The 51,642-nt window shown below is 41.0% G+C and carries 42 protein-coding genes and 1 tRNA gene; 19 read left to right on the forward strand and 24 right to left on the reverse strand.

Annotated elements, in window-relative coordinates:
• Positions 1-203 (forward strand): RNA polymerase sigma factor (locus B2400_RS15550; RefSeq protein WP_293934739.1); only part of this gene is annotated, 203 nt, incomplete at its 5' end.
• Between the two features lie 18 nt (positions 204-221).
• Here B2400_RS15550 and B2400_RS15555 read toward each other — a convergent pair.
• The 4 genes from B2400_RS15555 to B2400_RS15570 all read right to left on the reverse strand — a co-directional run bounded on the left by B2400_RS15555 (position 222) and on the right by B2400_RS15570 (position 3,342).
• Positions 222-848, reverse strand: a complete 627-nt coding sequence (locus B2400_RS15555) for a Crp/Fnr family transcriptional regulator (protein ID WP_286650194.1) — start codon at positions 846-848, stop codon at positions 222-224.
• An 11-nt stretch (positions 849-859) separates the two neighbouring features.
• Complete coding sequence (locus tag B2400_RS15560; RefSeq protein WP_286650195.1) at positions 860-2,236, reverse strand: MBL fold metallo-hydrolase; 1,377 nt, start codon at positions 2,234-2,236, stop codon at positions 860-862.
• Between the two features lie 137 nt (positions 2,237-2,373).
• The gene (locus B2400_RS15565; protein ID WP_286650196.1) at positions 2,374-2,787 is read right to left on the reverse strand and encodes a DUF6691 family protein; all 414 of its coding nucleotides are present in this window, start codon (positions 2,785-2,787) and stop codon (positions 2,374-2,376) included.
• Positions 2,788-2,793: 6 nt separating this feature from the next.
• Entirely contained in the window at positions 2,794-3,342 is a 549-nt protein-coding gene (locus B2400_RS15570; RefSeq protein WP_149525366.1) for a YeeE/YedE family protein, read from the reverse strand.
• A 190-nt stretch (positions 3,343-3,532) separates the two neighbouring features.
• Between B2400_RS15570 and B2400_RS15575 the strand changes: the two genes are divergently transcribed.
• Both B2400_RS15575 and B2400_RS15580 read left to right on the forward strand, forming a co-directional pair.
• Positions 3,533-4,318 carry a sulfite exporter TauE/SafE family protein gene (locus B2400_RS15575; protein WP_286650197.1) on the forward strand — a complete coding sequence of 262 codons (786 nt, stop codon included), beginning with the start codon at positions 3,533-3,535 and terminating at the stop codon, positions 4,316-4,318.
• Positions 4,319-4,471: 153 nt separating this feature from the next.
• Complete coding sequence (locus tag B2400_RS15580; RefSeq protein ID WP_149525364.1) at positions 4,472-4,780, forward strand: DUF4342 domain-containing protein; 309 nt, start codon at positions 4,472-4,474, stop codon at positions 4,778-4,780.
• 613 nt (positions 4,781-5,393) lie between these two features.
• Here B2400_RS15580 and B2400_RS15585 read toward each other — a convergent pair.
• Positions 5,394-5,819 carry a Dabb family protein gene (locus tag B2400_RS15585; RefSeq protein WP_149525362.1) on the reverse strand — a complete coding sequence of 142 codons (426 nt, stop codon included), beginning with the start codon at positions 5,817-5,819 and terminating at the stop codon, positions 5,394-5,396.
• Positions 5,820-6,040: 221 nt separating this feature from the next.
• Here B2400_RS15585 and B2400_RS15590 point away from each other — a divergent pair, with 221 nt between their 5' ends.
• The 4 genes from B2400_RS15590 (at position 6,041) to B2400_RS15605 (ending at position 15,139) form a co-directional block, all read left to right on the forward strand.
• Positions 6,041-11,308 carry a translocation/assembly module TamB domain-containing protein gene (locus tag B2400_RS15590; RefSeq protein WP_293934745.1) on the forward strand — a complete coding sequence of 1,756 codons (5,268 nt, stop codon included), beginning with the start codon at positions 6,041-6,043 and terminating at the stop codon, positions 11,306-11,308.
• Positions 11,298-13,595, forward strand: coding sequence for a BamA/TamA family outer membrane protein (locus tag B2400_RS15595; RefSeq protein ID WP_260044638.1), 2,298 nt, complete (start codon positions 11,298-11,300; stop codon positions 13,593-13,595). Before B2400_RS15590 ends, B2400_RS15595 begins: the two co-directional genes overlap by 11 nt.
• 119 nt (positions 13,596-13,714) lie before the next feature.
• The gene (locus B2400_RS15600; RefSeq protein WP_149525359.1) at positions 13,715-14,659 is read left to right on the forward strand and encodes a malate dehydrogenase; all 945 of its coding nucleotides are present in this window, start codon (positions 13,715-13,717) and stop codon (positions 14,657-14,659) included.
• Between the two features lie 27 nt (positions 14,660-14,686).
• Positions 14,687-15,139, forward strand: coding sequence for a retropepsin-like aspartic protease (locus tag B2400_RS15605; protein ID WP_286650200.1), 453 nt, complete (start codon positions 14,687-14,689; stop codon positions 15,137-15,139).
• Here the strand turns inward: B2400_RS15605 and B2400_RS15610 are convergent.
• The gene (locus B2400_RS15610) at positions 15,106-16,335 is read right to left on the reverse strand and encodes an MFS transporter (RefSeq protein WP_293934751.1); all 1,230 of its coding nucleotides are present in this window, start codon (positions 16,333-16,335) and stop codon (positions 15,106-15,108) included. The genes B2400_RS15605 and B2400_RS15610 overlap by 34 nt on opposite strands.
• Before the next feature lie 282 nt (positions 16,336-16,617).
• On the opposite strand from B2400_RS15610, the gene fsa reads away from it, so the two are divergent.
• From fsa to rpsJ, 8 genes are all read left to right on the forward strand, one after another.
• A complete protein-coding gene (gene fsa / locus B2400_RS15615) occupies positions 16,618-17,277 on the forward strand; it encodes a fructose-6-phosphate aldolase (protein ID WP_149525355.1) in 660 nt (219 codons plus the stop codon).
• An 86-nt stretch (positions 17,278-17,363) separates the two neighbouring features.
• Positions 17,364-17,822, forward strand: a complete 459-nt coding sequence (locus B2400_RS15620; RefSeq protein WP_149525354.1) for a Fur family transcriptional regulator — start codon at positions 17,364-17,366, stop codon at positions 17,820-17,822.
• Between the two features lie 554 nt (positions 17,823-18,376).
• The gene (gene rnr / locus B2400_RS15625; RefSeq protein WP_293934753.1) at positions 18,377-20,506 is read left to right on the forward strand and encodes a ribonuclease R; all 2,130 of its coding nucleotides are present in this window, start codon (positions 18,377-18,379) and stop codon (positions 20,504-20,506) included.
• Between the two features lie 484 nt (positions 20,507-20,990).
• A complete protein-coding gene (locus B2400_RS15630) occupies positions 20,991-21,188 on the forward strand; it encodes a hypothetical protein (RefSeq protein WP_286650202.1) in 198 nt (65 codons plus the stop codon).
• Positions 21,163-21,570 (forward strand): 30S ribosomal protein S12, encoded by a 408-nt coding sequence (gene rpsL, locus B2400_RS15635; protein WP_103907777.1) that lies wholly within the window; start codon positions 21,163-21,165, stop codon positions 21,568-21,570. The genes B2400_RS15630 and rpsL overlap by 26 nt, the downstream gene beginning before the upstream one ends.
• A 19-nt stretch (positions 21,571-21,589) precedes the next feature.
• A complete protein-coding gene (gene rpsG, locus B2400_RS15640; protein ID WP_149525350.1) occupies positions 21,590-22,057 on the forward strand; it encodes a 30S ribosomal protein S7 in 468 nt (155 codons plus the stop codon).
• A 128-nt stretch (positions 22,058-22,185) separates the two neighbouring features.
• Positions 22,186-24,309 carry an elongation factor G gene (gene fusA, locus B2400_RS15645; protein WP_293934758.1) on the forward strand — a complete coding sequence of 708 codons (2,124 nt, stop codon included), beginning with the start codon at positions 22,186-22,188 and terminating at the stop codon, positions 24,307-24,309.
• 74 nt (positions 24,310-24,383) lie between these two features.
• The gene (rpsJ, locus tag B2400_RS15650) at positions 24,384-24,689 is read left to right on the forward strand and encodes a 30S ribosomal protein S10 (protein ID WP_013667229.1); all 306 of its coding nucleotides are present in this window, start codon (positions 24,384-24,386) and stop codon (positions 24,687-24,689) included.
• 141 nt (positions 24,690-24,830) lie between these two features.
• On the opposite strand, the gene B2400_RS15655 is transcribed toward rpsJ, so the two are convergent.
• Both B2400_RS15655 and B2400_RS15660 read right to left on the reverse strand, forming a co-directional pair.
• The gene (locus tag B2400_RS15655) at positions 24,831-25,469 is read right to left on the reverse strand and encodes a porin family protein (protein WP_286650203.1); all 639 of its coding nucleotides are present in this window, start codon (positions 25,467-25,469) and stop codon (positions 24,831-24,833) included.
• A 106-nt stretch (positions 25,470-25,575) separates the two neighbouring features.
• The gene (locus tag B2400_RS15660) at positions 25,576-26,211 is read right to left on the reverse strand and encodes a porin family protein (protein ID WP_149525347.1); all 636 of its coding nucleotides are present in this window, start codon (positions 26,209-26,211) and stop codon (positions 25,576-25,578) included.
• Between the two features lie 315 nt (positions 26,212-26,526).
• Between B2400_RS15660 and B2400_RS15665 the strand changes: the two genes are divergently transcribed.
• A tRNA-Cys gene (locus B2400_RS15665) sits at positions 26,527-26,597 on the forward strand.
• 31 nt (positions 26,598-26,628) lie between these two features.
• Positions 26,629-26,808, forward strand: coding sequence for a spore protein (locus B2400_RS15670; protein ID WP_149525346.1), 180 nt, complete (start codon positions 26,629-26,631; stop codon positions 26,806-26,808).
• Between the two features lie 37 nt (positions 26,809-26,845).
• On the opposite strand, the gene B2400_RS15675 is transcribed toward B2400_RS15670, so the two are convergent.
• Complete coding sequence (locus B2400_RS15675) at positions 26,846-27,592, reverse strand: copper homeostasis protein CutC (RefSeq protein WP_293934763.1); 747 nt, start codon at positions 27,590-27,592, stop codon at positions 26,846-26,848.
• Between the two features lie 130 nt (positions 27,593-27,722).
• Between B2400_RS15675 and B2400_RS15680 the strand changes: the two genes are divergently transcribed.
• Positions 27,723-28,130: a hypothetical protein gene (locus tag B2400_RS15680; protein WP_260044617.1), complete on the forward strand. Its 408-nt coding sequence runs from the start codon at positions 27,723-27,725 to the stop codon at positions 28,128-28,130.
• A 179-nt stretch (positions 28,131-28,309) separates the two neighbouring features.
• On the opposite strand, the gene B2400_RS15685 is transcribed toward B2400_RS15680, so the two are convergent.
• From B2400_RS15685 to B2400_RS15710, 6 genes are all read right to left on the reverse strand, one after another.
• Complete coding sequence (locus B2400_RS15685; protein WP_293934766.1) at positions 28,310-29,155, reverse strand: glycerophosphodiester phosphodiesterase; 846 nt, start codon at positions 29,153-29,155, stop codon at positions 28,310-28,312.
• Between the two features lie 87 nt (positions 29,156-29,242).
• Complete coding sequence (locus B2400_RS15690; RefSeq protein ID WP_293934769.1) at positions 29,243-30,490, reverse strand: DUF3748 domain-containing protein; 1,248 nt, start codon at positions 30,488-30,490, stop codon at positions 29,243-29,245.
• A gap of 3 nt (positions 30,491-30,493) precedes the next feature.
• On the reverse strand, positions 30,494-31,417 hold the full coding sequence (locus B2400_RS15695) for a dihydrodipicolinate synthase family protein (protein ID WP_293934772.1): 924 nt from the start codon (positions 31,415-31,417) through the stop codon (positions 30,494-30,496).
• 25 nt (positions 31,418-31,442) lie between these two features.
• Entirely contained in the window at positions 31,443-32,996 is a 1,554-nt protein-coding gene (locus B2400_RS15700; protein WP_293934775.1) for a sodium:solute symporter, read from the reverse strand.
• Between the two features lie 10 nt (positions 32,997-33,006).
• Positions 33,007-34,635: a ribulokinase gene (locus tag B2400_RS15705; protein WP_293934777.1), complete on the reverse strand. Its 1,629-nt coding sequence runs from the start codon at positions 34,633-34,635 to the stop codon at positions 33,007-33,009.
• Between the two features lie 12 nt (positions 34,636-34,647).
• A complete protein-coding gene (locus B2400_RS15710; RefSeq protein WP_293934779.1) occupies positions 34,648-36,243 on the reverse strand; it encodes a fucose isomerase in 1,596 nt (531 codons plus the stop codon).
• Positions 36,244-36,399: 156 nt separating this feature from the next.
• Between B2400_RS15710 and B2400_RS15715 the strand changes: the two genes are divergently transcribed.
• Positions 36,400-37,254: an AraC family transcriptional regulator gene (locus tag B2400_RS15715; RefSeq protein ID WP_286650213.1), complete on the forward strand. Its 855-nt coding sequence runs from the start codon at positions 36,400-36,402 to the stop codon at positions 37,252-37,254.
• A gap of 4 nt (positions 37,255-37,258) precedes the next feature.
• Here B2400_RS15715 and B2400_RS15720 read toward each other — a convergent pair whose 3' ends face one another.
• From B2400_RS15720 to B2400_RS15760, 9 genes are all read right to left on the reverse strand, one after another.
• Complete coding sequence (locus B2400_RS15720) at positions 37,259-38,194, reverse strand: polysaccharide deacetylase family protein (RefSeq protein ID WP_286650214.1); 936 nt, start codon at positions 38,192-38,194, stop codon at positions 37,259-37,261.
• A gap of 46 nt (positions 38,195-38,240) precedes the next feature.
• The gene (locus B2400_RS15725) at positions 38,241-39,098 is read right to left on the reverse strand and encodes a glycerophosphodiester phosphodiesterase family protein (protein ID WP_293934783.1); all 858 of its coding nucleotides are present in this window, start codon (positions 39,096-39,098) and stop codon (positions 38,241-38,243) included.
• Positions 39,092-40,771 carry a SusD/RagB family nutrient-binding outer membrane lipoprotein gene (locus tag B2400_RS15730; protein ID WP_149525335.1) on the reverse strand — a complete coding sequence of 560 codons (1,680 nt, stop codon included), beginning with the start codon at positions 40,769-40,771 and terminating at the stop codon, positions 39,092-39,094. The genes B2400_RS15725 and B2400_RS15730 overlap by 7 nt, the downstream gene beginning before the upstream one ends.
• A gap of 12 nt (positions 40,772-40,783) precedes the next feature.
• Positions 40,784-44,113 (reverse strand): SusC/RagA family TonB-linked outer membrane protein, encoded by a 3,330-nt coding sequence (locus B2400_RS15735; RefSeq protein ID WP_293934787.1) that lies wholly within the window; start codon positions 44,111-44,113, stop codon positions 40,784-40,786.
• Positions 44,114-44,179: 66 nt separating this feature from the next.
• The gene (locus B2400_RS15740; protein WP_293934789.1) at positions 44,180-45,250 is read right to left on the reverse strand and encodes a sialidase family protein; all 1,071 of its coding nucleotides are present in this window, start codon (positions 45,248-45,250) and stop codon (positions 44,180-44,182) included.
• 149 nt (positions 45,251-45,399) lie between these two features.
• Positions 45,400-47,571 carry a hypothetical protein gene (locus tag B2400_RS15745; protein ID WP_293934792.1) on the reverse strand — a complete coding sequence of 724 codons (2,172 nt, stop codon included), beginning with the start codon at positions 47,569-47,571 and terminating at the stop codon, positions 45,400-45,402.
• A 19-nt stretch (positions 47,572-47,590) separates the two neighbouring features.
• Positions 47,591-48,766, reverse strand: a complete 1,176-nt coding sequence (locus tag B2400_RS15750) for a sialidase family protein (RefSeq protein ID WP_293934795.1) — start codon at positions 48,764-48,766, stop codon at positions 47,591-47,593.
• A gap of 3 nt (positions 48,767-48,769) precedes the next feature.
• Positions 48,770-50,554, reverse strand: a complete 1,785-nt coding sequence (locus B2400_RS15755; RefSeq protein WP_286650220.1) for a purple acid phosphatase family protein — start codon at positions 50,552-50,554, stop codon at positions 48,770-48,772.
• Positions 50,555-50,861: 307 nt separating this feature from the next.
• Positions 50,862-51,642 (reverse strand): thioredoxin family protein (locus B2400_RS15760; RefSeq protein ID WP_293934797.1); only part of this gene is annotated, 781 nt, incomplete at its 5' end.

A 51,642-nucleotide genomic window follows, 5' to 3' on the forward strand; every position in this document is an offset into this window, starting at 1 on the left:
GGCTCCCCAAGCAGCAGGCACAAATATTCAAAATGTCCTTTTTTGAGGGAAAGAATGCTGACGAGATATCGTCAGAATTGGGGACAACCGCAAACAATGTTTACTTTGCGCGTTCTAAAGCAATCTCATTGCTTAAAGAAACGTTCAAAAAAAAGGATATCTCATTCTATGCCATGCTAATATCCTTGATTTCAACGAACTGACATCTATAGCAGGCGCAACTAAACTAACACCCTAATTTCGTTCCTTAGCAGCACAATCTGTTCTTCATTTTCTAACTTTTTTAATATCCTAGAGACCACGACCCTAGAGCTATTCAAATCTGAAGCAATATCCTGATGCGTTAAAGTCAAAATCGGATTTTCCGTCAATTTTACCTTTTCTTTCAAATAATTCATGATGCGCATTTCCATGTTGGAAAACGCCAGATTGTCAATAGCGCCCAACATCTCGTTCATTCTGGAAGAATAACTGCTCAGGATAAATTCCCGCCAGGAGCTGTATTTGGCGAGCCATTCATTTAAATATTGATTGGGGATCATGGCCACCAAGGTATGCATCTCCGCTTGTGCCCTGATCTCACTTTTCTTCGTCCCAACGCAACATGCAATCGACATCGTGCAAGTCTCTCCTTTTGCCAAATAATAAAGCAGAATCTCCCCTTCTTTGGAATCTTCACGCACAATTTTAATGGCGCCGTCAATCAACAGTGGCATGGAGCGCACATACTGTCCAATATCAATAATGACTTCCCCAGTTTCGAAAGTCTTCATAATAGCAACCGCCTCAATCTCTTCGATCAAGGCGGATTCTAATATATTTTGATAAGCGTTTGCTATTAAACTCATAGAGCTAGTTGCTAGGATGTTTCTTTACCTTTATTTTTCCAATCAATAAAACTGCCTGCATAATTATAAACGTTTTCAAAGCCGTTCCTTTCTAAAAAGGAGGTCGCGATTGTGGCGCGGTCGCCGGATTGACATTGTATAATAATCTTCTTGTCTTTATATTCCGTTGGCAGTTTCTTCGGTAAGTTACCAATAAATTTATGAATTGCACCGGGAATGTGAGCCGTTTCAAATTCCGATTTACCACGAACATCTAGTAAAACCGTATCATCCTTATCTTTCCAAGCCTCAACCGTATCAGCATCCACAAGCTTTGTTTCCTCCAAAGGCACACCGGATAGATCCGTCACAAATCCGTCGATATCATCCATTCCAATACGCATCAACTTCCGCGTAATCTCTTCCTGACGCCCCGCTTCAGCTATTATAACCAATTTCTTATCGTAAGGCAACATCCAACCGGCCCAATTCGCAAGCGAATTATTATTTTGAATATTTATAGAATCCTTTACATGTCCTTTGGCAAACTCGACTTTATTGCGCGTATCGACTAGAATAGTATCTTTTTTCGCCAAACCTTCCTCAATAGACAAGGTCGGATGCATCGGCACTTCCACTAACAATGGTCTATCGACCTTGTTTAGCTTCTTCATCATCGCAAAGTAGATTGGAGCCTCCGGTTGATCGCTCAATAGATAGTTCTTAAAACCTTCATAGTCTTCACCGAATTGGAAAGCCCAATTACGTATTTTTTCATATCCTACTGTACTGCTAGGCACGGCCCCCAATGCTTTCCCACAGGCAGAACCTGCGCCATGCCCGGGCCAAACTTGAACATAGTCCGGCAATGCCACAAACTTCTTCAAAGATTGAAACATCTGTTCTGCGCCAACTTCCTTCGTACCGATCAAGCCTGCCGCTTCCTCAAGCAAATCAGGTCGGCCGATATCGCCAACAAAAACAAAGTCGCCTGTAAAGATCATTACAGGTTCGTCGGAAGCTGGATGATCGCGAAGGATAAAACTAATACTTTCAGGAGTATGCCCCGGTGTATGCATTACGGTTAGGCTCAAGTTCCCAACTTTAATTACATCCCCATCTTTTAATCCCTCGTGTGCAAATTCGTACTGCCAATTCTCTCCGCCTTCGTCTGATAGATATAACTTTGCGCCAGTCGCATCCGCGAGTTCTCGCGAACCGGCCAGAAAGTCAGCGTGGATATGCGTTTCAGCGATGTGAGTTATCTCCAAATTGTTCTGCTTTGCAATGTCCAAATAAACATCGATATCTCGCTGTGCATCAATAACGATCGCAACTTTCTTTGCTTGGCAGCCTATAAAATAACTAGCTTGAGCTAGCGTCTTGTCGTAAACTTGTTGAAAAAACATCTTTAAATTTATATTTCGTTTAAAACTTGTCCCTATTGTTTATAATTAAAGCGTGGACAATAGAAACTTTCATAATATAACAAAGCTATAGCTTAATTTCAGCATAGACAGTTACAAATGTTACACAGAACGATAGATTAGTGAGGTAATTTATGTTTCAGCAAACCATAAAGATAAGTACCCAATAGGGCGAATGCGATTACAATCAACATTGGATAAACGCCAGCACCCAATAAAACAAAGATCGGACCAGGGCATGCCCCTACTAAAGCCCAACCTAAGCCGAAAAGGATACCTCCAATAAGATAGCGAGGAATAGATTTTGCCTTATCGGCAATAACAATATCACCACCGTCTACATCTTTCGCATGCGTACGTTTAATTAGCTGTACAGCAATTACACCAACTACAAGTGCCGTTCCGATAAATCCATACATATGGAATGATTGGAAATTGAACATTTCATAAATCCGAAACCATGACGCAGCTTCCGCTTTATACATCACCACACCAAACAATATTCCTAAAAGGATAAATAATACTTTTCTCATGATAGTCTAGAAGATTAAGGGGAATAATACGTGAACCATCATTAGCCCACCAATAAAAAATCCGATTACCGCCACTAAAGATGGCCATTGCAGATCGCTCAAACCTGATATTGCGTGTCCGGAGGTACAGCCGCCTGCATAACGTGTACCGAAACCTATCAAAAGACCTCCAATCGCTAAAATAAGAATGTTCTTTACACTCATCACTTCAAAAATTTCCGAAGGAGAGTACGCTGCTCCGGCGGATTCAATGCCTATTGCTTTTAACTGTACAATACTGCTTTCCGAAATCGCTGGCACTTGATTGTCGGACAGATAATGCGCCGCAACAAAACCTCCAATAACAGATCCTACAAGAAACAATAGGTTCCAACGCTGTGCTTTCCAATCGAAATCAAAAAAACTGCAGGACTTTCCAGCGCCCAATGCAGAACAGAGATTCCTAAAATTGGATGAGAATCCGAAGCTTTTCCCTAGATAGATTAATGCCACCATGATTAGCGCAACAAGCGCTCCACCCACATACCATGGCCAGGGTCCTAAAATTAATTCCATATTTCCTTTCATTTTTTTACAAAGGTACTGCCCTGATAACAGACGAATGGTAACATAAGTTACACCGACAAGCGCATACGCACCCCATTCCTAATTGATCATTTCTAGGTCAGTAATCTCCCTCTGTAACAAAGGTAACCAAAATAGCAAAGCGAAACTGTCACCTTTGAACCATCAAATTATAGAAGGAATGGAAATATTAGGATTTATAGCAGCTATAGGTATAGGATTGATATTGGGGTTAATCGGTGCTGGAGGTAGTATATTAACTGTCCCGGTCATGGTTTACTTATTTGCAATCGATCCCTTTTTAGCGACGACTTATTCCCTGTTTATCGTGGGCATCAGCAGCTTGGCGGGTATTGTACCGTATACCTTAAAAAGACAAGTGGATTTTAAGACTTCCATATTCTTCGGACTTCCGTCCATTTTGGGGGTATTTGTCTCTCGGCGTTATATACACCCTATAATACCAAATGATATCATCCAGCTTAACGGTTGGATGCTCAGTAAGGATATGCTCTTAATGTTGCTTTTCGCAGTGTTAATGGTCTTCGCTGCACTAAATATGATCTGGAAGAAGGAGATAGCAACAGACGCTCATAAAGCAAATGACCAAATTGGAAAAATAATCGTTCAGGGGTTATTAATTGGGATCTTAGTTGGATTAGTTGGCGCAGGTGGAGGATTTCTAATTATCCCTGCACTGATTATTTTCAATAAAATGTCACTAAAGACCGCTATTGGTTCTTCCTTATTGATTATCGCATTGAACTCCTTATTTGGTTTCATCAGCAGCACAAATATCGACGAGATTCACTGGCCGCTATTGCTCGAAATCACAGCAATCGCACTCGCTGGTATGCTCCTCGGCAGCTGGATAAGCCAAAAAGCGGATGCGGCAAAATTAAAACCTTTCTTTGGCTATTTTGTACTGTTCATGGCAATATGGATCCTCTACCAAGAGTTGCATTAGTCTCATCGAATTCACCGAATAAAACGTGTAGTTCACCGAATTTTATACTCTTTTAACCTATTCCTAGTTACAGATATTAAGAAGTTCACGTACTTTTGAATAACAAATTAAACAAGTAACGTAAATAATTGTTAATCAAATAAAAGAAGAGATATGTCAATCAAAGAAACATTCACTATTACAGGTGAGAACTTATTAAAAAGAGTAAAGGAATTAATTGCTGAAGGTAATGTTACAAAGATCAGCATTTCAGACAAATCAGGAAAAGAGATCATGAGCTTCCCTGTGACCCTAGGTGTTATCGGTGTCGTATTAGCACCCATATTCGCAGCCGTTGGTGCACTAGCAGCATTACTAACGGAGTGTAAAATCACAGTAGAGCGTTCGGAGAAGCCTACAGAACCTGAAAAAGAAGCTGCCCCAGAGCAGAACGATGGCCCTAGAGATATTGAAGTCCATTAATAAAATAAAAAGAGATGCCGAGGCATCTCTTTTTATTTTATAGTAGTTAGTATTTAGTACTTAGTAGTTAGACCTATGGCGGCTACCGGAATTTAGATTTTAGATGTGAGACATTAGAGGTTAGATTTTGGACGTGAGATTTGTCTTTGAACCAGAAAAAAAAGGATGTAAGGATGGTCAGGATCAATAATCTGCTAATGTTGGAGACGTTTAGTGAAACGTCTCTACGCGGTTCGCCATGATTACCACCTATATGGTTCAAAATTGTATAGAAGCCAATTGGACGCCAATGCGTAGAGACGTTTCACTAAACGTCTCCTGAAACTTACGATTAAGACCAACATCTAACACCGTACTAGATCCTGACAATCCTTAAATCCTTCCTTTCCTGGTTCAAAACAAACATCCAAACGAAACATCCCGCGAATCCTTAAATCCTTCCTTTCCTGGTTCAGACTCTACTGTCTCATATCTAAAATCTAACATCTAAAAGACACCTAAACCCCACTTCCCTTTCAAACCCAATGTAAACCCAATACAAACCCCAATCATAGCCGCTCCGAAAGGGTTATGATTGAGGTTAGAATTGGATTTGATTAACGTCTGCTATTTGTTACATCAGAATCGCGTCTTTTACTTCTACCTTCGTCCAGTACTTTTTGTAGATTTCTATTGCGGCGAGGTGATCAGGGTGATTTTCGTACACGTTTATTTCATCCATATTGTTGAAGGTAATCAGCAGGAGATATGAAAATGAGTTGTCGACGACGGGGCGTGGGGTTGTCGGAGCGGGCTTGCCATATTTTAATTCCTTGATACCTTCTATCTTGCTGAGGGTTGTAAAGAAATTCAAAAAATCCTTCTCTTCTTCCGCTGTAATGCCTTCTTTGAGCCAAAAATAAACTGAGTGTACAATTGTTTCCTTTGATAGGGATGTGTCCATATTTGTAGTATTTGTTTTAGGTTCTGCACAGCTGTTGAGGACAGAGCCTGCCGCTGCTCCCACAAGGAGGCTTCCGATAAATGCTTTTCTTTTCATAGGTAATGTTTAGATTGATGTTGTAAACAATAAATATACTAATTTACTAGAACATTCTACCTGTCGATTGATTAGCAATAATTTAGCGCATTTTGCACAGCAAAAGCTATATTTGTAGGGATATTGGGGATAATTAAATTGTCGAAAAACAAACAAAAACCCTTTTATTACGTTAATACTTAAGTATAAAAAGATAATCACAAAACAAGACATCTTCAGCTTTGAATAAATTCGGCCGTATTGCAATCAAAACTTTCTTATGGATAATTGGTTCCATCATCGCTTTGCTATTACTGGTTATTTTCCTCGTAAGATTACCTGCTGTACAAAATTACATTGTCGGCAAGGTGACGAATTACTTGGAAAATAAGATCGGTACGCAGGTAGATATCGGTCATATCAATATAACCTTTCCTAAAAAACTAGTATTAGAAAACGTCTTCTTCGCAGATCAGTCAAAGGACACTTTAATTGCCGGCGAGCAGTTGCTCGTTGACATCAATATGTTCAAACTATTAAAAAACACTGTCGAAATCGAAGAACTCGAGTTGAAAGGTATCACTGCAAAAATCAACCGTAAGCTACCGGATAGTGCTTTCAACTTTAGTTACATCGTCAACGCGTTTGCCACCGAAAAAGAAAGCACAGCGACTGCAGATTCTACGTCGGCATTAACATTCGATATCGATAAGGTACTGTTCGAACGGATTAAGTTTGTATATAAAGATGATGTTATTGGTACCTCGGCCGATCTTTATCTTAACCATTTCGATACTCGCATCAAAACCTTCGATCTTACGAAAAATATGACCTTCGATATGCCGAAGATCAATATCGACGGTTTGCAGGCAAGGATTAAGCAATGGCAGGTTACTTCGGAAGAGGAAGCACCCGATGCCTCCGACTTCGGAATTACCGACCCATCCGTAGAAGCGTCCTCGCTCTTACCAAATTTGGCAACTGAGGTTCTCGGCTTGAAGAATATTTATATACAGTATGATGACGAGGCATCGAACATCAATACCAAATTTACGATTAAAGAACTCATCGCGAATGTCGATCAGATTGATCTGAACAAGGAACTGGTCAAACTGAAAGAGGTAAAACTAACAGACTCAGAATCTGAAGTATTCCTAGGAAAATCTGCTCCAAAGGCAGAGACGGAGAGCGCTGACAGCAGTTCTGTAAATTGGATTGTATCGGTTGATAAGATTGGTATTGCGAAAACAAACGTTTGGTTTAGAGATGATAATCAGCCAAGAATGAAAGGTTTGGACTATTTCAATTTGAAGTTGACCGACCTTGCCGGCGCGATGGACAATGTCTACTATTCAGCGGATTCCATTTCCGGAAATCTGGCAAACCTTGCCGTTAAAGATCATTCGGGATTTGAGCTACGACAGTTAAAAGGTGATTTCGTATACACCAATACCGGGGCTATCGTAAAAGATTTCTTGATCGAAACTCCGAATTCAATAATCCGTGATAATATAAAAGTTTCTTACCCTTCCCTAGCCGCCGTTTCAGAAAATCCTAGTAACGTCACGATCGAGGCTACGCTAAAGAAGACGCAGATCGATATGCGCGATATCCGCTATTTGGCTCCGGATCTCGAAAAAGAGGAAACGATGAAGCCTTTAATGGATAAGAAATTCTATATCGATGGAAAGGTATTAGGAAAATTGAACGATTTAAGAATTCCGAAAGTGGAGTTCAAAACATTAAATAACACCCATCTTATCGCCTCGGCTCACATCAAAGGGCTTCCGGACATGAACAAAATGTATCTGGATCTAGACATCCGAAAGATGACGACGAGTCGTGCTGACCTTAACCGTTTGATTGCTCCTTCCTTATTACCAGACAGCATTCAATTACCAAGAAATATTAGCTTGGTTGGTACGTTCAAAGGTGGCATGAGCGGTTTTGATACCGATTTGAAATTGGTTACGGAACAGGGAAATGCAACTGTCAACGGGACATTAAATATGGGTAGAGATACAACCTATAATGCTTTCGTATCGGTTGATAACTTCAATTTAGGCGAATTCTTAAAACAAGATTCCGTTTTAGGTTTCATTGCCGCACAGGCACAGGTAAAAGGTACCGGCTTGAATCCGAAGACGATGGTTGCTGATGCGACCGGAACCTTAAAACGATTCGACGCCATGGGTTATGGCTACCGAGATATCGACTTTGACTTTACAGCGGATCGCGGTGACATTTCGGGCAATCTACATAGTCCGGATCCAAATGTGCAGCTGAATGCAAGCATCCAAGCAAATATGCAGGGGCAATATCCGAGGCTCTATGCCGAGATGATGATCGACAGCATCAACTTAAAGAATTTGAAGTTGATGGATGAAAATCTACGTTATCATGGAAAAATCATCGCAGATTTCGAGACTTTCGACTTAGATCATTTGAACGGTTCCCTACAGATTGCAAATTCGTCTATTGCTTACAATGATGATCGATATGTGCTAGATACGGTCGCATTAACAGCACAGGCGGACACGAACAGAAACATTTTAATACTCAGTTCCGAATTTATGAATGCGCATTTGGCGGGCAAATATAAATTGACTGAGTTAGGAGCTTCAGTACAAGATATCATCAGAACTTATTATAACCCATCTAATGATCATACGCCGCTTGTTTATTCCCCACAGCAGTTTGAGTTTAGTGCGCGCTTGAATAATGCGAGGATTATCAGAGAGTTTTTCCCAGCATTGGAAGAATTACAAGATATAACCTTAGACGGTACTTTTAATAGTGAGGATAAGGCCTTGATGGCGAAGTTGCTCGCGCCAAAGATAATGTACGACGGTACTGAAGTTGAGAATATTGGTATGGATATTATCACTGTTGACAGCACCATGTATTATAACGCCTTGATCGAGCACATCAAAGTGAGCGGTGTGGAATTGCGTAATACCGTATTAAGTGGAAATGTCGTTGAAAACAAAGTCGACTTGGGACTTTGGATAAAAGACAAAGAAGACAAAGAACAGTACCATTTGGGTGCGAATATGTCGGTTGATGCTAATAATTACAATTTCTCATTGAAAGAGGACGGTTTAATGCTGAATTATGAGAAGTGGGGCATCAATCCGAATAACTTATTAAGTTTTGGGAGCGCAGGAATTCGAGCTAATAACTTCCATCTCTCCAAAGATGGTCAGGAGATGATTATACAGTCGAAAGACTCCACCATGAACTCCCCTATCGATTTAACCTTTAATAACTTCCGAATTGAAACCATTACGCGGATGTTGAATTCCGAGAACCTAACATTAGGTGGCGGAATCAACGGTACTGCTACGGTTTCACGATTGGAGGCGAACCCTGTATTTGTTTCTGATTTGAACATCGAAAAGTTCTTCTTCGGAAAAGATACGATTGGGAATGTGATGTTGAAGGTAAACAACATTAAAGAAAACACATACTCCGCCGATGTTAGAATTACCGAGAATGGCAATGATGTTCAATTGATTGGTGATGTTATCATTCCAGCAGAAGGCGATATGCAAATCGATGCGACTTTGGATCTTAAACCAATGACCATCAAAACAATTGAAGCCTTTAGTATGGGGCAACTTAAAGGCTCGCAAGGCGACTTATCAGGATCTCTGCGTATAACCGGAACGACATCTGCCCCTCGTATAAATGGTGATTTGACTTTTAATGATGCCATCATTAACGCCTCGATGTTGAACTCCAACATGAAGATTGATAACCAGAAGATCTACTTTAACGATCAGGGAATCACCTTCCGTCAATTTAACTTGGTAGATTCGAGAAACAACGTTGCTCGCCTGAACGGGTCGATAAGAACAACAACCTATACAGACTTTGTATTTAACTTGAACCTGACCACGGATGATTTTGAAGTGATGAACTCAACTCGTGAAGACAACGACATGTTCTTCGGAAAGATGTACATCACATCCAATCTACGTATTACAGGAGATTTGAATAAACCTAGAATCGATGGTAATGTGAAGGCTAATGATCGTACGGATTTTAGTTTCATCGTACCAAACGATGACCCTGGAGTAACGCAACGTGACGGCGTGGTTAAATTTGTGGATAAGAGTGATACCGCACGTGCTAACGTTTTCGCGAAACTAGATTCCATGACGACTGCGACGACGCTGTCGGGCTATGACATCGCCTTAAATTTAAGTACCGATCCGGACGCAAAGTTTAAAATTATTCTGGATGAAGGAACGCAGGATGCCTTAAATATTCAGGGTATAGCAGAGATTAACACTACAATCGACGCGAACGACAAGATTACGATGTCAGGAACATTCACGGTCGAAGATGGTGATTACACGTTCTCATTCGGTCCGATATCGAAAGACTTTAGGTTCCAAAAAGGTAGTACAATTACTTGGAACGGGGATCCGCTGGATGCCCGATTGGATATCACTGCCCTTTACTCTGGTAAGTTCGCAACATTAGAACTGGTTCAGAACCAAATCGGCGCAGAGAGTCAGAACCTTTATAAGCAACGTATTCCATTCAACGTAAAATTGATTTTGACTGGTGAGCTGTTTAAGCCGCAAATCAACTTCGATATAGATGTCGACGAAAATAACGCAGTGGCTTCACAGGATGTAATCAGCAAGGTTAATATCGCCTTAGCGAATATACGAGAGGATCCGGCAGAACTTAACAAGCAAGTTTTCTCGCTAATTGCCTTAGGTCGCTTTATGTCCAATAATCCATTTGAAAGTTTATCGGGCGGTGGTCCGGAGTCATTAGCGCGAAGCACGGTGAGTTCTTTCCTAACGAGCCAGCTGAATAATCTTGCTTCCGATTTGATCAAAGGAGTGGAATTAGATTTTAACTTAAATTCGGAGGAAGACTATTTGACGGGATCAGCGCAAACACGTACGGATCTGAACGTCGGTATTTCTAAAATGTTATTTGATGATCGATTGAAGATCACAATTGGTTCGAACTTCGAGGTTGAGGGCAATTCCAGACCGGGAGAAAAAGCAACAAATATTGCCGGTGATATCTCTCTTGACTATCAGTTATCGAAAGATGGTCGCTATTTTGCGCGCGTATATCGTAAGAATCAATATCAAGCGACCCTACAAGGACAATTTGTTGAGACGGGTATTGGTTTCATCATCAACATGAGCTACGACAGATTCAGAGAATTGTTCATGAGCTCAAAAGCTATCGCAGCGTATAACACCGATAGCCGCGGATTTAGAAGACGTTTCGATGTTGAGCGTATGGATACGGATTCGGTATATCGCGACAGCGTCCGCATGGTCATCCGCGATAGTTTGATGACGCACAGTCCTGAGTACAGAAAACGCATCGAAAAAGAGCAACAGGAAGAATTGAAAAAACAACAAGAACAACAAGATAGCACGAGGAATTTGCCTGATACAAGCAAAGTAACCGAGCCGAAGAAAGCTGCGATAAAAAATGAAGAAGAGGAAGGGGAATCCAATGAGAAATAAACTAATATTACCTTGCTTTTTAGGGTTATTACTTAGCAGTTGTAACCCCACCAAATATGTTGCAGAGAACGAAAAGCTTTATAAAGAAGGTGATGTCGTCATACATCATGATTCTATTTCTGAAGAGCGAAGAGAAGGCTTTGAAACTTTTCTAGAATCATCGCTTATGCCGAAGCCAAACAAGAAGTTTGCTGGCATTTACTTTAAATTAGGGATGTGGAACATGGGCGGTGGTCCTGATTCAACTAATAACTTCGTCCGTAAATGGTTAAAGCGCAATGGTGAAGAACCGGTATTATTGAGCGATGTGAATCGGGAATACAATCAAAACCTGTTACGTGGTAAGATGGAGAATTTGGGGTTTTTCCAAGCACGCGTTACTTCGGACACGCTAATCGACGGAAAATTTGCTACTGTTCGATACGACGCTTTCCCCGGAAAGATATACCGTATCAATAAGGTGCAAATTGATATTGATAGTACAACACAAATCGGACGTTCTATCCATGATGTTCATAATAAATCGGTGTTACGCCCTGGCAACAACTATAATCTCGACGTCATTCTGAATGAGCGCGAACGAATTGACAATGAACTTAAATACAAAGGATACTACTATTTCGGCGCAGACAATATTTTAGTGGAAGTGGACAGCACAATCGGGAATAATAAAGTTGATATGTTCCTAACGATTAAACCGGAGACTCCCGAGAAGGCAAAAACACCACAAAAAATCGGGAATGTTTATATTTTCCCTAACTATCGCGAAACCACAGGGACGAATAGACGTCGTATCCCTCGAGGGACAGAGAAATATGATGGCAAATATTATATTATTGACCGGGAAAACCGCTTTCGTAAGAAGGTGTTGGCAAATCACATCTTCCTGGAACCTGGAAAGCTGTATCATCGTTGGGAGCATCAGCAAACGATCAATCACTTAGTTAACTTAAATGCATTTAAGTTTGTGAAGAACGACTTTGTTGATAGTCCGGACTCTGCAAATACGCTTGATGTATACTATTACCTTACGCCAATGCAAAAACGGGCTTTGCGCTTAGAATTGATCGCGAAGACCGCTGCTGTATATAATGGTACGGAAGCTAATATCAACTGGACCTTTAAGAATGCTTTCAAAGGTTTTGAAACGGTGACACTATCCGTTTTCGGTGGATATGAAACGCAAACCGGTGGAAATGTCAATTTAAATTCTAGCTATATCCGCTATGGTGCAGAAGTTGGGATCAACTGGCCACGACTCCTTTCACCTTACAAATGGGCGCCGGGAAAACAATATATTCCTAGAACCTTCCTGAAGGTTGGCTATGAATTCCTGAACAGAAGAACGGCTTATACCCTGAATTCTTTCACGACGAACTTCGGTTATGCCTGGAAAGAAAACGAGCAGAAAGAGCACAACTTAACACTTGCGGAGATTATCTACGTACAGCCTCGCGGAATTTCCGACGAGTATAGGGCACAGATGGACACTGTCCCTACCCTTCGCCATATCGTTGATCCGCAATTCTCATTTGGTCCTAATTACACCTATACCTTCACCAATACGATGGAGGAGAAAAAGCATACTTTCTATGCGAAAGCCGGTTTAAATACGTCGGGAAATATACTGGGTTTGATTCAAGGTGCAGACTACAAAGAGGGAAACATCAAAGAATTGTTCGGGACACCGTATTCACAATTTGTGAAGGCTGAGGCTGATTTACGTCATTATATGAAATTATCGGCGTCTTCGCAATTAGCATCCCGTATTATGATCGGAACAAGTTACTCTTATGGTAACTCCCGTTCCCTTCCCTACTTAAAACAATATTTCACAGGTGGTCCAAATGGGTTACGTGCATTTAGAGCGCGTTCAGTAGGCCCCGGGTCGTCACTTCCTGAAAACATCGGAGAAGACAACTTCTTCGCTGACCAAACTGGTGACTTAAAGCTGGAATTAAACACAGAATATCGTTCTAAAATCGCTGGCATGTTCCATTGGGCAGCCTTTATCGATGCTGGAAACGTATGGCTGCAACGGGAGGATGAAAACAAACCAGGCGGAAAATTCAGTAAGGCATTCTTGTCAGAACTGGCCGTTGGCGGCGGTGTCGGACTGCGTGTGGACCTAGACTTCCTGATAATACGTACAGATTTTGCAATTCCGTTCCGCGTACCATATCGCGATAAAGGGGACCGTTGGGTGTTCAAATATATCGATATTCGTGAACGCGACTGGCGCCGTGACAACCTAGTATTCAACCTAGCAATCGGATATCCATTCTAAGGTCAAGGCTTTTTCAATCAACTTGTGACATAGCGCATTATTCGAAATTTTAAGGGGAATTTACAAGTGATTCACGATAAAATTTATTACATTTAAAGGTAAATACAAACCCCAATACTATGAAAATAACCGTTGTTGGTGCAGGCGCAGTTGGAGCAACTACCGCAGACAATCTGGTAAGACGCAATGTAGCAGAAGAAATTGTGCTACTTGATATTAAAGAAGGCTTCGCAGAAGGTAAAGCACAAGATATGATGCAAACCGCTGCTTTATTAGGCTTCGAATCGCATATCAAAGGCGTCACGAACGATTATCAAGCGACTGCAGGTTCCGCCGTAGCAGTTATTACCTCCGGAATTCCGCGTAAACCCGGCATGACGCGCGAAGAACTTATCGGAACGAATGCCGGAATCGTTAAATCAGTAGTAGAAAACCTGATTAAACACTCTCCAGACATCATTATTCTTATCGTTTCCAACCCAATGGATACGATGACTTATTTAGCTTTGAAAACCAGCGGGCTTCCAAAGAATCGAATCATTGGAATGGGAGGTGCATTAGATTCCGCACGTTTCAAATATCAGATCAGTGATAAATTGAATGCATCGGCAAATGATCTAAATGCTATCGTTATTGGTGGCCATGGCGATACGACCATGATTCCATTGATCAAACATGCCACTTGGAACAGTGTAAAAGTTTCATCTTTCCTAACAGAGGAGGAAGAAGGGGAAATCGTAAAGAAGACGATGGTCGGTGGAGCTACATTAACTGCTTTGATCGGTACTTCGGCTTGGTATGCACCAGGAGCCGCGGCAGCAGCGATGGTCGAAAGCATTGTTAAAAATCAAAATAAACTGTTCACAGCTTCTGTATTCTTGGAAGGCGAGTTTGGACAGGAAGATATAAATATCGGCGTCCCTGTAATTATTAACAATAAAGGTTGGGACCGAATAGTACCTATGGAGCTTTCTGATAAAGAGCAAGAATTGTTTGCTGCTTCGGCCGACGCGGTTCGAAAAATGAACGACGTTCTTTATGATGAAGGCATTTTAAAGAAGTAAAAAACAGACATATAACCTATACTTTACATGTATAAAATCCCATTTGAAGTCATCGGCCTACAAGCCGATGGCTTTCATATTATAACTAAAACCACTATCTACGACAAGACGTTCAAGATTGTTATTGACACAGGGGCTTCAAAGACCGTTCTCGATAAACAAACGCTCTTAAGTTCGGGATTAGCAGAAGACAATTTCCAAAATACAGATATCCTTTCCACTGGATTAGGCACTAATACCATGGAAAGCTTTATGCTTAGTATTCCAGAGTTGAAACTTCATGATTGGTCGGTGAAGAATTTCACAGTCGCCGTTCTTGACTTGAGTTCGATCAATTATGCCTATACGCAAATCGGAATAGACCCCGTCATCGGAGTTTTAGGCGGTGATATCCTTAAAGCTTACGGAGCGATCATCGATTATAAAAAAAATGAGCTCAGTCTAAATCAACGGAAATTAGCTTTAAATAGGCGCCGTTGAATATGAATTCTTAGATAAATATAAAAGCCAACAGATATTAGCACCCCGCATGCTCCCATAATGTAGAGGGTGTTTTTTATGCCTACAATTTCAGCAATAGCTCCTGTTAATAAACTACCAATAGGGAATATCCCTTGAAATGCCATTACATAATAAGACATCGCCCGAGCCCGATACGCTGGCATGGCATGGGTTTGAATATAGGTGTTGATTGACGAATTCTGCATCATCATCGCAAAGGAGACGCCCATGGTAAAGAATAAAGCTGCGGGAAGATATTGTGCGTATGCTAACAAAGCTAATGAAATACCCATCGCTAAAGCGGAGAATAGAACCCGATAACGAAGGTTTTCGCCAGATTTTAGACGTGCCATGTTGATGGCGCCAATCATTGCGCCTAATCCAGCTGCACTCTCAAACCAAGAAAAAGTTCGCTCATCCCCTGCAAATAGTTCTCGAGCGACGGCTGGTAACAAGGATGTATAGGGAATTACTAAAAGACTCGAAAAGGTCAAAATAACAATGAGCGACATGATATGCGGAGACCTTTTCAGGTACTCAAATCCATGCTTCAGCCCTTCAAATGCACTTTCGTTAGGGATTATAATCACCTTTTCCTGCACCTTCATCAGCATTAAACATATGATAACCGGGATAAAACTGATAAAATTTAGCGTAAAACAAGCTAATTCACCGTAAGTAGATAGCAAAACGCCGCCAATCGCGGGTCCTACCATACGTGCAGCATTGAATATGGACGAATTCAAAGCTATTGCATTCGGCAGATCCTTTCTATCATCAACTAAAGAAACCAATAAGGATTGTCTACCAAGCACATCAAAAGCGTTGATAACACCTTGGATAAAGCCTAGAATTGACAAATAAAGAACAGATTCTAGCTTCAAATAAACCAACAACGCCAACAATCCTGCTTGTATCATCAAGCCTATCTGCGTAATAAATACTAATCTATACTTTTTATGCCTATCGACGAAAGCACCGATAAACGGTGATAGCACTAAAGAAGGCAATAGGGAGATAAAAGAAACGAATCCTAACCAAAAAACGGAGCCTGTTAACTGATATACCAGCCAACTAATAGCTATCCGTTGCATCCAAGTTCCCAAAAGTGAGATGGCTTGTCCAATGACGTGGAGTCTAAAGTTCGGATATGCTAATGATCTAAATAACTGCATAGATATAGGGTCGCCTATATAATGTAACCCAAAGCAACCTAAAGAGTTTGCCCTAATACGATAAATGTAGCATTTTATAATAGTAAACGGAAACTAATCAATAGTATTTAGTAGTTAGTACTTAGTAATTAGACCTGATGATGCTAATCTTAGGTGGAGCATAAGCGTCAATTAGTTGAGGTTCATCTTTTCAATCTGAAACAATATAGCTACCTTTGTGGCAACAAAGCGATTAGCTTATTTTAGGACAAGAATAAACACAATCATTCAACACTTTACAACATGAAATTTTTTATTGATACCGCTAATTTAGAGCAAATCAAAGAAGCGCAAGATTTAGGCGTTTTAGACGGTGTAACAACAAATCCTTCCTTAATGGCTAAAGAAGGTATTTCTGGCGAGGAAAACGTAATTAATCATTATAAAGCGATTTGTGCAATCGTTGATGGCGATGTGAGTGCGGAAGTAATTTCTACGGATTACGAGGGTATGATTAAAGAAGGAGAAGCTTTAGCGGCATTGGATAGCAAGATCGTTGTAAAGGTTCCGATGATTAAAGACGGCGTAAAAGCAATCAAATACTTCAGTAAAAAAGGGATTAAAACAAACTGTACATTGGTATTTTCTGCTGGTCAAGCTTTATTAGCTGCGAAAGCAGGAGCAACTTATGTATCTCCGTTTATCGGTCGTTTAGACGACATCTCAGTTGATGGTTTAGGGCTAATCGAAGAGATTCGTGAGATCTATGATAACTACGGTTTTCAGACACAAATCTTAGCAGCTTCTGTACGCCACAGTGCACATATTTTAGGCTGTGCGAAGATTGGAGCTGACGTAATGACAGGTCCTCTATCAGCAATCACCGCGCTTTTAAAGCACCCATTAACGGACAGCGGATTGGCGCAATTCTTAGCGGATCACGCAAAAGCTGCAGGCAAATAAGCAAGCGTCAAATGCAAATATACAGGCCTCCGGACTTGCGTTCGGAGGCTTTTTTATTCACATAAATATTTCGTAAATTTAACCTTATGAAAGTGGACATGGACTCGGAAAATTTAGATCATCAACAAGAAGAATTCGCACAAATTCTAAAGGCAAATAAGTTAAAAATTACCCAGCCTAGACTCCGTGTTTTGGACACCATCTCTACTAAAACTGCAGCGATATCTCAACCCGAATTAGAAAAAATATTAGGCTCCGAAATAGATCGAGTTACCTTATATCGAATACTCGCGAGCTTCGAAGAGAAAGGCATCCTGCATAAGGTTTTTGACTTGAACGGCACGGCAACTTATGCCCTTTGTTCGACGAAATGTACCGAGCATCATCACCACGACCAACATGTACATTTCATCTGTTCAGTATGCAATTCGGTATTTTGTTTAGATGAAACGAACGTTCCAAAAATTAATCTTCCCAAAGGTTTCAGTCTGCAATCCATTGCCGTAAATGCTGTCGGTCTATGCAATCAATGCACAGAAAAATAAGCTAGAAACTCAACTTTTTTTTGTAATCCCCCCCCTCTATGCCTTTCCACTGGAGTGGTACCCCGTGCTCCTAAAGTAACCAAAATCACTTGCTAAACACACCTCATTTTTTACTTGCTAATATTTATCATTATAATTTATAATACTTTATAAAATAACAACTTACAAAGTATTATAAAAACAAATAATTCAATATTTATGTTTTAGCAAAACACTTAAATATAAACAGCGAAATGAAAGAATTTTACAAAAACACTGATAATCAGTCAAATACATATAATTAGCCTAGCATAATATTTTAGCAAAAACAGTATTACACATTTATAATCAGGTAATTAAAAACACTAAAATAAATTTTTTATACACTTTCAAAATCCAAATTTACACTACTCGATCCGTACGAAAAACTAGCACGAAATTTGAACTATTTTTCCATACCTTAGTTCCATTGTCGTTGGGGACAAATAACAGGAGTGTATCGGCTATCGTCAAAGCCTCCCCTCCCCTACAACAATTAAAATAGCTCCGTTAAATTTGGAGCACAACACAGACATATGAAATCAAAAAAAGAAAACCCTTACAAAGAAGTTTTAACCCAACTGATCGTAGACGTTTTTGAAAAATCAGGAAACACAGCACTCAACTATAAACAGGTTGCCGCCAAACTCAATGTTAAAGATTCGGATGCTAAAGTGGCCATCGCCGACATACTAAACGACGGAACGCGCGCGGGTCAATTTGAGCAACCAGAAAGAGGCAAATTCAAGCTTCGCCAACTCAATGTTTACATCACGGGTAAAGTTGATATGACAGCCGACGGATCGGCTTATATTGTACCCGAAGATGAACTCGAAAACGACATCTATGTCGCTCCTCGAAAACTTCGTCAAGCCTTACATGGCGATCGTGTGAAGGTTCATGTTTACGAGCGCAAAAAAGGACGTAAGCGCGAAGGCGAAGTAGTGGAAATTTTGGAACGCGCGAAGACTGACTTCACCGGAACTATTGACATGTCTAACAGCTACGCATTCTTCTTACCGGATGACAGAAAAATGTTGCATGACATCTTCATTCCGCTCGACAATCTGAATGGAGCGAAGGACGGAGAAAAAGTTTTAGTGTCGATCATCGAATGGCCGAAGAATGCTAAGAACCCTATCGGTCGTGTAAAACACGTACTCGGTAAAAAAGGAGAAAACAACACGGAGATGAACGCGATCTTGGCAGACTTTGGATTCCCTTTGGAATTTCCGAAAGAAGTCGAGAAAGAAGCTAACGCCATCCCCGAAGATATCACTGCGGAAGAAATTGCGAAAAGAAGAGATTTCCGAAGCACCACTACCTTTACTATTGACCCTGCCGATGCAAAAGATTTTGATGATGCCATCTCCTATCAAGTATTAGAGAATGGTAATTATGAAATCGGTGTTCACATTGCTGACGTATCACATTACGTTATTCCTGATACGGCACTTGATAAAGAAGCGTTCGAAAGAGGAACCTCAGTTTATTTGGTCGACAGAGTTATTCCGATGCTCCCTGAGCGACTTTCGAATAATTTATGTTCACTTAGACCTAACGAAGACAAACTTTGTTTTTCGGCCGTATTTGAGCTTGACGACAAAGCCAATGTTATAGACCAATGGTTTGGAAGAACGGTCATCCATTCGGACCGCCGATTCAGTTACGAAGAAGCACAGGAAATCATCGAGGGCAAAGAAGATGCTTTGGCGCCTGCAATCTTAAAACTTAATGAGCTCGCTTTTATCCTTCGTGACCGCAAGTTCAAGAACGGGGCCATCAGTTTTGAATCGGAGGAAGTAAAATTCCATCTAGACGAAAATGGCAAGCCAATAGGCGTGTATACGAAAATCCGTAAAGAAGCCCATAAGCTGATCGAGGATTTCATGCTCCTTGCAAACCGTAAGGTTGCTGAGTTTATCGGAAAACAAGGGCGTGGGAAAAATAAACTTCCGTTTGTTTACCGTTTCCATGATGTTCCGAACCCAGAGACTTTAACGAATTTCTCGCAATTCGCATCGCGTTTCGGCCATCGCTTGGTTATTAAGTCTGACAAAGAGACCGCAAAATCATTAAATAGCTTAATGACGAAGATAGAAGGATCAAAAGAGCAGAATTTGCTAACCTCACTTGCTGTGCGTTCTATGGCGAAAGCTATCTATACCACGAAAAAGACTTCACATTACGGTCTAGCATTTGATTACTATACGCACTTTACCTCTCCTATCCGCCGCTACCCCGACGTAATGGTGCACCGACTGTTGCAATATTATCTGGAGGGTGGCAACAAGATCAATGCGGATCACTACGAAAAGATGTCCGAACACTCCTCACAGATGGAAAAGAAGGCAGCGGAAGCGGAAAGAGCATCTATCAAGTACAAACAAGCAGAATTCCTACAAGATCAAATTGGTGTCGAATACACAGGAATTGTTTCCGGTGTTACGGAATGGGGTATGTATGTAGAAATCGAAGAGAACAAATGCGAGGGCATGGTTCGCCTTCGCGATATCACGGATGATTTCTACACCTTGGACGAGAAGAATTATGCGATCATCGGTCAACGCAAGAAAAAAGTATATCAATTAGGCGATGAGGTTCAGATCAAAGTTAAGAAGGTGGATTTGGAGAAACGACAGATTGACTTTACGTTAATCAGCTAACACAGCAGCTTAAACAGACAGCGATGCTAGGCCGAACGATATTAAAGAATAACATATTGTTCTCAATATCGTTTTTAACATATCAAAAAAATAAGGAGCCCCGCCATTTTTCCATGACGGGGCTTCTTATTCTAAAATATGCCGTTGATTAGAACTTTTTTTCGAGCAAGCTGATTATCGATTATTAATAGAGATCGAGCTCTGCAATAGAGGCGTGGTTCTCTCCTTTAAAATCATTCACTGTGACGATTCGAAAATATCTGAAAGTCTTTGAGGTAGCAAAAGGAAAGTACTGACGTCCGTTGAGCGCCCCACGACCTGAACAGCGACTTCCCAATGTTGATTGTCCATGCTAACTTCTACCTTGAATTCCTTAATCTTTGCAGCCGCCCCTGTATTATCTGGACGCGTCAAATACGAAACACCATTTGCTGTTAAGAATTATCGAATTCAACACAAGATCCCGTACAGCAACATTTATAGCATGAAAAAACCATTGACGTATGGTCAGGAACTGCTACAGAACGGCCGTGGAATCGACGCATCCATTTTATTTAAAAACTTTATCTCACAACTCTTTACGATTCGAAATATTCTTTATATCTTTGCAGACTTAAAAATTAATTTTACACAAATTAAAAACACAAAACAGGTAAATGCCTACTATTCAACAATTAGTTAGAAAAGGTAGAGTAGCTCTGGTTGATAAGAGTAAATCACCAGCGTTGGATTCATGTCCACAGCGAAGAGGTGTGTGTACACGTGTATACACTACTACCCCTAAAAAACCAAACTCAGCAATGCGTAAAGTAGCTCGTGTTCGTTTAACGAATGGAAAAGAAGTGAATGCTTACATTCCAGGAGAAGGACACAACCTACAAGAGCACTCAATCGTGTTAATCCGTGGTGGTCGTGTTAAAGATTTACCAGGAGTTCGTTACCACATCATCCGTGGTGCATTAGACACATCAGGTGTAGCAGGCCGTAACCAACGTCGTTCTAAATACGGAACAAAACGTCCAAAACCAGGTCAAGCAGCTGCTCCAACAAAAGGTAAGAAATAATTAAACGGAGGAAAAGAAAATGAGAAAAGCAAAACCAAAAAAGAGAATCATTTTACCTGATCCAAAGTTTAATGACGTTCAGGTAACACGTTTCGTAAACAACATGATGTTCGACGGAAAGAAATCTATCGCGTACTCAATTTTTTACGATGCTGTAGAATTAGTAGAATCAAAAACGCAAGAGAACGGTTTAGAGACTTGGAAAAAAGCTTTAAACAACGTTATGCCAGCAGTAGAGGTTAAATCTCGTCGTGTTGGTGGTGCTAACTTCCAAGTTCCTATGGAAGTTCGTCCAGAGCGTAAGATCGCTTTAGGAATGAAATGGTTAATCTCTTATGCTCGCAAACGTGGTGAAAAAACCATGTTCGAGAAATTAGCAGGAGAAATTATTTCAGCTTCTAAAGGTGAAGGTGCTGCTGTAAAGAAGAAAGAAGACACGCACAAGATGGCGGAAGCTAACAAAGCGTTCTCACACTTCAGATTCTAATTTTGAAAATAAAGAATCAAATATGATTACACCGACTTTAGATAATAGAATATTCATTATCGAGAGTCGGTGTATTTGTTTAAGAACAAAGCAACAAAAAACGCCAATAGGCAAACTGCAAAATTAATATGGCAAAAGACTTAAAATTAGTTAGAAATATTGGTATCGCTGCCCACATCGATGCTGGTAAAACTACGACTACAGAGCGTATCTTATTCTACTCTGGAGTTAACCACAAATTAGGAGAAACTCACGAAGGTTCTGCTACTACAGACTGGATGGCGCAAGAGCAAGAGCGTGGTATCACGATCACATCTGCTGCTGTTACTGTATTCTGGAACTACCGTAATAAAAAATACCAAGTAAACGTAATTGATACTCCTGGACACGTTGACTTTACTGTAGAGGTAAACCGTTCATTACGTGTATTAGACGGGTTAGTATTCTTATTCTCAGCTGTTGATGGTGTTGAGCCTCAATCTGAGACGAACTGGCGTTTAGCTGATGGTTACAAAGTTCCTCGTATTGGTTTCGTTAATAAAATGGACCGTTCAGGAGCTGACTTCTTGAAAGTTGTAAGACAAGTGAAAGAGATGTTAGGTTCTGAGGCTGTAGCGCTTCAATTACCTATCGGTGCTGAGGACGACTTCAAAGGTGTAGTTGACTTAATCAACAACCGTGGTATCGTTTGGAACGAAGCTGATAAAGGTATGACTTTTACAGAAGTTCCGATTCCTGACGATATGTTGGATGAGGTTGCTGAATACCGTGAGAAATTATTAGAAGCTGTTGCTGGATATGATGAGTCTTTGATGGAGAAATTCTTCGAAGATCCAGATTCATTAACAGAGCGTGAGATCTTAGACGCTTTACGTAAAGCTGTTTTAGATAACGCTATCGTTCCTATGGTTTGTGGATCATCATTCAAAAACAAAGGTGTACAAACAATGCTTGACTTCGTTATGGAGTTATTGCCTTCACCTCTTGACCAAGAGGCTGTTAAAGGTACTGACCCACGTAACGGTGAAGAGATCGTTCGTAAGCCATCTGAAACTGAGCCTTTCGCGGCATTAGGATTCAAGATTGCTACTGACCCATTCGTAGGTCGTCTATGTTTCGTACGTGCATACTCAGGAGTATTAGAGGCTGGTTCTTATGTATTGAACACTCGTTCAGGAAACAAAGAGCGTATCTCTCGTATCTTCCAAATGCACGCTAACAAGCAAAACCCAATCGAAAGAATCGGTGCTGGTGATATCGGTGCGGTTGTAGGTTTCAAAGACATCAAAACTGGTGATACACTTTGTGACGAGAAAAACCCTATCATCCTTGAGTCTATGACTTTCCCTGAGCCAGTAATCGGTTTAGCGATCGAGCCTAAAACTCAGGCTGACGTAGATAAATTAGGTATCGCTTTAGGTAAATTAGCTGAGGAAGACCCTACATTCGTAGTAAAATCTGATCAAGAGACTGGTCAAACAGTTATCTCAGGTATGGGTGAGCTTCACTTAGATATCTTGATCGACCGTTTGAGACGTGAGTTCAAGGTAGAAGTTAACCAAGGTGCTCCACAAGTAGCTTATAAAGAGTCTATCAACGGAACATCTGAGCACCGTGAAGTTTACAAAAAACAATCAGGTGGTCGTGGTAAATTCGCGGATATCAAAGTTGTTATCTCTCCTGCAGACGAAGATTGGGATGTTGTTAAATCACCTCTTCAATTCGTTAATGAGATCGTTGGTGGTGCTATTCCAAAAGAATACATTCCTTCGGTTCAAAAAGGATTTGAATCATCGATGAACAATGGTGTATTAGCTGGTTACCCACTATCAGGAATGAAAGTGCGTTTGATCGATGGATCTTTCCACGCAGTCGATTCAGATTCATTATCTTTCGAATTAGCTGGTAAAATGGCTTACCGTCAAGCATTACCTAAATGTTCTCCAGTATTAATGGAGCCTATCATGAAAGTTGAAGTATTGACTCCAGAGGAAAACATGGGTGATGTAATGGGTGACTTAAACCGTCGTCGTGGTCAGATGCAAGGTCTAGACTCACGTAACGGAGCTCAAGTTATCAAGGCTTTAGTACCACTTTCGGAGATGTTCGGATATGTTACTCAATTACGTACAATCACTTCAGGTCGTGCAACTTCAACAATGGAGTTTGACCACTATGCTGAAGCACCTCGTAACGTAGCTGAAGAAGTTATTGCGAAATCAAAAGGTAAAGTAAAAGGTCTAGAAGACTAATATTAGCATACAAAACAACCGATCCCTGATTATAAATAGCTCTAATCGGGGGTCATTTTAAAAACAAATATATAATGAGCCAAAGAATCAGAATCAAATTGAAATCCTACGATTACAACTTGGTTGACAAGTCAGCTGAGAAAATCGTGAAAACAGTAAAACCTACAGGTGCAGTTGTTAGTGGTCCAATTCCATTGCCTACTGAGAAAAAAATCTATACAGTTTTACGTTCTCCACACGTTAACAAAAAAGCACGTGAGCAATTCCAATTATGTTCTTACAAGAGATTGTTAGACATTTACTCATCAAACTCTAAAACTGTTGATGCGTTAATGAAATTAGAATTACCTTCAGGTGTTGAAGTTGAAATCAAAGTGTGATAGATTTCTTTGAGAAAACAAAACTCCCCTTTATTGAAAGATAAAGGGGAGTTTTTTTATTTAGTTATTGGGTGTAAGATCTCTGGTACAAGCGTGTCGTCTGAACATGAGATTTCTAGAATCTGATTGCGAACAGCTTTTTTAAAATTGAAAACCCACTCCAACAGAAATCACCCTATTTTTGATGTTTTGCCCGTCGCTATCTGGGTTCAAGTTCGTCAACCCCAGTCCATATCCAGCGTTGATTAAGAATCCATTGCTTAACTTATAGCCAGCTAAAAAGTTAATACCGGCTTCGAATGCATTCATGTCCTTATCATCACCTGAGAAGGATAGATCGGTATCCTCGCTTGATTCATCATTACCGGTAGTCTTTGATTTGATTTTTCCGCTGATGTTATATCCAGCATACGGGCCAGCCCCTAAAAATACGGAACCTGGACCAGCGGGAATATAATACACCGCGTTTACAGGAATCTCAATAGACATGGTGTTGATAGTGATAGTTCCTGTCGTTCCTCCTTCCTCGCCTTTATACTTCGCTCCCTTTCCCTGTAAGGAAAGGCCTGGTTGGATCGAAAATTGAGGAGCCACGGGAATATCCGCAAATCCAGTAACATAAAATGTCGGGTTCATCTTGGCATAGTCCTCCAAGCCCTCAATGGCCACTTCGGAATATTTCGCCAAATTTAAACCTGCTTTCAGGCCATAACTCACTTGGGAGAAAGCTGCACCTGAGAATGCCAGTGAGGCAATTACTGCTAAAATTAATCTTTTCATGATTTTACGATTTAGTTTATGATTGTATATCAATAACATGACAAATTTTAAGCCACAAAAAAAGGCAATCTTTCGATTGCCTTTTCACATAAGGTATTATTTTCAATTAGAATTGGAAACCAACTCCGAATGATAATACGCGGTTAGATGTTTTCTCACCATCACCTGGATTCAAGTTAGATAAACCTAAACCATAACCAGCGTTAATTAAGAAACCGTTGTTCAATTTGTAACCTGCTAAGAAGTTAACACCTGCATCGATTAAGTTCATGTCTTTATTATCGCCAGAGAACTCAAGTTTTCTGTCGCCAGAAGTACCACCTTCTCCTAAAGAACCGTCCCATTTATCTTTACCTGAGATGTTGAAACCTACGTAAGGACCAGCACCTAAGAATACATTACCAGCACCAGCAGGGATGTAGTAAACTGCATTCACTGGAACTTCAATTGACATTACATTACGAGATAACGATCCGCTAGCATTGTCGCCTGACGCCTCGTATTTAGCACCTTTACCTTGTAAGGATACTCCTGGTTGAATCGAAAACTGAGGAGCGACTGGAAGGTCAGCATAACCTGTTACATAAAACGATACGTTGTTTTTTTGATAATCTTTTTCAAGATCGCTAACATTAGAGTATTTACCTAAGTTAACACCAGCTTTTAAACCATAGCTAGTTTGAGCTTGTGCTCCTGCTGCCAATAAAACTACAGCTCCGAATGATAGTAATAATTTTTTCATATTCTTTAAATTTTTCTTTTTCAATAGGTCAGCATCTGCTAACACGGTAACACACTTACAAAGTTTAGACCAAAAAAATAGCGGAGCTAACTGCATCAATATATATCCATGATTATCAGACACTTATGTTTAATAAAAATTTAAATAATCTAAGATTCAGTTCCGAAATAATTGAATACTAATGATTGATTTCTTGATAAAGCGATTAAAATCAGACGCTTATCTATGAAAAAATTATTTCGTAGAATAAAAAGCAAAAAAGGTTTTTATATGTGAAAAGTAAATCCTATTTTTGCATGCCTGTAAGGGTAAAAGGGTCGGATGGCCGAGTGGCTAGGCAGAGGTCTGCAAAACCTCCTACAGCGGTTCGAATCCGCTTCCGACCTCGTTTGAACATTAGAAAAAATATTAACAACAATGGGAGTTACACGTTTAAAAAGAAAAGATAGAAGAAATAAAACTGTTTCACGTGTTGAAGTACAGTTTTTGAAACTTGGACGTAATATTGAATTAGGTTCAAAAAACAAAATGTCTGCGAAAGGTCAAATCGCTAAGAATGATGAGATCTTAAACAAATTAGCTGCTGACGCTAAATAAGCATTTGTTTTAAAATATTTAAAGCCTTTAGTTTTCACTAAAGGCTTTTTATTTGTTCAATAATTTGGGCAACTCTTTCAGAAGAGCTGCTTATTACGTCTTCATCCATCCCCTTTACGTTCGTTTGATTATAGACCATTTTAGAGGCTTCTAAGACCTTAGCGGATGAATGCACACTTCTTACCCCGGTGAATTCTATTATTGCTTTCACATTGCTCTCATCGACCCCAGCCCCCGGCATAATTTCGATTCGACCATCAGCTTTATCGACTAGTGCTTTTATAAGTTCTCTTCCCTCCCATGCAGAATTTTTTAATCCTGAAGTTAGGATTCTATCGCACCCCAATTCGATAATATCTTCAAGGCTTTTTAAAGGCTCAGCGCATCGATCGAATGCTCTATGAAAAACCACACACATGGGCTTCGCCAAATCAACTAGCTCTTTCATGCGCACCTTATCAACCCCTCCGTCCTTTGTCAATATGCCGATCACAACGCCATCACATCCCGCTTCTTTACAATAGAGAATATCCTCCTTTATTTCAGCAAACTCATCGTCGGAATAAAGAAAGTCTCCAGCACGTGGCCTGATTAATACATGGACTCCAATTTCTAATGCTTCGCGAACGAGCTTAATTTGTCCATATGAGGGTGTTGTGCCACCATTCTCCAGGTTTTGACATAATTCTACACGACTTGCCCCGCCCAACTGCGCTTCCTTCGCGGAGGACAGCGAATTCGCACATATTTCTAAATGAATTCCATTTATACTTTTTTCTATCATATTGCCAAATATATTTCTTTTACGATGAATATGTATTAAATTAGTATAATAATCACAAAATCAGTCATCTACCAAAACCAATCTACTAATTATTTGTTAAAACACTTACGAGCATCAAAAAATAAATGTTATGCCACTTATTTCGCAACACAAGGAAGTGCAACTCCATCTCTCCCACATGTATGATTCTCTTCAGGACAGTGTCGAGAAAATGAAACAAGAGCTACAAACACGTCGTACTCAATACGAACAAGCTTGTCATAAGCACATCGAGTCTGGCTTCCAATTTGAAAATCTTTGGTTGAATGCTGATCGTAATTATCAGCGTAAATTCAGGGAATTTGAAACTCATTGTGTCCTTTTGGATATTCTAGGGGACTATCGGGATGAAGAAGGTAACTTCATTCATATTTCTGAAATTACTTTAACCTTAGAATCGCTTCTTCGTTCATTTGAACAGCAAGAAGCTTATGAAGTATGCGCTATTATTAAGAAATGGCAAGAGCACATGCTTTCCAAGTATTACACAACTATCTAAGAAATAAAAACAATCTACCTAAGCGAATAACTATTCAATTTTCTGAGTGGCTTAGCCAGTTTATTGCCAAGCCTGTACAACAACTACTCTTCCTTTTTTAAATCGTCGGCAGCATATTTGATACTTTAAATAACATCACTCTATTTTAATAAACAAGCCGGCTCGCTAGCCAGCTTTAATTATTTTAGCTTGATCCAAGCTGCATTATTCTTTACCCATTTGGATACTTCAATGGGCACATCGGTACACAGGTAATCAGATCCCAGAGACAATCCCAAAAGGAAATCATCCACAGAACGACCTGGCCACAAGCTGACCGTCATCCCTTGCTTCTTAGCGTCTTTCACCATCGCACGCGTCGTCTGCGTAATGTTAGCCGCGATACGCTTGATTCCAAGTTCCTTTGTCTCGTCTATTAAAGCTTGTGTCAAAGCCTCACCTTTGATAAACATCAAATCGGCATCCGGGTATTTAGCCTTCAAATAGCGCAAGGGACGCTTATCAATAGAAGTAAGCAGATAGTCTGAATCTTGCGGACGGTTTGAATAGACCTTGTTATAGAGCATATCGCAATATTTGTGGAGTTTTGCTTCTTCATACAATGGTTTATTCGTTTTCATTTCAAATTCAATATAAACTCCGGGCTTATCTTTAAAATAAGCAACGACCTCATCTAGGGTCGGTATTTCATTGCCCTTAAGTGTTTTTAGCTTTTTTATTTCGGAAAGGGTCATGTCTTCGATTGCCCCTTCCCTGCCGACGATACGTTTTAGATTATCATCATGGAAAATAACGAGCTGTCCGTCTTTGGAAATACGGACGTCCGTTTCATAGCCTCGCATTCCTTGTTCATAGGTTGCTTTAAAGGCTGCTAGTGTATTTTCATCATATTCATATGCGCCAGCACGATGTGCAAATATTTTCACTTCGTTGAGCTGAGCCACTGACACTGAAATCGTCGCTAAACTGAGAGAAATTCCTAAAAGCGATAGCTTGAATGCTTTTTTGATGGTTCTAATTTTCATGGTAGTAATATGCTTAGGTTGAAGCATAAAAATACTGAAAAAAGAATAGGTCCATGGTAAATTATTTGTTAACAAATCATCAGGATATCAATAATTAGCCATTTTTATTTGAATAAACTCTCCATCCTTACCTGTTATAAATTGGTTGTACAAAATCCTCCTTCCACCAACATCAAATAATGGAGCACCGACGAGTTGTCCTTCACTCGCATCATGATCTGTTAATTTGAGGAGTTCTTTTGTATGGATTTGAAAAACATATAGATTATTATCCGCTATGAAAGTTATCCATTCCCCCGATGCATCAATGTTAATCGGCGAAGCGACAGAAAAGTCAAAATTTGAAACAAAACTTAATTCTCCAGTATTGGTATTGCATTGTACAATTTGATTATTATTGAACTGATCTTTGGCCAATGCATATATAGATTTGCCATCGGGACTCGCTCTCAACCAATGCCGTAGGTTTGAAAGCCCTTTAGGACTTCGGCTAAGTCTTTTTTGTCGTATGCCTTGCGGCACTTTTGGACGCTCGCCTTCCATTCCGACAGCAGACTTATCCTTAAATGCGAGATTCAAATCCACATCAACTAAAAAAATTTCTGTTATTGTTTCACCCGAAGCATTCACCGTGTTACCTTGAAAAGCGATACGGTATATATCGCCATCCTTCAACGAACTCTTCACCCAACATTCATCAAAAGCTTTATTGATTTCGTCGGATCCGCGCTGCGGGCATTCTGTTACATCAGAGACAATCACAGCATAATAGGTTCCTTGCACATTACCACTTCTGTCTTCCACGAGATCTTGCTGTTTCACAGGAAACATAAGACCCACCACACGTAATTGTGGATCGACCAATTCGTCGTTATAAGTGAAACTTAGTAATTTCCCGTCTGGGCTCCACATATGGGAATGTGTTCCTCCTCTAAGGCTACCTGTAGCATAGGGAGCTACCAAATCACGACTGTCCGCATACGTGGCCTGCATTTTATTTTCTAGATCAACTATTACCGCCGTGCGGCGGGTGATATCATAAGGTTTCTCTTTATCTGCATCCAACAAGCCATGGATGAAGACAACCTGATTGGCACATGGATTAAAAGACGCCGCTCCCACCCCCGGTCCATAAATAGATTGTCCTAGCGTTTGATAGATGGGAAACTGATTGCCAGTGCGCCGGTCTAATACTGCAATTGTTCCTGTTCTGCCAATATGCGTATCGTCGTTTCTGTAATCAAATACAATCCAGTTTCCATCGCTGGAAATCGCACCATTATGGTGCATACTGTGTCCATGTTGCTCGTGTGTGAGTTGTGTAACCTCCGGCATAATTTAGTTGTCAATTATCGTTCTCAGCACTTGATAATCCATTTTTAGTTTATCCAGTGCCTCTTCTACCTTGTTATCAAAAGCTTCAATATCCGTTCGCCTAGTATGCTGCTTGATTGGAAAGCCTTGCTCTTTTAAATAGTATTTTGCAGATATGGGATATGCATAGTGCATCACATCCATTTGATCTATCAAAAACTGCTGGACCGCTTCAACTTTCGTTTGCTGAGCTGCATCGTCGTAGTTTTCACATAGCCAAACAATGAGCTCTGGAAAATAGTTTCCCTGTATACAGGATAGCCCCGCAGACCCTAGTTTCAATGAATTTACCGCGTGTACCATATATGCATCGAATAAGCCAAAGTCAAATGTACTATTTGTATGGGTTAATTTACGCTCGATATGGTCGATATCTAAGGAAGTATCTTTATGGTACTTAACTCGGCCGCCTTTTACGAGTTTTCCTAAAAATGTAGGTTCAATAAGTCTTTTGTAGGGCACTGGACACTCATAAAACCCGAGTGGTACATTGTCCGTTTTTTGTATTAGTTCTAGAACATTCTTTTCAAACTGTTCATTGCTGTCATTTTCCTGCGCAAGGAGGCTTGTTATGACAATAACGCTGTCGATACCCGTAGCATAGATTTCTTTGATAAAAGCTGCCTGTTCATCGATAGGCTCCTCAAAGGTTCCTGTCGCCACCACCGGAACTCGACCATCGACATGCTCGACAATAAATTTCACAGATTCCAACATTTCAGATTTGCTAAGTTGAAACATTTCGCTGGACAAGCAATTTGCAAATAATCCAGCAGCACCGGCATCTAAATAAAAATCAATCAACTTTTCTAGTGCTACATAGTCGATAGCTAAGTTCTCCTGAAAAGGCATGAGCATGACAGGAATAAATTTTTTAGGTTTATTCATAGGGATAAAAGATATGTTAGGTTAATTATTTACTTTGCTTTTTATCTTTCACTAAAATGCCGACTAAGCAAATTGTAAGTGTTCCGAAAACGATAATTAGATTTGTATGTAATGGATATTTAAGATAATCGAGTTCCGCAGGCAATAGATAAGATAGGGACATCCAGACAATGAGTACCACGCCCATGATGACAGCAATAATTGCCGAACGGTTAGATGTTTTCTTCGCGATCAGACCTAGTAAAAATAATCCTAGCATGCCTCCTGCGAATATTCCGGATAAGGTCCACCAGATATCCAGGAGACTTTTAACCCCAATCATAGCAATACCGCAGCACATGCCCACTAGACCTACGATCACCGTAGCGATATACAGAACCCTTAGGTTTTTCGACTCATCGCTATTTTTGTTGACATATCGTTTGTAGATATCTTCCGTAAATACCGTTGCTGAAGCATTCATTCCTGAACTTATGGTACTCATCGCTGCAGAAAGTAGCGCCGATATTATCAGCCCTAAAACTCCTGTCGGAATCATATTTACCATGAAATGAGGCATCACCTTATCTCCATAATCTTCAGGCATTAACGTGGTAGCTAGCGCGCTAACTTCCGAGCTTCCTAAAGGCATTTTCAAACGCTCTGAGGCAGTTTGGAATTTCAAAATTTCGACCAGCTCAGGATGCTGCTGGTAGTAAACGAAAAGACAAGTTCCAATAATAAAAAACAGCAAGGATACTGGCACATAAATCCATACGCACAGCCAAACGGACTTATTAGCTTCTTTCGCCGAACTTGCGGTATGATAGCGCTGCACGTAATTCTGATCCATTCCGAAGTTGTTGAGATTCATGAAAAAACCATACAACAAAATGACCCAAAAACTGGAGGAGACAAAATCGAAATCGAATGTTCCCAGACTCATTTTATCGAAATCTTTTGCCGTCGTGTATATTTCTGGAATTCCGCCCGGCACCTCGCGAACTACTAGCCAAATGATAATCAATGCACCGACTGTCTTCAATATACCCTGTACAACTTCAGTCCAAATAACTGCTTCAATCCCGCCCATGACTGTGTAAATCACAATGCACACACCTGTCAACAGCATGATGGCAATCATGTTATATCCTGTTAGGGCTTGCAGCGTGAGGGAGATTCCGAAAAAAATAGAGCCTATTCTCGCTAGCTGAGTCAGTAAGAAACAAATGACTGCATATGTCCTTGCCCAGGTTCCAAATCGTTTTTCCAAGTTCGTATAGGCAGAGACTTCTCCGGTGCTGCGATAGAAAGGAACAAAGTATTTGGTTGCAATCCACGCTGCCAAAGGCATAGATAAACTAAAAACAAAGGCGTTCCAATTGCCACCGAATGCTTTTCCTGGAACACCTAAAAAAGTATTTGAGCTTAAGAATGTCGCGTAGATCGAAATACCGATTGCCCAGCCCGGTATTCGACCTGCCGCCTTTGTAAAATCGTCTGCCGATTTGTTTTTCCTTGAAAAATATACACCTACAAGCACCATCGCAAGGAGGTAGATTAAAATAATAACGATATCAATAATTGGAAGATTGTTCATGATTCTTGGCTTAAACAGCAGCTAATTCTAGATAACGAGTATATAGTGTTTCATATACCTCCTTGTTTTTCAGATTGGGTTTATAAATACGTGCAATCCTTGGACAGATTTTCTGCTGAGCAGTTGCGATGCTTTCGAACGCTCCAATTGTCGTGCAAGCAAAAACTACAGATCCCAATGCACAGACCTGATCACTTTTCAGAACATTGATTTCTCGTTGCAAGATATCTGCTAGTACTTGTACCGCATATGGCGATTTCTCGGCAATCCCACCTATGGCAATAACGCCCGCAATATTCACATTAAACGATTGGAACCGCTCGATGATCGAACGTGAACCGAATGCTGTAGCTTCTACCAAAGCTTTAAAAATATGCGCAGGTTCGGTAGAAAGAGAAAAGCCTTCCGCAGCCGATTTAAGGGCAAGATTTGCGTCTGGTGTTCTACGTCCATTCAAGTAGTCCGTAAAAACCAGATCATCTGCTTGAGGATTAAGTTTAGAAGCCTGTTCGGTTAAAATTGTGAAAAAGCGCTCGTCCATCCTTTCCAGATCTTCTTTGTTTAACGTGTCGCCCAGGATATCGATCATCGTCTTCATCTGCAGTTGCTTGAACCATTGGAAAACATCGCCATATGCAGATTGTCCAGCTTCATAGCCTATATAATCAGGAATTATTGAACCATCAACCTGCCCACAAATACCATCGACGATTATTTCTTCCATGTTCTTCGGAGCGATGAGCATATCGCAGGTTGAAGTGCCCATGACTTTTACGAGGATATTGGGAGAAATCCCCGCGCCTACAGCACCATGATGTGCATCAATCGCTCCAACTGTTATTTTTAGATCCTTCGAGAGACCATACTTTTCGGCTAAAGAAGGGTCAATTGTTCCAAAAACGGCATCACTAGTAAATGTTTCCTGATAGAATGGCAATTGATATCTTTCAAATTTCGGTTCTAATTCCAGCAAAAATGCCGGTGAAGGTAGGCCTCCATGCGCCTCATTCCACATAGCTTTATGTCCTGCAGCACAACGATTTCTCTTTACTGAATCTATAGCAGTATTTCCACATAAGTAGTTCGGCACCCAATCAGATTGCTCTAACCAAGAATAAGAAGCATTTAATACGGCTTCGTCTTCCCTAATAATATGTGTGATTTTAGACCAATACCATTCCGATGAGTATATTCCGCCGGAATATAGAGAATAGTCGGGAGAATAGGTCTTTAGGATTTGATTGATCTCGTCAGATTCCTTTAATGCGGTATGATCTTTCCAAAGGACGAACATGGCGTTAGGATTATCCTTAAACTCCTCCAGAAGAGCTAATGGCTGCACTTCGGCATCGACAGCGACCGGAGTTGATCCCGTGGTGTTTGTTCCAATTGCCTTGATCTGTAGGCGCTCCTCTTTGGACAAATCAGAGAGCAGACCATTAAATATTTCTGCTAATGCTTCGATATAGTCTAAAGGATGCTGCCGATATTGGTTGTTTTCGGGTTTGCAGTATAGCCCTTTCTTCCAACGGGGAAACTCGGCAAAGACCTGCTTTTCGACTCTTAGCGAAGTTAGATGATACAAAATTCCCCTCGCTGAATCTGTTCCGAAATCAATGCCTATGACGTATGTCTTCATGTAATCAAAGGATTAAAAACCACAGATATTAACTTGCATGCCTAGATTCTCGAATGCGCGAGCTTTTGCAAGCGCCATCTGCTCGCAATCATGTTCGTCATCCACATAAACAACCTGCACATGATTCGACTTATGCTTTGCCATCATTTGATCTCTGGAAACCCCATTAAAAACAGCATGCATTATTGGCCACTCAGGATTCGTCATATTCCATCGTCGCTCCGTCTCTTCTGTTGGAAGTAGTGGTACTCTTCCCGTTCCTACATCTGCTTTTAAGACGTTATCCTCGATAAAGATTCTACTCCAAACGATATTACCCGGTTTAGAAATACCGCGCAGTGTTCCTCCTCCTTTCTTGAAAAACATCGAAGGCTGACGAAGACTCTCAGCACCAGCATATCCGTCGATAAAATGCGAGGCAGGGGCAGCCCCAGAGATGAGAAGTACCCATACGAACTCCTCATCTCCATCCAGTTTATAAGGCGCACCATATCGAAGGTCGTGAAGCGTATTATCCCCTTCCATACCGAATTTTCTCCATAAATGATAAGTTATGTAGCTATCGATTCCTGCACACTCGTCTACCTCGTTAAAATGTGGCAGTGCTTCCCCTGCTAGGATCTCTCTTCCAACTTCATTAATTACTGGAGGCCGTTCGGTATTGTTCAGTAATCCTTCGACCAAATCGCTTGCAGCAACCAGATCTTTCAGACCTTGTTGATATTGTATACCTATTGTTCCACATCCGTACTCATCCGCTAAACGCAGTGCTGCAACATACATCTTGCATTGTTCTAGACTTTGTTTGGTTGTAAGTTCCGTATCTTCATCGGCGCCCCAATGAAAATTAACACCCTTCTCTAACAGCCAGTTCAATACCAACAATGCTTCATCATCTGTAATCGTAAGCATCTTGGCGTAGAGTGTTGATTGGCTAAGCCGCTCCTTAAAGAAGCCGAGAGGATGAAGTAAATGGTCAGGAACAATGGCATTAAACATGCCCATACATCCCTCGTCAAAAACTCCCATAATAACTTTGGATTTTAGCACGTGGGATGATAGGTCATCTGCGATTTGTGCGTAGTCCGACCGAACTTCCCTTCGATCGAACTTGCGCACATGTTTATTTATATGATTGATTGTTCCGGTTTCCAGCCATTCTTGAAGCCCATCTAAAAAGAAAGAGTCTTCAAAATCTTCACTCCAAAGAAAGCTGTATTTTACATTAGCTTTGGTTAATGAACCTGTTAAATTCAACGCACCAACCAAGCCGGGGAATTGTCCATCCCAATTAGCAATAATCAAAATAGGTCCGTGATGAGAGATCAAGCCCGCGAGAATATGCTGACTATATTGCCACACCGACTCTGCGACAATCAATGGTGCGTTTGGATCGATTTCACGAAATACGCGTAGCCCCTCAATTTGGTAGTCAATAAAACCGTGACCCTTTTCCGGGTTAAAATCATGCGCCCTTTTAATGTGCCATCCAAATCCCGCAAGAGCCTGGCTAAGTTTCTCCTCCATTGCCTGCTGAGTTGGCCAACAGCTAAGATTGGCCGAAGGCCGAAGATCTCCGCTACATACTAAAAACGCTTGATTTTCCATCACTTTGATCATATTGATTTATAATTAGTTATACGAAATAATAAAATTTAGAAGGCTAATAACTTTTAAAAATTGCCCGATCATTCTAATATATTATCATGTTTTAGGTCGGTTCATGTTTTTTATTTAAATTAGATGACACAACACCAATGTATTATGAAACCTAAATTCCACCAGGTTCCCAAACAATCAGATAACACTTTCCGTATTCGGCATGATCTGCTGCCGAACTTTGGTACGATATGGCATTATCACCCGGAGATCGAGCTGCATTATGTGATTAAAGGCCAGGGGCTGAAGTTTATCGGAGATAATATCAGCAACTTTCAAGAGGATGAAATGGTTCTTCTTGGCTCCAATCTTCCTCATACTTGGAAATGTAGCATCAATAAGCAATCTGATCATTATGTAGAGGCTTTAGTTTTACATTTCCACCCAGACTCATTAGGTAAAGAATTCCTCCATATTCCTGAAACATCTGACCTACTTAAGCTTTTAAACACATCGAAATCAGGACTATACATCGTCGGTGAAACAAAAGCACAAATCCGCAATTTAATGGTCAAAATGCACGAATCTAGCCGATTGCGGAAGATTATCTATCTTTTAGAGATCTTCGAACTATTGGCCTCTTCCTGCGAATACAAACTCATCTCACATGAATACGCTCAACACAAATACAATAGCATTGACGAAGAGCGTATGAATAATATATTCAATTATACTTTTAAGAACTTTCAAGAGAAGATTTACATCGAAGATATTGCCAACATCGCTAACCTAAGTGTTACTTCATTTTGTCGTTATTTCAAACAGATGACGAACAAATCCTATTTTGATTTCCTTACAGAGGTTCGTCTAAATCATGCCTGCCGTCTGCTCATCAACTCTAACTTCGCAATCAAACAGATTGCCGAAGAGTCAGGGTTTGAAAACAGTTCAAACTTCTACAGGCATTTCAAGATTTTAAAGAAATGTACACCTAAAGCTTACATACAGCAATTTAATTAGAAGGTTATTTTTTGTTCTGCCTTTGTTGAAGGTCATTCAATGGCTTATAGCTAATGATATGAATATTCCGTCCTTTAATAGCCGCCTTAATCTTCTCACTCTTCGTGAATACCTCCAATTCTGCGATTCTCTTTTTCCAGCTACCCGTAAATACACGTAGATCATCGGTATCTTTAGACGCATGCAGATATAACTCGGTCACACCCGGTTTAAGGTCATTGATTACCTTAAGCCAAAATCCTTCGACATCGTCCTTGTATTTTGCTAGCTCTTCATAAACCATATAATCAGTAAACACCAATCCTTTTTTCTCGCAATCTCGACGAAGATTAGGCATGCCATACTTTGCTAAGGTAGATTGTGATGCCATACGAAGTGGCAAATTGAAATCAACCGCCAATTGCACATACTTCGCAATATACGCTGGTTTTAACTGAAATGTCCCCATGTGCGAGTCAATATGTGTAATGGGCAACCCATAGTGAAGCGCCTTTTCGATCTGTGCTTTACCCTCTAGATAAGCATGTTCAGGATCTCCATGCTGATAAACTTCTTCCACCGATCTCCATAAGTAACCATTTGGATCTAGTAAAGATGAAACAGTATTGGACGACGCAACTGATGACCATTTGTAATTCTTCCATTCTGAGGTAAGCGTTAAGTGAACACCAAAATGCTTATCTGGATGTTGCTTCACATAGTTAACAATATCCAAACTCCAAGGGCAATTGAACATAATGGTCGAAGAGCTTATCAATCCATTTTCCATCCCTTCAATCGTGCCCTGATTCGATGCATAGCTCATTCCCGAATCATCGTTATTGATGATTAAAAGGATGTCATTCTTCTTATAACCAAGCTTTTCGGCAAGGGTCTTTTCCTGGGCAAAGGCAGGCTGGAAGAATAGAAGAATTAAAAAGAATTTAAATAGTGTTTTCATAATCAATTTATTGTTAATTCATTGGTATAATCTTCAAGTAAAAGCATCATCTGTTCAAATAGCGGATGAGTTCTAAACCCAAGTCGGTTTGAATGATCGTAATATGTGGATATTTTTTTAGAAACTGCTCAAATCCAGTTCCATTTGACTTCTGAAGTCTGTCGTAATATCCTAAACTGTTCAACCAGACTTCATAACCTTTATCGATCAAAGATTTCATAGTCGCATCAGCGTAGCACTCCTCGTCGATATGTATATAGCGAATGAATGGATACTGCTGAACAAGGTTAATTTCCTCGGAGTTTCGGACGCGTGCCAATATCTGCGCATTTGGGGCAAGCTTATGAAGGGTTGGTATATCTGCTACATCATACAAGAAGAATAGAACATTTTCATTCATGTCATACTTTTTTACCAAGTCAACAATCCTTCTATAAGAATCTTCGCCCTCAATCTTTATATCCAAATCGAGCATCACTTTTCCTTTTGTCAACTTCAACACCTCTTCCAAAGTTGGTATTTTCAGACGTGTTATTTTGCCTTCGTGCTTCAAATTTAATTGTTGAAGCTCTTGAAGAGTGAGGTCCGCAATATTACCTTTCCCGTTTGTTGTTCGGTCTACGGTTTTATCATGCAGAATAACGAGTTGTTTATCCTTTGTTTGACGAATATCCAGCTCAAGAATTTGAAGTCCCTGATCCAAACATGACTGAATCATCGTAATGGAATTTTCCGGATATTTTTCCTCTCCGTTGTTTGCCCGATGGGCTACCACTTTAATATTCCGTTTTGATTCTCTACCTGAGGTCGAGTGATGTTTTATTTGTGCAAACGATAGAATAGTATGTCCGAAAAATATCAGACATACTAAACTTAAGGATACGATAGGATTGTTGATTACCATGGTTTATTTGTTCCTTGCAAAATCCAGGGCTTCGACCATTGACTGTTCTTTCCACGCACTTTTGAATATGGCGTTTCTTGCAAGCCTTCAATTGCAGCTTCTAGATTTTCTCTATTCGCATTTATTTCATTGTTCCCATAAATAAAGCGTACAGGCAATACAGTTTCAGCAGATGCAGGGCCAGCGACTAGCTTTGGAAAACCCGTTCTTCGGAAATCCATCCACGACTCAGTCGCACAATTCCAGCTAGCCACCCATTTTTGTTGAATAATCTGCTCTAAAGTGCCTTTATACTTGACATTAGGCTGCGCGATGTAAGCAGCATATTTATCCGGTACCCCCCAAGCAGTCAACGAAGCTTTGATAGCCTCATTATATAAAGTCTCCGCATTCCCGCCAATCCATCCACGTTGCGCAGCTTCAGCCAAAATGAAATAAGTTTCCTCAGTAGTTGCTAATCGACGTTTTAAATAAGTACCAGTCGGTTGTCGATACATGGCAGACAACTGCGACACATGTTGGTTTTGAACAATTTGCCCAGGAGTCGGATTCAGATTATAAGAACTCGGCTCGAGCGATCCAGCAGGAACCCCTACATACTTCGCTGTATCAAGTCGATATCCGAGGATATTTGGGTTGTAATGGCGTGTAAATTTATGCCCCGCTGCAATCTCGGTCTGATATTGCACAAATGTCAAGCTGTTGTAGCTTTGCGGCACATTATTCTTCCGCACAAAAGCATCATATGCGGTGCTGAGCGTTAGGTCTTCCACCCATTGACAGTGCACCGGCGACACCCATACCGTTAGTCTAGGATCCTTATTCGCTATCAACAAATCCATTATTGTCTTTGCCACCTTTCTGCGACGGAATATACTCCCGTCAGCATCAAATTGGGTGGCTAAGAAATAAGAATCGCCGCTGGTATTGCCCAGATAATTTACAGAAGCATTATTAGCAGTGTTCGATAAATAAACTCCGCTGTCGTAAACTCTTTTTATAATTTGAGCTGCTTCATTTGGCATTTTTTCAGAAAGGCGCATGGCGTAACGAAGAAGCATGCTATTTGCAAATTGATGCCATTTCTTGATATCTCCCTTATAGATTAAGTCATTATTAGCGATAATACCCGATGTATTCCCTGCTTGAAAAAGTTCGGATGCCCTTTGTAAATCGGCAAGTATACCTTTATAAATAGTTTCCTGCCCATCAAATTTAGGCTGTGTAATTTGTTCATTCGCTTTGATCGCTTCGGTATAGGGGGCATCGCCCCAAAGGTCAGTGACTACGCCAAAGGCAAATGCTCTAACGACCAATCCAATACCCTCATGCATGGGCAGCTGATTGGTTACAGCAGCTTTCAACATCACATCGTTGTTCGCTAATATTTCGTACCATTCCCCCCAATCTTTCGAGTCCCAACGATAATGATTATACCCATCAAACCATCCGTCTTCCTGCATATGCTGCATAATTCCGCTGGAAAGACTGTTATCCAATATGGCGTAATGTCCAGATAAACTGCTCAGTAATCCCGGCAGCATCAAGTTGACATTTGCTCGACTCGGATCAACGCCATTCGGATTGATATTAATTTCCGAAAGATCTTTACAACCAGCAATTGAAAATATCAAACTGGCAGCTACAATATATTTTATGAATCTTCTTTTCATGACATTTAGGCTTTATAGGGTTAAGTCTAATTTGAAACCAAATGGAACAGTCCAAGGGCTAACATTCTGGATCTCTATACCCTGACGGAAGCTATTTCCGGTTGCTTGGAAAGCACGCTCTGGATCAATCCCGATTCCGGCCTTCGTCCAAAGCATAATATTCCGCGTAAAGAGTGACACTCTTAAGTTTTTAACACGCTTGATATTTGTGAAATCATAACCAATAGAGAGTTCTCGCAACTTGATGAAATCAGAATCAAAAATCACTTGTTGGTTGTAATTCCATGGGAACTGCTGTCCGATTGGATAAACATTGGTACCCGCCCCGCCTAGGTTCTCTCGGTAGCCAATGAGGTTTCCAGATTGATCATACTCAGCAATAACGCCGGGAATAAATGCACCGTCATAAGCTTCAACACCATCAAGAACCAGTTTGTAACCGCCACTTTCCTGCGTTAAACCACCTACAAGTGGGAAACGACCGTTAGAAGGGATGATATACTTCCCGGGATCAGACTTCAAAAGGGCAACGATTTCCTCTGCCGAGTAATTACCTCCCGGGATTAATGAGTTCAACAAATGCTGTGATTTCCAGTTCGAACCACCATAGCGGTAGGTTGACGACATAAACTGACCACCGTAGCGCCAGTCTAAGCTAAAGCTTAGGCTAATCTTCTTATACGTCAATGTAGATTGCATACCTGCGAGGAATTTCGGATTAAAGTTACCCACCTTCATCTTTGCATCAATCGCATTGTCTTGAATCCATTGCCCTTGTCGGTCTAGTATCGGCCATTTATAGTATTCAGAGTTCGGATCTTTAACATGCTGGTAGCCACGGCTATATAGGTTTCCGACCTCATCTCCGACCCAAGTAAGGGCTCCGCCGTTATTGTCTTCCCAATAAGCGATATAATCGATACCTGGTGCCAACTCTAGAATACGTGTTCTTGTATTGGTGAAATTAACATTTACATCCCAGGTCAAGCCATTGTCGCGCTTGATTGGAGTACCACCTAAAACAAATTCCCAGCCCTTACTTTGCAATCTACCGGCATTGATCAACTTGCTCGAATAACCTGAGGACCATGGCATCTGCACCGAAAGGATCTGATTTTTGTTTTCTGCAATAAAATAAGTTCCTTCAAAACGAAGACGATTATTATAAAGGTTCAGATCTAATCCAAACTCCGAGGATGTCGCAATTTCAGGCTTAAGCTGGGCGTTCAACAAAGTGCGAGGCATAGCCGTATAGATTATATCGCCCCATCGCGCCGTTCCCAAAACCGGATTTAATTGATAAGGATTCGTATCATTACCTACCTGCGCAAAACCGGCTCTAAGTTTTAACATCGATATAGCGGATGGTAATTGAAGAGTTTCGTTCGCTATCCAGCTTAAAGATGCCGAAGGATAAAAGTAGGAACGATTGGATTCTGGAAGTGTACTCGACCAGTCATTTCGTCCCGTTAGATCCAAAAACAACTGATTCTTATAACTTAAATTCGCCATCGCATATAAGCTGTATACCGCTTTTTCATACTCGCCATTTGCGATAATCAAGCCCGCACTTGGGATATTGGACAGACGGTATAAGCCCGGAATAGTCAAACCAGCGTTACGCTGCGAGCCAGAATAGAAATCCGTATTGTACTGATACATGTAGTTACCGCCAAGGGAGATATTATAACCGAAATCCGGAATCTCATCACCGCCTTTATAGGAAACTAAGAAATCTACATTGTTCTCTCTAGTTTTGATGTCTTGCAAGTGATATCCGCCCTTTAAATCCCTGCTAAAGCTCCATGGGATTTTTGTTTCGCGTGTTTCCATAGATCGAGCTTCCGCAGCACGAAGAAAGGCTGAAATACGGTCATTCACTTGCCAATCTAGCTTCAGGTTTCCGAAGACCCTGTCGCGTTTAAATGCATTGGTCAAACCATAAGCTAAGAAATAAGGATTATCAAGACCTGGCGCAACTTGTCGTTGTTTAATTTCCTCCTGTCCAGGTTCCCAGTAGTCCTTTAAATCTAACACATTAACGTGTGGATAGATATAAACTGCTTGCAGAGGACTACCTGCGCGATTACCAGCATCCGGCATATCGTTCGACTTATTACGAACGAAATTAATATCCGTAGAAAGCTTCAGATTATCTAGAATAGAATAAGTAACACTGGAATTCAGCCCGCTCCGTATTAGGTCAGTGTTTGGAATCATCCCTTTATGCGTCAAGTTGTTGAGCGACGCCCGATAAAGCACCTTCTGACCTGCTCCGGTAATCGACAAATTGTTTGTTGTCGAGAATCCTGTATTCAGGAAGTTCTTCATATTGTCCTTGTATGAACGAAGTTCCGTCGGAATCTTGTTACCATTGGCATCCAAAGGGCTATTCCACTGTACCGCCAAATTGCCTTTATCAAGCTCTGGACCATACCAATATTCTGCCGACTCATTGTAAATTTTCGTTCTTGCACCGGATGCAAACTTGTAATGGAAGTCCATAAATCGATACGGAACCTCAAACACATTGTTTGTAGAAAAATTAACCGTCGTTTTCTGGCCCTCTTTACCTGACTTAGTCGTAATTAAGACAACGCCATTACCAGCGCGTGAGCCATATAATGCTGCAGCACTCGGCCCCTTTAAGATTGAAATACTCTCAATATCGTCAGGATTGATATCTGCAATAGGGTTACCATAATCCACTTCATTACGGTCACCCATCGCGCGCACATTGTTCATCCCGCTGATCATAGGAACGCCGTCAATCACATAAAGTGGCTGATTGTCTGAACTCAAAGACGTTGCTCCGCGGATGATCATACTCATCGATGAACCGACACCCCCGGTTTGACTAATCGTCACGCCTGGGACCTTTCCTGCAATACCTCCCAATACGTTCTCTTGAACGACTTTATTCAGGCTCTCGCCATCTACTTTGCCTACCGAGTACCCCAGAGAGCGCTCGCTACGCTTAATGCCCAGCGCTGTAACGACTACCGATTCAAGAACTTGATTCGAAGGCTTCAAAAAAATCTCTACGTTACGTCTATTTTGGATCGGAAAATCCACTGATTCATAGCCTACAAAGGAAACCTTCAGGAGTCGGTCTTCATTTGTTATTCGAATGGTAAATTGCCCATTCGCGTTGGTTCCAGCAGAATTTCCCGATTGATCGGCGCGAATACTCACACCCGTCAATGCTGCACCATCTGCTTCCGATTTCACCACTCCACTTAGAGTGAGTTGTTGTGCTTGCACTGATAAATTTGGCAATAGGCCGGCCAAACATATCAGAATACACAACTTAATCGTTGTTATAAACTTGCATGCTTTCATAATTTTCTGAAATAAGATTTTGGTCTGGAATGTTTAATTAACAAAGAGTTGTAAATTAATTTGTCATTATTTATCGTTTATTTTAAAATGTTTGAATGCTATGTTAGAGCGATTCCATGTATAGGTCATCGCGATATGGTCTCCCCATTGAATAATCGCAGGATAAGAATACTCGTCACCCTCTTTCCCCTTCTCGAGGTCAATTAAATCTTTCCATGTCTTACCATTGTCCGTAGAAACCGCCAGCCTTAGGTCTGCTCGAGAACCCCAGTTTTTGTTGTCCGGATTATATAATAAGCAAAGTAAACCATCTTCCATCTTGACCAAATCAATGCCGCTGTTTGGATTTGGAAGATCGATCTTATAAGGTGGGTTCCACGTTTTACCATAGTCTTTTGAATCACTTCGGTAGATATACCCACCGCTGCTGCGGAGAAGCATATGAACATTTCCAGGGTCAGACTCCCATAGGGTCGGTTGAATCATCCCCTCTCCACCTAAACTATCTACATTAAATGTTAAGTACTCTGATGCTTCCCAAGTCTTTCCTTGGTCTTTGCTGATATCTACGAATGGGCGCCAAACGCCATCTTCATTTGATGCGCCAGCAAGCCAGCTACCATCCGACAACACAATCGGTTTATTTCTAACTGGACCGCGGCCACCCTTATCTCCGGCAACTAACTCCTGTGCTGTCGACCATGTTGCGCCTTGATCTGATGATTTGATATACCAGGTTTCCCAGATAGAGATTTCCGAGCCTACCTTAAAAAATAATATAATATCATTATTCGCATCCTTGAACAGAACTGGATTCCAATGCGGCACTTCTCTTATCTTAGCGATCTCTACTGGAGCCGACCACTGCTTCCCATCCCCTTTCGTCAGCCAAATACCGACATCATTATCCTTCTCTTTAGTACCGCCAAACCAGGCGATAAGAAAAGTATCGTCCTGCAAATGCACCAATGTTGAAGCGTGCGCTTGAGCAAAGGGCCTCACTTCTGGTAAAACAAAGGAGCTGTCGATTATATCTGCGGAAATTGCGCTTGCTGCCTCTTCTTTTTGTTGATTTTGACAGCTTTGTAAACAGGCAATTAGAGCGACCAATATCAAAGGTATTATGTTCTTTTTCATAATTATTGCTTTTGATGAAGAATCGGATTGAACCGACTAAAGGAGTGTTTATCTATTGGTTATATCAAAATTAGCGGATGACACCTACCGTTCTTTCTAATAAATTATCTAGTATATATGAAATTTTATCATTCAGTAGTTAAAATCTATTAATCAATTACCTGTAGGTATTTCCCCATCCAATAAGGCAACAACCAAATATCGCCTGCTGAATTTTCTGCAGCACCGTCGTGACCGCCATCAAGGATAAATCGGTTAGCATTATGTCTGGATATTTTCAATTCATCCGGCGGGAGTACCTCCTTCGTGTACTGATTGCGGAAATTCTTTTCCAACAGATCAATATCCGAACGCTGACTGTTTTTAATAGTCCATTGAATCAGATCCATAGGATATTCCTGTAAAAACCACATCGCATCGCCCAAAGCGAAATCCTTAACACCTGTCATCGCCGTCATGATATTCCATACAGCATCTTTTTCCGGACGCTCGGCCTCAAAATGATCGATAATCGATGCCTTATATTTTTCCTTTAGATCATTGTTTAATGCATACCGATATAAGCCCCAATACCCTAAGAAATACATCTCATCGTCGGAGTGATTCCAATACACCGAGAGAAGCTGACTCAGGTCGTCAGACTGCTTGTCTGCCTTGCCAATTTCTTCCATCGGTCTCATCAGATTTTCCAAGTACCCATGTTTATCAAAAAGCTCTTGAATCTTCTCTTTATATTTCGGTTTTTTCGTAAAGTGGTAGGCAGTTTGCAGCATGCCGATAATATTCGATGAGTTCAGCTTTCGATCGCCGATGTTCTTGTCAAATCCATTCACATAACTAGGATTCCATTTCCCCCATAGCGTCGGCTTGCCATCGAAATCAACTAGGTACATGTCGTTTTCAATAATATGCGTCATCATCGAGTCGATAAGCTTAACCGCTTGTTGCTTGAGCTCAGGCACATCAACGACTTCTGCGATGACGCCGAAGGCAAAGATATGACCGATAGCTTCATCGCTACTCGTCGTGGCCTTCCAATCCCAATCTTTCTCCGCTGCTTTCTGCCAATGCTCCGGATCGCCCAACTTACTTTTATGGCCGGTACGCTCGAATGTTCTCGCCGGAAATCCCTTGACAGGATTGATTGAATACAGCCGCTCCATCGCGTCTAGCGACTCGCGCGTATTTTGCAGAGCCTCAGGACTCTTGGTGACAGCATATCGAAATGCCTGCGAAGCCAAATACATAGAGGTCCATAAACCGTCATTGTCCGAGTCGACCAAATAGCCCGTGCTGATATCACCATCTTTCATACCGAAAAGATTTGAATTAAATCCATTGCGGATATGTCTAATGCGCGATTGCTTTTCATAGAATTCCGCTTTTTGTGCCAGGGTCATCTGCTCAAATACGATCTTCGAAAGCCCCCCAGCATTCAGAATAAGAACAGACGTCTGAGGTCCCTTTTTGATATCGACTACACGATCATTGTTCAACCATCGTTTACTCGCGTAATAGTCATAGCGCCCGTTTTGAGCTAACTTAAAAGCTCCCTCATCACTACCTATCCACAATTGTCCATCAATGCTGCGAACCTTTGTTAATTTCAGCGAAGGGAGTCTGTGATCCGCTTTCTGCAACTTATGCTGCTTATCTAGGAAAAGTAACCCTTCCGATTCATGCGCCAGTACAAGATGCCCTTCATGAACAGCCATAGAAACAACCCCAGGCTTCGCAAAAACAGACTTTAATGAAGCCGAATTCAAACTTCCCTCAAATACAGCCTTATCGGTCAATACGTAGTATCCACCATGACTTCCCAGAGCCAATTCTTTTATTGCGTCTTGAAGTTTAATCTCCCGCACTTTCTTTCCTGCTCGGATATGAGTTACGACTGAAGGATTGTAAACAAGAAATTCGGATTTATTCAACGCTAAGAAACCAATGGGACTCTCCACTTGATGTTCTATATATAAGCTCCCGGCCCAGGCATTTGAAAAAATGACTTTTTCATCCAAGTAAACGAGCTGTTGATCGACCTGGGTTAAGTCGACTATCGATTTATCCCCCATAAAACGATATAAATTATCATCTACTATTTTCCCCGGCACAAGTAACTGTCCAGGTGTCAAACGCTTTAAACCAGACTCGGCAAGCACCTGTATATGTCCGTTTCGGTCGAAGTCGACTGCTTTGGCAGCAACTGCCCCCTCGTATTTAATCGCATAGTCTTGCGTAAAAGGAATATCTTTATGTCGCTGCTGCCCCAACAACAAAAAGCTGTTGAGCAGAAAAATAATCGTTAAGAAATTTGATCTCATTATTTTTGGTTTTAAAAGGTTATTGGATTGATTTTCTATCGATTACAACATGCTCGATAGATTTACTATTTGGCGCTTTATGGTGAGAATAAGTAATATGTATGCTGCCCTTTGAATCCGCAATCATTGCCGGGTAAGAAAAGCGCCCTACCTTTGTCTTATCTTCTACGATAATACCTATAGACTGCCAGCTTGCGCCCTCATCTGTCGATTGGTATAAAGAAAGTCGCGCTCGCCCCTCTTCATTGTCATTGGTTAATAAAATCCAATTTGAACGGTCCAACTTCAAGACATCAACACTGGCTGTACTCTTCACATTGAATTCCTTATTTACCGACCAACTCTTCCCCTGATCTTTGGAAACACTCTGCTGAAGCAAGGCGGGGTCATCGCCCGAATCTCGCATATAGGCTACAATTTCGCCTTTAGAGTTGTCAATCAAGGCCGGCTGGATATTCCCCCGCCCGACAATTGGCTCCGAATAGTTCCACGACTCCCCATTGCTGTCGGAAAAGGCAATCATCGAAAAATTAAATCCATCGGAATATACAGGTAGCAAGATCCGACCCGAAGACAGGATCAAGGGCTTGATACGGGTCATCCATCCGAATGCTCTTTTTGTAGGATCTTCTGTCGCTTGGATAATCTGTGCATCATAACGAGGAGCATATTCCGCCCAGGCATGATTGCGAGGAGGCAGCTCCTTGAATCTCGCCTTAACAGCAGCAACAAAGTCATCTCCGGGCTTCAACAGAATATTATCCTGCCATTCCCATTTCACCTCATCACCCTCAAATTCTGCACTCCTGCGGAACCTCAACACAGAGTTTTCCCAGCGATTTGCCTGCACCGCGATCCAAACCAAGAAGAGTTTATTTCGATGCATAAAGAGTACCGGGTTACAATCAGGAAGACCCTCCGTATCGGCAAGTACATAAGGCGACCCCCATCGCTTTGTAGCCTGCTTATACTTCGCGCCCATAATCTTCACATCATCGGAACCCCGCTCACCAGAGCCTTCAAACCAGGTCGATAACAAATCTCCAGAGGGCAGTTCGACAATACTGCTGCCATGCACATGCAGCGATTGATGCGGAAATATAAAATTTCGTTCGAGAACCTTGAACTTATTTTGTTGTGCTTGCACCGTATAGGCTAGAATCAATAAGGTCATGGTTAGTAAAATTTCTTTCATAGGTTAGTTTTTTTTGATGATTTCAAATTGGTCAATAATAGAAAGATGTTCATCCAGCGATGTCATAATCAATCGCTCCGGATCAATCTTTACGTGTTGATATAGGTATCCCCGATTTACCCACTTCCCCCGCGTGGAATCGGAAATTATTTTATCGTTTTTAACAGAAGTGCCGATAGACATAACATATATTGGGCCTTTCACTTTTGGTTTAAATCGTTGATAGAAATGGAAATGACCATTGACTACGAGGTCGACACCGTATTGTTCAAATAATGGAATCCAGTGCTGTTGAATATCCAAATATTCCCCCTCGGTGGTATAAGGCGCGAAATGAAAAGCTACAATCTTAAATTGCTCTTTACTTTGCACAAGAGTTTCCTGCAGCCATTTCTTTTGCAATTCAACCCCAGTACCTACCGCGTCTAAGACAACAAAAAGAGTATTTTGGTAGACAAAGGAATAACTAGCAGTTTGCTCGACTAGCTTGGTCCCATTTTTTGGACTTTTCAAATAATTGTAGAATAATGTTGCAGGCAGCCCCTCCTGACTATCATGGTTACCCGGAGCCGAAAAAACCGGTCGATCTAAAATTGGCCCAGCAGCGTTCCATAATACATCCCATTGATCACGATAAAGGCCAGTATTCACGAGGTCACCTACAAACAAATGGAACTTCACGTGGGGGTATTTCGAGCCCCAAACCGGCAATTTAGCACCCCAGTCTGGGTCATTATGGATATCGCCAAACCATGCAAACTCAAAACCTCCGTCTGGATGAGCCGTCTTGAACTCCCCCTGAAAATCATCCCGCCCGTCGACCATAATTCTATACCCATAGCGGGTTCCGGACTTCAAATCTGAGATGTTTGCCGAGAAGCGCTTATTTTCCAAATCATTGATCAATAAAGGATCTTCTATATATTCATATCCCGCCTGTAAAGACATAGTATCCCTCGTCGATATTTCCCAATATTTAATATTTGCACTTTCAACGGTAGGATGTGTTCGCCAGCTGAAATATTGCGACGATAGTGGCGAGTCCACCCAGCTCAATAATACTTGATCCGCCTGCTCGCTAGAGGGATATAATGTCTCTCGAAAGCCATCAATCAGCTGAGCTTCACGAGATCTACCGCGAAAAGTCGGAATAACATAAGCACCTTCCAGTAGCGAAGGAATCTTTGTGAGGGTCAATTCATCCCAATCGGTATAAACGTATTGACCCTTCGTCATAGAATACAGATTCTGCTGCTCCGGAAATATTGGCTTAAAATCTAAAAATTGATCCGAATCCACTGGCTTTAACGCAACGAAATAGGTAAAACGATGCCGGTCGAAACCGTTTATCCCTAATCCGATTCTCCCTTTTGCAAACCGTTTCTGCCAAACTTCATATCGGACTAAATCATTCTCAACAATCGCGTTTGTTCTGATAAAGCCCTCCTCAATCAGCCAAAACGGAACCTCATTTTGTGCCGAATCACGGCATACGAATACATCGACATCCTGATTGACATCAAACTGCCAATAAGCAGTAGAGAGTACCTTTAAATCTTGCCCGGAAAATAATGGAATTAGCTCGGCTTGTTTGACATTCTGAAACTGCTGCCAGTTGCCTTTTTCTTTAATCGCATAGGTGAAGCTGTCAATCACTTGCTTAATGGAATTTTGCGGCTTATTAGATTTACAGGAAAAAAGAAACAGCCAAAACAAGAGTGCAATCAAGACTAGAATGCCAAGACGTTTAAAAGCATGAAGTAAATTCGTATTAAATGAGCATTTCATTGTTTAAATAATTTACTAGTACTTAAAACATTGCCTATTACGCCCGCTATCACAAAGGCAAATTAATTAATCGGTCATATCGAAAAACAGTTTTTTTAGGTTGATAAAATTGTTAGCACTCGCTGTTCTTCGATTTCTTACCTCAAAGATATTCAGCTAAAAAGGGGCATTTGTCTAATATATTATCATAAATATGGCGCATTTTGCCCTGAGAGGTTAAATAATTTTTAATAGTATATTTCGAAAAAAAAAAGCCCATGTTCAGCGTAGGCTTCACATGGGCTCATGAATGATTTATTAGGGTTCTTTATTTCGCTTTATAAGCGTCTATTGCGCTCTGCAGGTAAGCTGCATAGCTGTCGATATCATAGTTTGCACCGCTTGCCGGAACGAGTAACTGCTCATCAGCACCTACGATCGCATACAAAGGTTGCGAGTTGCTTTGGAAGCGGGTAATCTGGAAGTCGGTATTCTTTTTACCAACGGTATTGATCTTCTTGCCTGTTTCTTTGGAAACATATTGCTCTGCTTCCGGCAATTTCAGGTCATGCTCATCCACATACAGCTCCACCAAGATAAAGTTCTCGTTGATCAGGTTCCGAACTTTCGGATCCGACCATACCGAAGCTTCCATCTTACGGCAGTTGACACAAGTCCAGCCTGTAAAGTCGATCATTAAAGGTTTATTCTGCGCTTTCGCTGCTGCTAATGCTTCATCGTAATCATAGTAAGGATCGAATCCTTTGATGGTCGCACGGCTGTGGAAATGTGTGTAGTGCTTTCTGCTGCTCGCGTCTCCTGAAGCAGCCGGTGCAGCATGCGTCGCAGAACTTAAATCAAAGTCTTGCGTCCCGATTGGAGGAAGGAAGGCTGCGATAGATTTCAAAGGCGCTCCCCACATACCAGGGATCATGTAGACTACGAAAGAGAATACAATGATTGTCAAGACCGTACGAGGTACAGAAAGATAAGGCAGGTCGCTGTCATGCGAAAACTTGATCTTTCCTAATAGGTATAGTCCCATTAAACCGAATATCACGATCCATAGCGCTAAGAAGACCTCGCGGTCTAATAGCTGCCAGTTATAA

It is taken from the genome of Sphingobacterium sp. UBA6645 (genome assembly GCF_002455685.1).
GTDB classification, from domain to species: domain Bacteria; phylum Bacteroidota; class Bacteroidia; order Sphingobacteriales; family Sphingobacteriaceae; genus Sphingobacterium; species Sphingobacterium hotanense.

Excerpts from the sequence above, each read along its gene's own strand:
- B2400_RS15700 (WP_293934775.1), bottom strand. The coding sequence starts at position 32,996 with ATGAACAATCTTCCAATTATTGATATCGTTATTATTTTAATCTACCTC.
- B2400_RS15565 (WP_286650196.1), bottom strand. The coding sequence starts at position 2,787 with ATGAGAAAAGTATTATTTATCCTTTTAGGAATATTGTTTGGTGTGGTG.
- rpsG (WP_149525350.1), top strand. The coding sequence starts at position 21,590 with ATGAGAAAAGCAAAACCAAAAAAGAGAATCATTTTACCTGATCCAAAG.
- rpsL (WP_103907777.1), top strand. The coding sequence starts at position 21,163 with ATGCCTACTATTCAACAATTAGTTAGAAAAGGTAGAGTAGCTCTGGTT.
- B2400_RS15560 (WP_286650195.1), bottom strand. The coding sequence starts at position 2,236 with ATGTTTTTTCAACAAGTTTACGACAAGACGCTAGCTCAAGCTAGTTAT.
- B2400_RS15675 (WP_293934763.1), bottom strand. The coding sequence starts at position 27,592 with ATGATAGAAAAAAGTATAAATGGAATTCATTTAGAAATATGTGCGAAT.
- B2400_RS15715 (WP_286650213.1), top strand. The coding sequence starts at position 36,400 with ATGAAACCTAAATTCCACCAGGTTCCCAAACAATCAGATAACACTTTC.
- B2400_RS15580 (WP_149525364.1), top strand. The coding sequence starts at position 4,472 with ATGTCAATCAAAGAAACATTCACTATTACAGGTGAGAACTTATTAAAA.
- B2400_RS15655 (WP_286650203.1), bottom strand. The coding sequence starts at position 25,469 with ATGAAAAGATTAATTTTAGCAGTAATTGCCTCACTGGCATTCTCAGGT.
- B2400_RS15730 (WP_149525335.1), bottom strand. The coding sequence starts at position 40,771 with ATGAAAAGAAGATTCATAAAATATATTGTAGCTGCCAGTTTGATATTT.
- B2400_RS15725 (WP_293934783.1), bottom strand. The coding sequence starts at position 39,098 with ATGGTAATCAACAATCCTATCGTATCCTTAAGTTTAGTATGTCTGATA.
- B2400_RS15740 (WP_293934789.1), bottom strand. The coding sequence starts at position 45,250 with ATGAAAAAGAACATAATACCTTTGATATTGGTCGCTCTAATTGCCTGT.
- B2400_RS15630 (WP_286650202.1), top strand. The coding sequence starts at position 20,991 with ATGAAAAAACCATTGACGTATGGTCAGGAACTGCTACAGAACGGCCGT.
- B2400_RS15680 (WP_260044617.1), top strand. The coding sequence starts at position 27,723 with ATGCCACTTATTTCGCAACACAAGGAAGTGCAACTCCATCTCTCCCAC.
- rpsJ (WP_013667229.1), top strand. The coding sequence starts at position 24,384 with ATGAGCCAAAGAATCAGAATCAAATTGAAATCCTACGATTACAACTTG.
- B2400_RS15600 (WP_149525359.1), top strand. The coding sequence starts at position 13,715 with ATGAAAATAACCGTTGTTGGTGCAGGCGCAGTTGGAGCAACTACCGCA.
- B2400_RS15735 (WP_293934787.1), bottom strand. The coding sequence starts at position 44,113 with ATGAAAGCATGCAAGTTTATAACAACGATTAAGTTGTGTATTCTGATA.
- B2400_RS15695 (WP_293934772.1), bottom strand. The coding sequence starts at position 31,417 with ATGAATAAACCTAAAAAATTTATTCCTGTCATGCTCATGCCTTTTCAG.
- B2400_RS15720 (WP_286650214.1), bottom strand. The coding sequence starts at position 38,194 with ATGAAAACACTATTTAAATTCTTTTTAATTCTTCTATTCTTCCAGCCT.
- rnr (WP_293934753.1), top strand. The coding sequence starts at position 18,377 with ATGAAATCAAAAAAAGAAAACCCTTACAAAGAAGTTTTAACCCAACTG.
- B2400_RS15570 (WP_149525366.1), bottom strand. The coding sequence starts at position 3,342 with ATGGAATTAATTTTAGGACCCTGGCCATGGTATGTGGGTGGAGCGCTT.
- fusA (WP_293934758.1), top strand. The coding sequence starts at position 22,186 with ATGGCAAAAGACTTAAAATTAGTTAGAAATATTGGTATCGCTGCCCAC.
- B2400_RS15750 (WP_293934795.1), bottom strand. The coding sequence starts at position 48,766 with ATGAAAGAAATTTTACTAACCATGACCTTATTGATTCTAGCCTATACG.
- B2400_RS15610 (WP_293934751.1), bottom strand. The coding sequence starts at position 16,335 with ATGCAGTTATTTAGATCATTAGCATATCCGAACTTTAGACTCCACGTC.
- B2400_RS15585 (WP_149525362.1), bottom strand. The coding sequence starts at position 5,819 with ATGAAAAGAAAAGCATTTATCGGAAGCCTCCTTGTGGGAGCAGCGGCA.
- B2400_RS15595 (WP_260044638.1), top strand. The coding sequence starts at position 11,298 with ATGAGAAATAAACTAATATTACCTTGCTTTTTAGGGTTATTACTTAGC.
- B2400_RS15755 (WP_286650220.1), bottom strand. The coding sequence starts at position 50,554 with ATGAAATGCTCATTTAATACGAATTTACTTCATGCTTTTAAACGTCTT.
- B2400_RS15605 (WP_286650200.1), top strand. The coding sequence starts at position 14,687 with ATGTATAAAATCCCATTTGAAGTCATCGGCCTACAAGCCGATGGCTTT.
- fsa (WP_149525355.1), top strand. The coding sequence starts at position 16,618 with ATGAAATTTTTTATTGATACCGCTAATTTAGAGCAAATCAAAGAAGCG.
- B2400_RS15575 (WP_286650197.1), top strand. The coding sequence starts at position 3,533 with ATGGAAATATTAGGATTTATAGCAGCTATAGGTATAGGATTGATATTG.
- B2400_RS15670 (WP_149525346.1), top strand. The coding sequence starts at position 26,629 with ATGGGAGTTACACGTTTAAAAAGAAAAGATAGAAGAAATAAAACTGTT.
- B2400_RS15710 (WP_293934779.1), bottom strand. The coding sequence starts at position 36,243 with ATGGAAAATCAAGCGTTTTTAGTATGTAGCGGAGATCTTCGGCCTTCG.
- B2400_RS15660 (WP_149525347.1), bottom strand. The coding sequence starts at position 26,211 with ATGAAAAAATTATTACTATCATTCGGAGCTGTAGTTTTATTGGCAGCA.
- B2400_RS15745 (WP_293934792.1), bottom strand. The coding sequence starts at position 47,571 with ATGAGATCAAATTTCTTAACGATTATTTTTCTGCTCAACAGCTTTTTG.
- B2400_RS15690 (WP_293934769.1), bottom strand. The coding sequence starts at position 30,490 with ATGCCGGAGGTTACACAACTCACACACGAGCAACATGGACACAGTATG.
- B2400_RS15685 (WP_293934766.1), bottom strand. The coding sequence starts at position 29,155 with ATGAAAATTAGAACCATCAAAAAAGCATTCAAGCTATCGCTTTTAGGA.
- B2400_RS15705 (WP_293934777.1), bottom strand. The coding sequence starts at position 34,635 with ATGAAGACATACGTCATAGGCATTGATTTCGGAACAGATTCAGCGAGG.
- B2400_RS15620 (WP_149525354.1), top strand. The coding sequence starts at position 17,364 with ATGAAAGTGGACATGGACTCGGAAAATTTAGATCATCAACAAGAAGAA.
- B2400_RS15555 (WP_286650194.1), bottom strand. The coding sequence starts at position 848 with ATGAGTTTAATAGCAAACGCTTATCAAAATATATTAGAATCCGCCTTG.